This is a genomic window from Bacillus cereus group sp. BfR-BA-01349 (assembly GCF_022663795.1).
GTDB classification, from domain to species: Bacteria; Bacillota; Bacilli; order Bacillales; family Bacillaceae_G; genus Bacillus_A; species Bacillus_A cereus.
On sequence record NZ_JAKUGE010000010.1, the window covers coordinates 1 to 57,671 of the forward strand.

Genomic DNA, 57,671 nt, shown 5'->3' on the forward strand with positions numbered 1-57,671 from the left:
AACATATGAAATGGCCTACCGAGCAATTCAAGAATATATTCAATTTTATAATACAGAAAGATTCCAAGAAAAACTTCACGGCCTTTCCCCGGTAGAATATCGGGAAAAGGCCGTGGCATAATACTCTTTTTATTACTGTCTACTTGACAGGGAGATGACCACTCCCGTCCCTCATCCATTCACTTTTTCCGCATCATTCCAATAATATTTACTAAACGCTTCTGTTAACACATCAATTGTGTTATATAATTCATCTAACGTATTATCAACACCACCAACTTCAATTAACATCGCATTTTTCGATAAATCTTGGTTATAAACGCCATTTCCATCTTTTTTATACTTTGGAAAAATCCCTCTACTTAATCCGTAGTAGTTTTCATCTAAATAACTATTGATCGCTCTTGCAATTTTTTCATTTTCAGCACGGCCTTCATTTTCCATCCCAATTATAAAATATAATCTTGCATACGATTTTCCGTTAATTACTTTTGTTGTTACTTTCTTACGCTGATCGTCACGGTGTATATCAATTGGAAACGCAATTTTATTATTTTGTGCTAATGCTTCTTTTACATATTCATGAGACGCTTTATATGATTGCGGCCATTTCCATTTTTTACTCGCTAATAAATCACCCATATTCGTTTTATCGTGAACTACCGGAATTCCTTGTCCTTCAAGTTGCTCTTTCATACGTTTCCCTAGTAAGGACACATTTACATCTGGACTTGATGGATCCGTAGCCCCTGGTAATAATGGAAAGAAGGATTCCCAGCTATGTGTATGATAAATATATACTGCACTTTCACCTTTTTTCGCTCCGTTCTTTTTCTGAACCGGATTATTCTTTTCCGCTTCTGTAACTTTATCTTTTGCTACTTCCCGTTCTTTCGTTACTTCTTCAATCGGTACACTAGATTCATTTGGGATATTCGTCAAGTTTGTCCCTTCCCCAGCTACGATAATATTAGAATAATACTTTGACATACCAGGTACTTCTTTACCGACGAATGTTCTTAAATCTTTAATTTTCAAATCTGTCGCAATAGAGAACATTAAATTTCCAACTGACTCTCTTTTATTCTTCTTAAAATAATCAAATCCGTAATAGCGATTCTCACTTTCTATCATTTGAACAAAACCTTGCATCGATACTTTTCCAAACCATTGATTTGCATAATTCGATTTCATTGTATGTAAAAATGACGTCAAAATCGACGCTATCATAATTACTATTAGCGCATATAAAAGAAGTAACGAAATCAGTTTCTTCCCATGTATTCGAGTTGCATACTTTTTCACTGCATCACCTTCTTTATACATGGATATGTACAAGCTTTTCGGAATATACGCAAAAAAAGAGAAATGGTATCCCATTTCTCTTCCTCACTTTTATTGTTCTTTTCCTGTATCATTTGAAGGTAGTTTCTTCACTTGTTTTTCTTTAAATATTTCTCCAATTGCCTCAAGAGTACCAAGTGTTTCAATTGCATTAGACGGAATAAAGACTTTATTTGCTGGTCCTTTTGCAACTTCAGCTAATGATTCAAATGATTTGTAAGCAAGTATACGCTCATCCAAATTCGCTTCACGAAGCAATTCAATACGATTTTGTTCTGCTTTTGCGATTTCTTCAATTGCCCTTGCTTCCCCTTGCGCTTCTAATTCTTTTGCTTCTTTTATACCTTCAGCTTCGCGAATACGCGCTTCTTTATCCCCTTCAGCCATCAAGATTTTACTTTGCTTTTCCCCTTCAGCACGAAGGACTTTATCTTGTTTTGCTGCTTCAGCTTCTAAAATAATCGCACGTTTATTACGCTCAGCCTTCATTTGTTTTTCCATTGATGCTTGCACATCTTTTGGCGGGTTAATATCAACAACTTCGACACGTTCAATACGTACGCCCCATTTTTCTGTTGCTTCATCAAGCGCTAAGCGGATTTCTGTTGAAATTTTTTCACGACCAGATAACGTTTCATCCAGTTCCATTTTACCGATAATTTGACGCATCGTTGCTGAAGTAATATTACGAACACCATATTCATAGTTTGAAATACCATATGTCGCAAGTTCTGGTTCAACAATTTGATAGAAAATAATAGTATCAATTTCTACTTGAACATTATCTTTCGTAATTACCTTTTGCGGTGGTACATTCGTTTGTTGAATACGTAAGTCATGATATACACGAACACGATCTACAATTGGTATTAAAATATTTAACCCTGGGTGCATGATACGTTGAAACTTACCAAATCTTTCAACAACCCCAACTTTTTGCTGAGGAATAATTTTAATTGTTAATGCGATAAATGTAACTACAATTAGTGCGAATATAATCGTTAACGTTAATGCTACCATATTTATTCACTCTCCTTTTTCACTTGTAATATAGTACTATGCCTCTTTATAACAACGACTTTTTCTCCAGCATCAATTGAAGAATCTGCAATAGCTGTCCAAGTATCTCCATCCACTTTCACAATACCATTCGCTTCATTTGTAATCGCTTGCATAACAATCCCTTTTTTACCAACAAGCATATCTACTGTATCAGTAAAACCTTTTGCTTCTCGAAAGTTTTTTGAAATTCTTTTCGTAAAGAATGTCAAAGTTAAACTCACAATTGCACCAACAGTAACTTGTAACAGTAGTGCATCAGGAGCAAACAAAGCAATAAGACCTCCGACAACAGCTCCAATTCCAAGCCAAAGCATGTAAAATGTAATCGACAACATTTCTGCGATAAATAAAATACCAGCTATTATAAACCAAATTACCCAAGCAGCCATATGCAACCCTCACTTTCTTTCTCATTTTCTATATGTATATGAAGAAAAGAATGGTTTATCCGCCCTTTCTTACACTTGGGCGTTTGCTACAAGCTATTGTACATACTCACTGTTACAATGATTATCAATATAATACTATATCAATATATTCTTCATTATACATGAAAATCCCTTTCAAAAAGTGACAAAAAATTAAATTCTTTAAAAATTTTAATTTTTAAATTACAATTATTCTAATTACTAAATACTATTTTTTATAGAGGTGATAATCTTATTGAGAAACCTGTCACTAATCTACTATTTAGGTTCCAAAATATGCATTACTCTCGCTGACATCGTATATGTAATGATTATTACAACTCATATTTATATAGCAACTAAATCAGCTACTATTACTGCTCTTTTTCCATTATTACAAGTTATCACAAATCTAATTGCTAACATCTCTGCACCACTTATAATAAATCGTTTTCCATCTTATACGCTGTTATATACGCTCCAATGGCTGAAAACAGTCTTTTTACTATTATTAATGATTTTGTTCCCGGTCTTATCCACAAACATTATAGCTCTATTAACTTTTATTTTTGTCATTTCATTATGTAGTGGGTGGAGTGCTCCGTTATTATACGGTATTCTCCCGCGCCTTACACCGAAAGAAAAATTAGTAAAAGTAAATAGTATCTTTTCCTTTTCAACACAAATTGTGCAAGCCGTTGCTTATTCATTTACGAGTATTGTCGTTCTTCTCATTGGCGCTACTTCTACACTCATGATTAATAACATTTTAATGATTTTCGGATGCATTGCATTACATTTTTCATTACGTTCCATACATACTGAAAGAATAGCAGATTCTCCCTCTTCCAAAAGTACTGTTTTATTGGAAGGTTGGAAACTCCTATTTCAAAATCCTTCTCTCCGTACCGTTACATATATGGACTTAATTGAAACTTTCGCAGGGACAATATGGATTGGTGCTATTACGATGGCATACGTTACGACTATCCTTCATAAAGGCGAAGAATGGTGGGGATATATTAATACAAGTTATTATGTTGGCACGTTAATCGGTGGTCTATTAGCATGGAAAATGAGTTCCTATATTCAAAACAATTTAATACGATCTATGTCGATTGGCTCTCTTATGTTTAGTATTCTTACATTTTTATACGGTATGACAAGCAGCGGATTTATTGCGCTTTTTCTATGTGTTCTAATGGGACCATGTTATCAAATTAGAGATATTTCCCAAACGACTGTTTTACAATCAAGTGTCGCCCCTGCTTTATTATCCAAAATGTATACAGCACATGGTGCACTTCTTTCAACAGCCTCTGGACTATCTATGCTTAGCATTGGCATTATTACTGATATGTTCGGTGTTCGTACAATTTATATCATCGCTTCTATTCTTATTTTATGTTCCGCTTGTTTATCTTTTAGTTTATTAAAATATCATAAGACAGAGCAGAACGATATTTCACTTTAATCACTAAAACAAAGAGGACAGGGATTCCTGTCCTCTTTGTTTATTCTATTCATGATAAGTTAGGGATTTTTCTATGCTTTGTCGCTTGTTCAAAAGCATAAGCTAGCTTAATTAATATCCCTTTAAAGAAATTCACTTTCCTTATTTAAACACCTTTAATTTCCCGAAAAATAAAAAAAGTCTGAAACGCATTAACCTTCGCTTCAGACTCTTACATTACTGTGCGTATACTTCATCTAACAAATGTAAAAACTCACCTTGTTTCCCAGCTAATTCAGGGCATTTTGCAATATCAACCCATTCGTAGCAAAATACTAATCCTTTATCTTCCTCACCAGCACTTACAATATGTTCCCAAGTATCCTTTACATCTGTTAGTAAAGTTACATGAAAAAAGTGGCGTTTTTCATATTCCTGTTTTTCTTTCATATGTATGATGTAATCTGCTAAAAAACGTTCTATGCATAAATGACGCAATCCGGATTCTTCCTGTACTTCACGCAATATAGCCGCTTCTAACGTTTCACCTTCATTAACCGTTCCTCCTGGCACTTGAATACCAGCTTCATGTATATCACGATGTTTAAAAACAAGTAATTGCATAACCCCCTCTTTTTCTCTTGTAATATATGCATGTACTTTTTTCTTATATAACATCGTCATTATACGTCTCTCCCCTCAATCATTTACTCTGTTACTTCTTCAAGCGTCAGTTGATTATCATACAAATATGTAGCTTGTGGATTTCCCACATACCTTACGTGCCATGGTTCATACCGATAACCCGTAATCGTTTCTTTCGCTTTTGTGTATCGAACAACAAAACCAAATTTATGGGCATTTTCAGAAAGCCACTGACCTTCTTTCGTTTCCCCAAAAACCGTCTCTAACTGAAATTTAGCAGATTGAGACGTAATATCCATAGCTAGTCCAGTTTGATGCTCACTTGTGCCAGGAACCGCGCTAGACATTGCTGTTTTTGCTTCCCCGTCTTGTTTTTTATACATCGTATTTAATGCTTTTTGTCGATCAAAAGATCTAAATCCAGAAACTGCAAAAAGAAAAATACGCTCGTTGTCAGCCTGCTGAAACATATCCTCAAGCGCCCTCGCTGCCTCTTTTCTCATCTTTTTCTTTTCTTGATCACCTTCACTAGAGTAGCGCACTTTCGGAATAACTAAATCTGGCGGTCTATACCCATCTGGTAAACGCCTACTTTTATTTACAAGTACAAGCATTGAATTCGGATTATTAATTACCGCAATATCCCCATCCATATTAGCAATCGTTTCTTTCGCTTTCGGAAATATGCTATTTACACTTACTTCCCGCGCCTGCTTATCCTTATACATTTTATAATTGATTCCTGCTACTCCAATAATAATTATTGCAGCTACAATACCAAGTAGTGCCCATCTTTTTTTCATATAACGACCTCTTATTTTAATAATTTGGCCATTTCATACTCATCGATGCCCTTTCCATCGATAATAAGAGCAGCTTTTTTGACACCTTCTTTCTCAAATCCAGCTTTTTTATATAGTGCCTGAGCTCTTGTATTGTGGGCCATTACTGTTAATTCTAAACGCCATACATCATGTAATTTTGCCCACTTCTCAACCTCTTTAAACAATCTAGTCCCAATACCTCGCCCGTTATACTCTTGCAAAATACCAATTACAATGCTTGCCACATGCCTCTTTCTTTGAATGTTATTTCCATTCACTAATATAAAACCTACTATCCTCTCATCTTCAACTGCTACAAATATTGTTGCATATTCATTTTCCATAAATCGATGGATCATTTTTTCTTGTTGCTCAGCTGTAGTTTTCCTTTCTCCTGGTTCATATAGCATAAACTTCGTTTCTTCATCTAATTGCTTACTTAATTGCAAAAATGATGCTGCATCTTCTATTTCGATTTCCCTAATCACTTCAATCACCCTACCAGTTTCATAATAAAAAGTTTTCCTTATAAAAAAGATTTTCTCTACTTTCCCGAAAATTCCTTTGTAAATCTCCTACTATAAATTGACAAATTTCGATATTACTATAACAACGACAAATTATGTCTATTCTGTGACGTCTCACCATTACAAAGAAAAAACGCAAGCATTACACTTACGTTTTTTCAAGATTGAAGTGAGCTAATAATTATCGATAGATGTCCTGGCTAATTCACGTTTCACTTTATCCATTCACTTTTTCTGCCTGCCAAAAATATTCACCAAATGCTTTAGCAAGTGCATCAATTGATCGATTCAATTCTTCCTCTGTATTATCTACACCGCCAACTTCTATTAATATCGCTTGTCCTGATAGGTCTTGATTATAGATTCCATTTCCTGTCTGGAACCCTTTTTGAATGACCCCACGGCTCACTCCTGGATATTTCTTATTAATCGCCTCATGTAAAGCTGTCGCTAATTGTAAGTTTTTTTCATAGTTTTTATTTCCTTTCCCTACTACAAATGCAAGCTTTGCATATGATTTATCTCCAATTGTTTTTGTCGTTACATTCTTTCGGGCACTATCACGATGCAAATCAAAAAAGTATTGAAGATCTTTATTTCCAGCCATAGCTTGCTGCACAATTTCTCGTGACATTTTATACGAACTATTACTGTTTAAACCTTTACTTATTAACTTTTGACCAACATCACTCTTATCGTTAGTAGCTCCAATCCCTTCACCTTCTAGTTGTTCACGGAAACGATCTCCTAATATAGAAATATTCGATACAGAACTCGTTGCTTTATTCGGATTCGGGTCATTCGTTAAGTTAAGTAAAGGTAAATAAGATTCCCAGCTATGTGTATGATAAATAAACGCAACTTGTCTCTTCCCAGTCGTTTGGGACGGCTGTTTTTTCTCTTTACTCGTATCTTGTTTAGGTACTTGTCCAGTTCCACTAGTCCGTTCCTTCACCACTTCTTCAAGAGGAACACTCGACTCTATCGGTAAGTTAGAATAATTTGTACCCTCACCCGCAATAACAATTTCTGTATCGTACTTACCAAACCCCGGGAGCTCTTTCCCGACGAAACTGCGTACATCATTAAAGCGAATATTTGTAGCCATAGAAAAGAGAAAAGAAGAAATTGAAAAATCTTGATTCAAATTTCGATACTCCTGTGTAAAATAATGATTCTCTTTTCCAAGTACATACATGTAACCATTCATCGATAACTCATTTAACCAATTATATAAATACGTTGACTTTGTCTCTTTCATAGAGGTTACCATCATACTAATAAGAAAAAAAGTCGCTAGCATTGTAGTAATAACAAATAAAACTAACTTACGCATACTTGTAAACTTCATAAAAAAAAAGCCCCGATTCATACTATCACCTCTCTATTTCAAGTTATGTACAAGCCCTAGAGAATAGACCGTTAAAATTTCGGCTATATTGTTAATGAGGTGAAATGAATTGAAGCTATTAATAGGAATATTACCAATCGCTCTATCATTCATTTTGTATTTGTCCGCTAAGCAACCAAAAATCTCTATTGTGCTACATATTTCTGCGTACTTGGCACTGTATGTACTCGGTATAATTATTTCCATTAATATATACGATGTTTTAATACAAGATTTAGTTTTCATGACGAGCATTCATGGAATTTTACTGAATCCATTTTTCCTTATTGCAGGAGCGTATATAGGAACATACACTTTGTACCTACTTTTGTCTCACATTATTATGAAAATAAAAAATGGAGCGTAATGAAATGCACCCACCATTTATCTGTCATACATGCAAAAAAAGAATTATGAAAAAGAAAGATCTTATTACAGCCACATGGTACTTCCGCTTTTATTTATTTCACAGTGATTGTTTTAAACGACAGCAAGTGTTCATCTCACGATTTCTCCCTGTGAATACACTTTTCAATTCCTTTCTTATTATATATGGACTTATTTTTGGCAGTATTCTTATGATTACAGAACCATCTATTATTTGGCTGACTTTCTTTTTTCCCATTTTTTATCGGTTTCTTTCTTATTATTATGTTGAACGTTTTTTCTCTACATAACGTGCAGACTGACCTCTCGGAATACTTAAACATTCCCACTCATTTTCTTTTAACATCTTCCCAATGTATATAATCTGACCAATATGCAATGCATAATGAGCAATTTGCCTTTCAATTGCTTGCATGACAGTATGTGCTTCACCGCGAATGTATACCGTCTTCAATAAGTGTTCCGGCGTTAAAGTATTCATCGTATTAAAAACATATTTCCATCCTTCTTGCCAAGCTATAAGGGTTTCTTCTTTTGAGTGATAGCATCCTTCAAATTCACCATCTCGATTACGATCTGTTTTTTCACCATCAGACGTTAAAAAATCCGTCCATCTAGAACGCATATTACCGTGAAGATGCTTAATAATAATCGCTATACTATTTGTTTCTTCATGAGAAGACCATTGTATTTGTTCATATGATAATTGAGAAAGTGCCCGCTCCCCTTGTTTCTTTGTTGCTTTAAAGTTCGAAATCGCACATTGCAAATATTCTCGTCCGATATCCATATTAGCCCCTACCTTCACCCTAGCTAATTTTTGTTCCATTTGGCAATTCCATATTAGGCTGAAGTAACACAACATCACCAGCTTCAGGAACACCACCAAGCACAAGTACTTCTGATTTGAATCCAGCTACACGCTTTGGTGGAAAGTTTACAACAGCAACGATTTGTTGACCGATTAAATCTTCTGGACTATACCTTTTCGTAATTTGAGCACTTGACTGCTTTATCCCGATTTCTCCAAAATCTATTGCTAGTTTAATCGCTGGTACTCTCGCTTCTTTAAATTCCCTTGCATGTATTACAGTTCCAATTCTCAAATCCAAATTTAAAAAATCTTCAAAATTAGCCATTTATCATTCCCCCCAATTATTACTTAGACAAAATACAAAAATCCCCTTCAAAAAAAGAAAGGTGCCTAAGCACCTTTCTTTTGTAATTCACTTGATTCATTTGATTTATAGAAGAAGAAACCGAGAATCCCGCCAATACATGATGGAATTAACCATCCGATTCCTTCGTTATATAACGGTAACATTTGTAGTACATTAGAAATCGCGTCAATTTTAATTTTCGCACTTTCTAAACCGTTAAAGAAACTAATTAACAATGCACCTAAAATAGCTCCAATATAAATTGTATTACGCTTCCCAATCCACTTATGGAAATACGAAAGTACAATTAATACAATTGCAACTGGATAAATGATCATTAACACAGGTAATGTTACTGCGATTAATTGTGTTAAACCTAGGTTAGATACAATTAAACTAAATACACATACCATTGTTACAATCGTTTTATGCGAAAGTTTTGGGAATAAGTTTGTAAAGAAACCCGCACACGCAGATGTTAACCCAACAGAAGTTGTTAAACAAGCGAGTATAATAACAAGCCCTAATAAAATTTTACCACTCGTCCCATATAGCTCATTTACAACATTCGTTAAAATAAGACCACCGTTTTCTGAGATACCAAGTGATGTGCTTGTTGAACCAAGATAAGCAAGCGATAAATAAATTAACGTTAAACCAAGTACAGCGATAATACCTGATACTACTGTTATTTTTGCAATTTGACTACTCTCTTTTATCCCTTTAGAGCGGATAACTTGTACAACGACAATTCCGAATACGAGCGCGCTAATTGCATCCATCGTTAAATATCCTTGAATAAATCCACCAAAGAAAGCATTTTCTTTGTAAGCAGCTGGCTCTCCAATTGGATCAATAATTGCCTTTCCGACAATAACAGCGACAATTAATACTAATAATGGTGTAAGAAACTTTCCGAACCAATCCACTAATTTAGATGGATTTAATGATAAATACCACGTTATTCCGAAGAAAACTATCGTGAAAAGAAATAGCATGTACCACTCTGAAACCATTGCCTCTGATAAAACGGCTTCATACCCATTTCAAACGAAACAGCTCCAGTACGAGGAATCGCGAAAAATGGTCCAATTGCTAAATAACTAATCAATGGGAAAATAAACGCAAATATAGGGTGGACTCTAGAAGATAGCGCTTTCAAGTCCCCCTCTACAAACGCGACAGCTGTTACAGCTAGTAGGGGTAATCCGACTCCCGTTACAAGGAATCCTATTGTAGCAATCCAAACATTCTCTCCTGCTTGTTGACCTAAAACTGGCGGAAAAATTAAATTTCCTGCTCCTAAAAATAATGCAAATAGCATTAAACCAATTGCTACCGTATCACCTGGCCTTAAACGTCCCTTCATGCTCTTCATTTGCATAGCACTTTTTCATTGTTTATCTCTATATTTTACAATATGCTATGCATCCTCCTCTCTGCTCAAGATGATAAAATATGCCCCTTACAAAGCAGTGTCTTTCTCCATAATTTCTCCATTCCCCTTATTTTTACTCTAATCATTAATATAATTATTATTTTAATTTTTGATTTTTTTGAATTTTTAAACCATTAGAGTGTTATTACGTGGAGTATAGTTGTCAGACCTCTTTGTTTTTATCACACATATAGTAACATATTTAGTTGCAAAATAAAAACATATTTTCAAATTGATTTTTTTGAAAATCGAAATTATCTACATTTTTTATTCTCTTACACAAATATTGTTATAATCTCACCTATTATTCAATCGTTATTTTCAAATAACTTTATACACGTAACATACAAAAGCCATCTAATATAATTTAGATGGCTTTTGTATGTTACTCTATCGTTTCAACTTCACGTGGATTTTTCATCTCTTCCACATACACAACTCTAAATCCGTGATCTTCTAAATCTTTCAATAATGTCTCTAATTCACCGTCGTTAAACTCTTCTCCTAATGTAAACATAATTCTACGAACTAATAAGGCATCATTATCAAAAGTCATCAAACTTTGAATACCAGTGTATTTCTTTAAAACTGTCGATAACTTTTGGATTGCTCCATTATAGTCTTGCGTTCCAATCATGACAGAGTATTTACTAGAGTGAACACCCCATGCATCCTCTAATAACTCAAAAACTTTTTTATGCGTTAAAATTCCAAGGAAAACCCCTTTTTCGTCAACTACTGATAAATAAGGCAATTTTTTTATTGTAAAAAATACTTTAAAGAAAGATGAATCTTCTCTCACAAATCCTTCTTTATCGTTTAATAATTGTATTACACTCTCATCAAGTGATCCTTTATATTCTAAAATATCTACTTTATATATATTCCCTAAAAATTTCTCTTTTTTTTCATCTAAAACTGGTACACAACGATACCCCGTTTTATTTAAATGCTCTAACGCTTCCCCTATCGTAATCGAACTTGAGCACAGTAAAACTTCCCTTTTCGGTACGTAATTCCCTTTAATCCTCATAAATAGCCTCCTTATGTTAAAATACTTTCTGTGCCATAACTATATTATATTTTCAGAAAAAAATAAATAATTTATTTATTTTTCTGAAAATTATTCATTTTCTTGTCATAATTTATTCATGAATCCTTCACTTGCATATTTTTGCTATCAAATCTTCTCTCTGAATTACTGAATGAAAAATATATTGTAACTTCTTTCAAAAAAAGCTAAAATAAGAATAAGAATTTTCTGAATATCCTAAGAGTAGGTGGTTATATGTCCTTATTACGCTCACATATATGTAAATTTATAATTGGTATTATTGTTATTTTTGCCATAAGTCCTATTCCAGCTCTTTTTATTACACACAATTATTCTTATCAAAATGGATTTATTAGCATTTTTCAAAACTTCGCACAGCTTTCTTCTATATCAATTCCAAAGGTTGATTGGATGCATGAATCTATCTTTTTCTCAGCAAACCAAATGATACATACTTCTAATCATTCAACACCATTATTCCCTTACATATGGGAAATATATTTTATATCGATTGTTCGTTTTACTTTTACCCTTGCGATCGGATTTTTCATAAGTTTGGGTATCGGCCATTTATTTTTCAAAGTACCTAACTCGTTTAAAAAGTTTACTACTGTATTGAAATGGATTCCTTACTCTTTTTGTACTGTGGTATTACAATGTTCAGTCTTATTACTACTTCTATACGTCGCACAATTTATAAACCTTCCTTACTACTCATCATTTATCATCGTATGTAGTACTTCCATGATTATCGTTATGCAAGCAGTAAAAAAATGGATTCCTTTCTTAAAAAACACAAATGAATATGAAATAAAACATGATTCTTTTCTTGTGGATACATTGTTTTTGGCGCTTACTTCGAATCATAAATCAATTTTAGGTTCCATTATTCTTTCATTCGTTTTTATGGAATGCGTTTTTCATGCAAATGGACTGTTACAATTTATCGTTCAATTTGGCGGAAATTCACCCATAATTGTTACAATCGGCTTATTACTACTCTATATCCCATATAGCATACTTTCTTTCCTTCAAACACTATGGACCACAAACTACTCCAAGCAACAGTCATACACTTTAACGAGAAGTGTTCCAAAACCTTAATTTAAAATAACCCTCTATAATCTAAAAGTAGGGGGTTATTCCTTTTGTATAGCGGACAAAATAACAGCAAATTCAAAAACTATTACAGAAACATACCAATATTTACCCTTTTCCTTTGACTATTCTTTTCATTTGGATTTATTATAAAAGTATAACATAATTGCAGGAGGTGACATCTTTATTCCAAACCTTGGAATGGAGAACACGCTTGGACATATTAAATATTTTTCTCATCTTTGTACTTATTCTTATTTCTGGCTTTTTCGTTGCATCAGAATTCGCTGTTGTAAAAGTACGAAAAAGTCGAATTGACCAACTTGCAAATGAAGGTAATAAACAAGCTTTAGCTGCAAGAAGCGTCCTATCTAATTTAGATGTTTATTTATCAGCTTGTCAGCTCGGAATTACAATCACTTCTTTAGGGCTTGGTTGGCTTGGTGAACCGACTGTGGAACATATACTACGACCGCTCTTTGAAAAAATTAATATTACTGGAACAATGGCTAACACTTTATCTTTTGTTATTGCTTTTAGTGTTATTACATTTTTCCACGTTGTATTAGGTGAATTAGTTCCAAAGTCTTTCGCAATTCAAAAAGCAGAAGCAATCACACTCAAATTTGCAAGACCGCTTATTTTATTTGATAAAATTATGTACCCATTCATTTGGCTACTCAATAGTACTGCTATATTTTTCACAAAATTACTTGGATTAGAACCTGCGAAAGAAAGTGAACTTGCTCATTCTGAAGAGGAATTGCGACTCATTTTAGGTGAAAGTTTTAAAAGCGGTGAAATAAACCAAACCGAATATAAATATGTAAATAACATTTTTGAATTTGATGATCGAGTTGCAAAAGAAATTATGGTTCCTCGTACCGAAATGATTTGCTTATCTACTGAAAATACGTTAGAAGAAAATATGGATATCGTCGCTACTGAAAAATATACACGTTATCCAATTATCGAAAAAGATAAAGATGATATCATTGGGATGATCAATACGAAAGAAGTATTCCATGATCAAACGAAAGGTATTTATAAACCACTTGAATCTTATATACATCCTGTTCTAACTGTATTTGAAACAGTTCCAATTCGTAAAACGTTAGTCCATCTTCAGAAAAATCGCGTTCAGATGGCAATCGTTATGGATGAATATGGTGGTACTGCCGGACTTTTAACAATGGAAGATATTCTTGAAGAAATCATTGGAGAAATTCAAGATGAATTCGATGCGGATGAATCACCTATGATTGAAAAGCGTACACCTAAGCTTACTGTTTTAGATGGAAAGGTGCTTATTTCTGAAGTAAATGATATGTTTGGCCTACATATTGATGATAGTGATTTAGATACAATCGGAGGATGGCTTCTTTCTCAAGCAGTTGACTTAAATATTGAAGCTGGCTATTCCATTGAATATGCTGGTTTTCAATTTAAAGTATTAGAACTTGATGGACATCAAGTCAAAAAAGTTGCTGTACATAAACTAGATATTAAAAAGGAGCTATAAAGTGACTGTTTTATTAACAATTTGTATCATTGCCTGTTTCATTGTTTCATTTCTCGCCTTTATTTATCCAATTATCCCTGGCATACTAGCTGTCTGGGCTGGATATTTGATTTACCATTTCGGTATAAATGGAGGCGAATTAACAACTTCTTTTTGGATTATTCAAGTCATTTTCACTCTTTTCATTTTCGTTGCTGATTTTATTGCAAATGGATATTTCTTAAAAAAATACGGTAGTTCTAAATGGGGCGAACGTGTCGGAATGATTTCTATCATTGTCGGATCGTTCTTCTTCCCACCATTCGGACTTATTATCATACCGTTCTTATCAGTATTTATAACAGAACTAGTGCATAAAAAAGCGCCAAAAGATGCCTTTCTAGTTGGAGTCGCTACTGTAGTTGGTTTTTTAAGCAGTACAGTAGCGAAAGCAATTCTCCAAATCATTATGATTATCATCTTCTTGTGTTATATCATCTTTTAACCATCCCGACTTCGGGATGGTTTTTTTAATATGCAATACCTACTCGACTATTTTCATATATGTTTTTCTTACATAGATCCCATGCAAAGTGTGCTGTATCACCCACTGTAATTTTTGATCCACCCTCTGGCAATATATCTTTTTCAGTTCGATATACCTCTGTCGCCTCACCATCTATTAAATGTGTCGGACAAACAACTGTCCAACATAAATTATTACTATTACTTAGTACTTTATATGCAGCCAAATGATCTTCCGCTGCCGTTGTCGTTTTCCTTTTTGATTCCGTTGATTGAAAACGATATAAATTTAGATTTGTTCTTGCTTGTAAAATACCAGCTGTTCCTATTGTTATGATTCTACGAACCCCTTCTTCTTCCATTTGCTTAATGATTTGTGGCATACTCTTCCCTAATGTTCCATTTTGATCCGTTCCAAGTGCACTAATTACTATATCGCTTCCTTCTATCACTTTCTTTATATCATTTTCGTTCAATACATTACCTTCTATCACTCGTAGCCTTTCATGTTGCATTTCTATTCTATTTAAATCACGCGCTAATGCAGTCACTTCAGCTGAATCCTTTAATGCTAAATTAATTATGTTTGAACCTACTCGTCCTGTTGCTCCCAATATACATACTTTCATTTGTTTTCCCCCTCTTTCATTCTCTTTCTATTTTTCAATAATCTCAATAAATTTACAACAAAAAAGCTTCTTCATATATGAGAGGAAGCTTTATTATTACTTTATTTCTTTTCTTTAGAATCAGTAGACTTCTCGGTTCCGCTTGTTTCTTTATCCTTTTTATCCTCTTGTTGTGTTGTTGTGTCGTCTTCTTTCTTCTTGTCCTCACCTTTACTACAACCTACCATTAATAAAGAACTTGCAAGTGCCATAGCAGTTAATGATTTAACCCATTTGTTCATTTGCGTTTCCTCCTTGTGATAGAATATGTACAACCTCATATTACTCTCTATTTTTAAAGGAGAGATTGAAAAACAGTAAATATACGGTAAATTTTTTGAATTTTCTGATAACAAAACCTGATTTTATTTCATTTCCAATCGATACACAATAAAACTAGTTTTTTCTCTCAATGGACGTAAAAAAACTAAGGCGCATACCATTTCGCCTTAGTTTCTCATGCAAACTTTTCATTTTCATATAGATGTGTAATCTTATATTCCTTCTTCATAACATATTGCCACACACTATAAGCGTAACGGTTCATTTTCAAGAAACAATTTTCCAAAAATGAGCGAAACTCTGGATTAGCAACTTCCACTGCAACTTGAGCAAACTTTAAAGCTAATCGTTTCAAGTGCGCAATATAACTGGTTGCAATATGAATATCCCCTGTATATTTACTAACTGTTTCCTTTTCCATTTCATGCAAATCAAACTCCGTTGTTTCACAGGTTATATGCTGCACATTCTCTCCTTCTTGAAAATTTACTTGTTCATTATATGCTTGTAACATATATGGTAAATGGTGCTGTAATAGATTTTTTAATTCTTCGTCTCTGACCTTTCCAGCATACTCTCCAACCTTGTATATTAGCATATAACTATATCTCATTAATTCTTTCATACAGTCCATTAAAGCGCCTCCCTTCTCTTTTGTCCATATACTATAAATATGATGCTAAAACATTCGCTATTCTTGCTAAAAACCAATCCCATCTACTAATTTTCTCAAAATCTTCTTCAGAAAATCGTTTTGATTTATGAAAGTCTACCTGTAATCGACTCCATACTTCATCAACAACTGTTTTATCATATATGATACAGTTAGACTCGCAATTTAAATAAAAACTTCTATTATCAAAATTCGCTGTCCCAATATCAACAATTTCTCCATCAATAATTGTTACTTTCCCATGAAAAAATCCATTTCGAAATTGATAAATCTCCGCTCCAGCATGTAACATATCTTTCAAATATGGATAGGCAGCTTGTTTTAACAATATGGCATCACTTTTAAATGGCACGAGAATTTTCACATTAACACCACGATTTAATGCAGCTTTTAACTCTTTCACCATTTCTTTACTTGGTACAAAATATGGTGTAGCTATAATTAAAGACTTTTTAGCTTTTTTTAAAAGTGCCCCATACTTTTCCCATAAGCCTTTTCCATCTGAAAATAAATATTGATATTTTATATTCCCTAATGTAGGTATACTTTCATGTATAGACATTTTTTCTCCTGTATCTTCTTTCCAATCTTCGGCGAACTTTCTTTCCATATCCGCTGCACCCTCACCATGGATACGCACGTGATAATCACGCCATGGCCCAAACTTTGGATTTTGTCCAAGGTACTCCTTTCCGATATTAAAGCCACCGACGTATGATACCTTTCCATCTATCGTAACAATACGTCTATGATTTCGTTGATGCAAAGAATAGAACACATTTTTCAGTTTCGGTTTTTTACTAAATGTAAACTTCACACCGTTTTCCTTTAATCGGCTAATTACCTTTTTCTTCAGCTTATATCCACCTATCCGATCGACTGACAATTTCACTTCTACTCCGCTAGATGCTTTTTTCTCTAATAACTGTAAAAATTCTTGGCTTATTTCATCTTTTCCTACAATATAAAAATGGATATATATATATTTTTCTGCATCGTTTATATCCTCAAATAATTTTCTATATAACTCTTCACCGTTCGTATATAGTTGAAATTCACCTAATCGAACTTGTCCTAATTCATATTCACTAGCCATTTCCTTCCCCATTTCTACATCGATGTTCATCCAAATGAATACACCTATTAAACAAAGGATTATAGCGAAAAAGTGCTTCATGGATAAATTCCTTTCTCCACTTACTGTTATTTCTATATCTTCCCTTTTTTATTACATTATCATTCAAGAAAATATGTCATTGCATGATATATGTCCATATCAAACAATAGCTCATTTGCATATTGTATGTTGTATCTTAAAATAAAAGGAGGAAATAACAATGGGCTTCGCACATGGTAATGGATTTGCGCTATTAGTCGTATTATTTATCCTCTTAATCATCGTCGGTGCTGCTTGCTTCTGCTAAGTAGCTACTGTCATATGATATGTGGATGAAAAAACTATAAAAGCGGACACCTATTTTTAGGTGTCCGCTTTTCATTTTAAAACCATTTCTGACTGCTATAGTAACTTAAATGGCTAAATATTCATCTCAAAAGGTTAACAATGTGGCTACTTTCTTACTCTCTGCCTTACGTATATGACGCTGTTCTGCACGTAACACAGCAATACGATGTAATTCTTTCTCTTCTCTGTTTCAGGGATAACACGCGGTACTGGAACTGGATTATTTTCCTTACTAAGTGCCACAAAAGTAACGAATGACGTTGCCGCTATACGCTTCTCACCTGAAATTAAATCTTCAGCCACTACCTTCACAAACACTTCCATCGAAGTTCTTCCTGTCCAAATTACGAAAGATTCATAACTAACACAATCTGAAGAACGAACAGGATGTAAGAAATCGACCCAGTCCATAGATGCTGTGACACATTCCTTTCTTGAATGTCTGGATGCTGAAATAGAAGCAACCATATCCATCTCCGCTAATATCTTCCCACCAAATAGCGTGTTATGATCATTTAAATCTGTTGGGAATACTCGGCTCGTTTTGAACACCCTTGACTCATTGGCTGTTTTCCCCTTTACTTCTGTCATTGTTATCACCCCTTTAATGAACTATCCCTAATATTTCAATAATCACTATACTAAATGAACTACACGTTTAATATTAACAACATTCAGAATTTTTAGTCCACAAAAAAGAACCGATTTTATCAATCGGCTCCTCTAAATACATATTGTTCTTTCGGCTGTTCAACTTTATTCCATTTTGTTACTTCTAATACAGGAATATTCGCATGAAACGGCTGATAAAACTCAGTAGTTATCTCTCCTTCTACTTGAATCCAGTCATCATTATTCCACTCTACGCCTTCTGGCTTTTTCACTAACATACCATACACACCAGAATCTGCTACGCAATGTATAATACCGAAACGGAATAAGAAGTATTGTTCTTTTTTAGAAGAATCATCTCTAAAAACAAACCCTTTAAAAGATAATTTTTTCCCAGTAAACTCGCCAGGATAATTATAAATTGTTTCCATACCCTTTAGGAAGTCTTCATCTTTCAAATTAATATTGTCTTTCGTAACAAACTCTTTCTTCCCTTTTTCCATTACACCACGGTATCCTTCTTTCCCGTAATAAATGCTCGTATCAGGTCTTAGAAATTGTCTTGTCATAAATGGATCCTTACTTTCTGCTTGTGCAACAGGAAAATGAAATCCTTTCGCTTTAACAATATCCGAATCTAACGTCGCAATTGGGAAAAATAACCCTGAGATAATTGGAAAACAAAACAAGGAGTACGAAAATGCTTTTTTCCACCATGTATTCTCATCTTTTGAATGATCATGCCCGCAATGGCTATGGTCACAACTGCAATCATTTTTCTCTTTTTCCTTTTGGTGCTCTTTTTGGAAAACGACGATAATTTGTATAATCGTTAAGAAACCTAAAATAATTGCTGCTGTTGTTGATAAATAGGCATACTTCATATTGATATACTTCGTAATGTTACCCGAAATATGAAGCTGCGCAATTAATATTGTAAAACCTAATAATATATATGCTCGAAACATAACCTACCACCCCATCGCATAAATGAGTAGTGAGCTTGCATAAACAACAAGAGTAACTGTAACTATAACAACAATTACAAATTTCGTTTTAAATGTCGCAAGCATCATAAACATATTTTTAATATCCACCATCGGTCCGTAAACGAGGAACGCGACAAGTGAAGCTGTTGAAAACGTACTTTGGAACGAAGAAGCGATAAATGCATCTGCCTCTGAACAAAGTGATAATATATAAGCAAGTCCCATCATAACAGCTGATGAAGAAAACGGACCTTGTCCAATAGCAAGAAGTGTTGAAGTTTGTACAAACGTTTGTACCGCTGCTGCAATTAACGCACCTAGTACTAAATATTTTCCCATTGAGAAGAATTCCTCAACAGCGTGTGTACATACATCCCACATTTTTTTACGCAGTGGACGCTTATTATTCACTTCTGGGAAGTGATCATCTCTTAATTGATGTTCTTTAAACATAAAGGATAATATAATTCCAACGATAATGGCTACGATAATCGCTACAATAGAACGATACCATACCATGTGCATACTACTCCCAAAGGCAACATAAGTAGCAAATAATACAACTGGATTAATAATAGGTCCAGTTAACATAAATGCAATCCCTGCGTATGGTGGAACACCTTTTCCAATTAATCGTCTTACAATCGGAACAATTCCACATTCACAACCTGGAAACAACATACCTAAAAAAGTAGCTAATAAAACAGACAGAAATCGGTTTTTCGGCATCCATTTTGCCACCATATCTTCTGTCACGAACATTTGAATGAATCCTGAAATAAATACACCAATGAGCACGAAAGGAAGTGCTTCGATCAATATGGAGATAAAAATTGTATTCATTTGCAGGAATGCTTTCGGTAATTGAAACAATTCCATGATGTATTTCCTCCAACTTTTCATTAACAATATGTAATTTTAACCCCATTTCATTAATTGAACAAGGCTTATATGGAATACATACCCTTTATATACATTACATTGTACAAGTTATATTCTATTCAAAATTTGAGATTTCATAGCAAAAAAGCTGCTCTAGCGTAGTTGTATAACTATGCTAGAGCAGCTTTCTTATCGTTAAAAGTAACGTTTCTTCCAAAAAACAAAAGCTAACGTGAAAGATAGTGTTACACATATGATGAGTACAATTACAAAACCGTGGGCTTCCCCTTCAAACGGAACCTTTACGTTCATTCCAAAGAAACTAGAAACCATCGTCGGTAAAGATAAAATGATCGTAATTGACGTTAACAGTTTCATAACACTATTTAAATTATTTGATATAACGGAGCTAAAAGTATTCATCATTCCACTTAAAATGTGACTATATATTTCCGCCATTTCAATAGCCTGTTTATTTTCAATTAATACATCTTCTAATAAATCTTGATCGTCTTCATACATTTTTAAAAATGTACTATTACGCATTAACTTTTGAATTACAATTTTATTAGCCTTTAATGACGTTGTAAAGTATACTAAACTTTTCTCAAGGCCTAACAATGTGAAAATCTCTTTATTTTTCATTGACTGATTTAATTGATGCTCTAAATCAATTGTTTTTCGATTTATTTGCTTTAAGTATCTTAAATAATAAGTAGAAATTGTATATAAGAGCTGAAGTGCAAAGCGCGTCTTCTTAAACGTATAAAATTCTTTAATACGTTGATTAATAAAACGTTCAAAAATTGGATTCTCTTCTAAGCAGATTGTAACAAAACAATCCGGCATCACAATCATACCTATTGGAATCGTGTCATAAATCGAATTTCCTTCTTCGTCATGTCTAACTGTCGGAATATCGACGATAATTAAAGTATTATTGTCTTCCTTTTCAATACGAGAGCGTTCTTCATCATCCAAAGGGTCTTTAATGAAATCTAAGTCTACATTTAAAGTTTGTACTAGATATTGAATTTCTTCTTCTGTTGGATGAAGTACATTAATCCAGCACCCCTTTTGCATTTCCTCAATCTCTTGTAGTTTTCCGTTTCGGTCTGTTAAATATATATTTAACATACTATCACCCCGATTCTTTTTACATGTAGGAATCTACCTCTCTTAAATCACAGTTTTTAAACCGCCATTCTCAGCATATGAAACATACGTTTAAATTTCAATAGAAAAATTATTTTGAAAACGTTTTTATAAGAAAAATATTATAAAGTGAAACTTTAATCAGCGGGGGCTTCATCCCCCCACTGATTTTCAGCCCTCACCAATCGGGCTTTTACGGGCTGCCCGCCCCCAACCAAACTTCTTTTCTTTCGCTGAATTTTGAGATGAGGATCTTACTGCCCGTTAGAGCGGGATAAACATAGAAAAAGACAGAGTGCTCTCTGCCTTAAAAGCTTATGTTGCCTTTATAACATATTTAGAAAGCATCCACAAGTTAAACCCAACTGAAATCGTATAGCCCGCGTATGTTGAAATGATAAAACTTACATAATCGAAATACGGAAGCAATACAATATTTAAAACTATCTTCACAATAATTCCAATCACTAGTCCTAGCACCGTCTTCTGCTGTTGATTGATTCCTTGTAGCATAGCAGCCGTTACTGTAAAAAGAGAAAATAGTATGCAAGCAGGAGCATAATACTGTAAAATGATTCTCCCCATCTCTGGATCATTTCCAGCACCAAATAAAAGGGTATATACAGGCTTGGCTAACACCATCATTCCAATTGCCGCCGGTACCGTAATCGCTACTACTAATACATTTGTTCTCGTAAAATGTTTGTACAATAGCTTCGTATTTCCTGCTGTGTAAGCTTTCGTCATCTCTGGTACGAGAGACATACTAAAAGCTGTCGCAACGGATACCGAGATAAGCACAACCATTTGAACAAGGCCAATTATTGCATTAATTTTTTCCGCTTCGCCTTGCATATACCCTATCTGTATAAGTAGTTTATTAATTGTAAATGTATCAATCGTCTGATACAACGGAATTGCTAAGCCTACTACAACAAAAGGAATAGAATATGTAAAGAGCTCCTTATAAAGCGAGAAAAAAGATTTCGTTGTTTGTGGTATACTTGCCATTTCTTTTTTCTTTAAGTGCCTTCTCCTTCTCATATAATACGCACTTAAAGCAGTTAATCCACCTACAGCTCCCATAAAGGCACCGAACGTTGAAATACCAACTGCTAGCGAAACAGAAGCTTTTAAAACATATAAAACGACAAAGCTTCCTATTAAAATGGTTAAAACCCGAAAAAATTGCTCTACAACGACACTTAATGCAGAAGGCCCCATCGATTGGAATCCTTGAAAGAAGCCCCTTAATAAACTCATTACTGGCACAAGTATTAACGCAAAACTTACAATTCGAATATTAGTAGTAACCGCTCCTACACTATTCCCCGTTTGATCATTCCCATCGATGACAAGTTTAGCTAAATGCGGAGCTAGCATATATAACGTAAAACACGAAATGACTCCCATTATAAACATAAACACGATTCCACTTTTCAACACTCTCTTAACCGTATGATAATCATTCAGTTGATCATATTTTGATACCATCTTTGAAACAGCTAGCGGTAATCCCATTGTTGCTATGCTGAGCATGATGGTATAAGGACGATATGCGTATGTGTATAGAACGTAACCACTCGTACCGACCATCGCTGTAAATGGTATAACATATATAAACCCTAACATTTTTGATATCATCGTTGCCATCGTTAAAAATATCGTTCCACGTATAAACGGTGACCCTTTCATCACATTCCTCCGCTACGCTTTATTATTACACATTATGGACAACTCCTTTTCTTTAGAACCGAAACAAACAAAAAAAGCCAATGAAAAATCATTGACTTTAACGCGCTGCTTTTTTCTTTTTGAAATACTTTAAACCAAAGTATAGAGCAATAAAAAGAACAGCTCCTATAATTATGTAATGTGTGTAATCAGATGCATACTCTTTAATTTGTCGCCAATTCCCACCAAGTTTTTCACCTAAGTATATAAATAGAATTGACCATGGAATGATCGCTACAACCGTATAAAGTGTAAATAGTTTTAATGGCATCTTAGCTAGTCCTGCTGGAATAGAGATCGCATGACGTACTACCGGGATAAAGCGCGCAGAAAATATTACGCCTGCTCCATAACGCTTAAACCAACCTTCCGCTATGTCTAAATGATGTTTATTAATAAGTAGATATTTCCCATATTTCTCTACAACCGGACGCCCTCCGTAGTATCCAAGCCAGTATAAAAAGATTTGCGCTAAAGTACCACCAATCGTTCCGGCGATAACTGCACCCACAAAACTAATTTTACCATTCACTACTAAAAAGCCAGCATACGAAAGTACAATTTCACTCGGGATTACTTCAATCATTAAAGCAAGAGCTACTCCAAAGTAACCTAAGCTTGCAAAAAATTGCAATAACTGATCTATTATGTTTGCTAACATGTTCTTTTTTATCTCCTTTTTTCTTCACATACCATCCCATTATTACATAAAGGCTGCAATCTGCCAATATCTTCATTTTAACAATATGTACAATTCAAGCAGGATTAATCTATTAATTTCTCTTTCTGCGGGTCTTTCATGTAGGCAAGCATCTCTTTAATTTGGTCTTCTGTATTTCTAGCAATTGATAAATTAGGCAATTCATTTTCACCAAAAAACTCCACCTCTTCTGTTTCAATACTAGTTTTCTTTTCTCCACCAATAATCTCGCATCCAATGAAAATCTTATATACATGCGTCGCCGATGGAGATGGTTGATGTTTTTCTTTATCAAATATAGCTAGTAACTTAAAATGATCTACCTCATAACCAGTCTCTTCGAAAACCTCTTTTGCTGCAACTTCGGTTGGCGTATAACCGACATCAGCCCATCCACCTGGCAATGCCCATTTCCCATCGCTTTTTTCTTTCACAAATAATAGCTTTTCATTTTGAAAAACAACAGCTCTTATATCAACTTTAGGTGTTTGATAGCCTGTCTCACTTGCAAATAATTTCTCTACGACTTCCCAATCTGTTTTCGTGTAATGTGACATCATTGAAATAGAAATATCTCGTAATTGCTGGAAACGCTCAATATCATACACATCCTTAGAATACGTTAAACCCGCTTGAGCTATAGATTGTATTTGTTTTACCCAATCAATCCATTTAATCGTCATATATCCGCATCCCCATTCTCTATCAAATATATTACTTCATTTTTATTGATACATCTTTATTATACAAAAAAAAGAGATTGATAACGTCTCAATCTCTTTCAAAATTAATCCAATTCATGTAAGTGGTCTTGTATATACTTTCTTCTTTTATTTATATATTCATAAATCATATCAGCCTCTTGATCAAATGTTTCTAATTTTTCTTTCATGTATGGATCTTGTAGTAAATATGGACGAATCAATTCACACAACCCTTCTACTTTCGGCCTCATAAACGAAACTGTAAATTGATCTTCTAATATTTCTTCTAAAATACTTCGATACTGCTTTCTAAATACAGGTATGTCTAGCAATCTTGCACTCAACGTATTATAACCTTGAATACGAATATATTCATGATTAAGCGGTCTCCCTTGTACATCTCGCCCCCAAGTCGCATCATAATCCCACGGTATAACTTCAAATAAATTTGTTTCATCGTTATGATATAGTGCATAGTTATGAACGAAACCATCAAAGTTTTGCGTAAAAATAACTCCTGCTAACCATCGTAAATATTTATCTACATGTAGAAACTTCCCAATTTCTTTTTCATAGGCTTCCCTCGTCAAAGTATTCGCTTGAAATACAAATTCACTCAGTTGTTCTTCACTATTTTTATTCGAATATTTAAATTCATAACCCGCAAAGAGCTCTGTCTTAACATCTTTATCTCGTTCACTCATTAATGAAAAATTCGCATCATCATCTATCGCATAATAAATAGAACCACTCGGTAATCCTCTATTTTTCAAAAAATTTTCATCAACCGATTCTAACTGTAAGTACACACCTTGAATTTGACCATTAATTTTTATAAATACATGTTGTGATTTTGGCGAAAGTACACCAATATCATGAAAAAAATCTAAAGATAATTTATTTCTTATGAGAGACGGATCCATAAACTCCGAATTCAAATGAAACTCTTTCGCACCTTGAAATTTTTTAGGCTTATAAAACATAACATGATAAGACTTTTTCTCAAATTCGCGAATATGAGCTCCTCGGTATACGATATCAATGTCATATTTCTTTTTTCCATAAGTTAATTTTGCTGGCACTGGACTATCTGACCAAATGTCCTTTTTTAATTCCACTAAGTACATTGGATGAACAAAAAAATCATATGAAGGCAGCATGTTTTCTCATCCCTTCTCAGTTCTCTTCATTCAATGTATGCGCCTTGTCTTGTCCATACATCCGCAATCATCTATTTATATAAAATTACACTCTTGTCCTGTTCAGAAAGATGCCTACATACATATCATGTTAAGGAAAAAGAATACCTTTTCACTTTAATACATGATAAGGAGGATTTCTATGAAACGTGATATTAGAAAAGCTGTTGAAGAAATCAAAAGTGCTGGGATGGAGGATTTCTTACACCAAGATCCAAGTACTTTTGAGTGCGATGATGATTGCACTACAAAAATAGAGTGTAACGAAGATTGTAAATGCCCAAGAACAAGATGTACTCGCGTGAAACATTGTACGTTCGTTACAAAATGTACTCACGTTAAAAAGTGGACATTTGTTACAAAATGTACTCGTGTTCGCGTGCAAAAATGGACGTTCGTTACGAAAGTAACGCGTAGAAAAGAATGCGTTTTAGTTACAAAACGTACTCGTAGAAAGCATTGTACATTCGTTACAAAATGTGTACGCTTTGAAAAGAAATTTTACTGGACTAAACGATGTTACTGTAAAAAATGCGAATTCTTCCCTAATGGACACGGTGGCTCTTGCGACGATTCGTGTGATGACGGAAAGAAATGGAACGATTGCAAAGATGGCAGACATAAATTCCCATCTTGCAAAAATAAGAAATTCGATCACTTCTGGTATAAAAAACGTAACTGCTAGTTTTTATACCACCAAAAAAAGGCCGTTTTGCGGCCTTTTTTACATTTATTGAAAGTGACTTATATCTGCAAATTGTTTCACTTTACCAATACCCTCTTCAAATTCTATTATGCTCAAACTGGCACTATGCATAAATGGATCATCCCACACATTTTCTATTTCAATTCCCGCGAAATGCCCTACAAGTAATTTTGCTGCTGCCGCATGAGAAACAATCAATATGTTTTGTCCTTTATGCTTCTCTAAAAGAAGCTGCATCCCTTCAATTACTCTTTCATAAACGGCCTCAAAATTTTCGCCTGATGTTGACTGAAAAAGATGTGGCTCATTCCAAAACAGATGTACTTCTTCTGGAAATTGCTTTTCTATATCCGCGATTGTTTGTCCTTCCCATATACCCATGTTGATTTCATAGAAATGCTCATCCGCTATAATAGGTATATCACGTTCCCCCTTTATTAACTCTGCCGTATGAAGTGTTCTTTCGCTCGGACTACTATAAATCGCATGGATTGGTAAATCTTTCATTCGATTCCCTAATTGTTTCGCCTGAACTATACCATTTTCAGTTAAAGCAGAATTTTTCCGTCCCTGCATTCCCTTCGCTACATTCCACTCTGTTTCACCATGCCTTGTTACATATATAGTTGTTTTCATTTCTTACTCCCCCTCACCATGTTGGTCGTAATTCCCACGGTTCAACTCTCCCTACAATCCACTCCGCTCGTTTACTTTCAATCCCTTTTATAACTCCATCAGCTATCTCTTCATGAGTAAGCCATCTTCCATATGTATCTTCTAAAATAAAACCTAAAATAATTCTATGATAAATACATCGCGTACTCCCTATTTTTTGTGCAGGCATACGTGATGCTTTACTACCTAAAATATGAAATAAACTATATGTTTTAGACGACAAATCTAGTTCTTTACAAATATTTGATAGTGCATGCTTTGCACTTGTGTGTACCCATGCAACAACTAATGTGATCGGGCCATTTTTCTTAATTGTACTTTTAATAGCTAGCTTTACATCTTCATCATTATGATAATCTAACGAAAGGCATGTAATATTTTCTGGTGCAGAACTCATTCGCTTAACATTTTCTAATTTCACTTCATCTCGCCCGATAATAGAAACATAAAATCCTTTCTCACAAAGCCACATAGAAACTTTCTTTAGCATTCCTGTTCCACCAATTACAAGTGCATGCAAATGCTATCCCTCCCTAATAAAATGTCATATGAGGTTTCTCATCTCTATAATAATTTAAACGGTCTTGCAGTGTCCCTGAGTGAAACTCAAATTTATGACCGTCAGGATCAACAAAGTATATAGATTCGCAATCTCTTACATCACGTTCTCTTCCTTGTAAAATATGAACATCATTTTCTTCTAATCGCTGTATTAGACATTTAAAGTCTTCTTGTTCAACAGAAAATGCAATGTGCGTATAAGATTTATGAATCTCATTTCTCGGAATATGCGTTTCTTCATTAAGCGCTATCCATACTCCACATATGTTAAAATAAGCTAATTTTCTTCCTTTAACTAGTAGTTCTCCTTCTAATACTTTTTCATAAAACATAATAGAGTTTTCTAAATTAGATACCGAAAAACAAATGTGATTGATTCCCCTTAACAACTATAATTCCTCCTTATACAAATAAAAGATGAGCGAAAATTCACTCATCTTTTATTATACTATTTTTTTGTAATATATGCCCATTTATAACTGAAGTCCCCGCCAAACGTATGGTTAGCAATGCCTTTTACAAATGGCTTCTCTAAATAAGCTGTACTTTGTTGGTACGTAGGAGAAATTGCTGCGTCTTGACCAATTAAGATTTTTTCAGCTTCCGCAAGTGCATTCCAGCGTGCTTTATCATCTTTTAATAGCTCTCCTTTTGATTTCGCTACTAAATCATCATACTTCGGATTAGAATAATCCATTTCATTAAATGAGCTTCCAGTAACAAACATATCAATATAAGTCATTGGATCCGGATAATCAGGGCTCCATGCAGATAATGAGAATTCATATTGGAATTTCTTTTCTAAATCTAGCTTCTGCTTGTATGGTTGCTGTTTCAAATTCACTTTAATACCAGGCAAGTTTTTCTCTAGTTCTTCCTTAATAAAGTCGCCTACTTTTTTACGGCTACCGTTATCATCGTTTAGTAATTCAACCGTAATTGTATCTTGACCAAGCTCTTTCTTCGCTTCTTCCCATAATTTTTTTGCTTTCTCTGCGTTATCTTTACTATCACGGAAGTTTTTATTTACAGAGCGGAAATCTTTTCCATCCGGACCTGTCGTGAATTTTTCAGGTACTAAGAAATATGCTGGCAATGAACCGTCATTTAAAATGACATCAGCAATTCCTTTTTTATCGTATGCTAAATCAATCGCTTCACGTACTTTTTGGTTTTTAAATGTTGCATTTTTTTGGTTAAAACGTAAGAAATATATGCGTGGATCTAACTTCGTTTTAAATTCATCTGGCTTATTCTTTTTATATTTATCAACAAATTCAGAAGTTAAAATAACTCGATCTGCTTGATCACTATCATATAAATTTACTCCCGTGCTTGTTTCCTTCACAATACTTACATTAATTTCGTCTAACTTTACAGTATCTTTATCCCAATAATTAGGATTTTTCTTTAACTGATAATTTTGTTCATGTTTCCATTGACTCATTGTAAATGGTCCATTATATACTAATTTATCTGCTTCTAATCCGTATTTATCTCCTTGCTCTTTCACATATTTTTCATTTAATGGGAAAAATGTAGGGAACGACGTAAGCTCAAGAAAATAAGGTGCTGGTTGCTCTAATTCTACTACCAACGTTTTATCATCCTTCGCTTTAACACCCAATTGATCTGCTGGTAATTCACCTTTATTTACTTTCTGTGCATTTTTCACATCAAATAAAATGAATGCATATTCTGCCGCTATTGCTTTGTCTAATGTACGTTGCCATGCATATACAAAATCTTGTGCTCGAACTGGATCACCATTTGACCATTTCGCATCACGTAATTCAAATGTATATGTCTTTTTATCTTCACTAATCTTCACATCTTTTGCCATACCTGGTGTTGGTTTATTATCTTTATCTAGACGATATAAACCTTCCATTGCATTTACAAATACACGGAAAGATACAGAATCCGTTGATTTAGACGTATCCATTGAAGGAATTTCAGCTGTTTCTAGCAAATTTAAAACTTGTTTATCTGCTATTCCCTTATTCGATTCTTTCTTCGTTGTCGAAGCCTTCTCACCATTCCCACACCCTGCAACCAATACACTCGTCGTTAACGCAAGTGCAGCAATTGTTGTTGTCTTTCTCTTCATTCTTCCTTCCCCCAATCTATATGTATAAGTTAAATCCTATATAATATATTTTATTATACAAAAGATTCTGATTATTTTAAATATTTATTTTAACAAACATAGAAAAAAGCGATCGGAAATTTCTTTCCAGCCGCTTTCTTGAATAACATTTACTTGTAATCCATCCTCTATATCAAATGGATTTTGAACTTTAAATATTTCTTCCATCAGCTTCAAAAACTCTTCTTCAGTTTTAGATTCACCATTAACCATAAGTGAGTATGGTTCCACTTCACCTAATTTATAATCGACAACAAATTGAATCTTCACCTTTTGTCTTGGGGTTCCGGTGTTATATCCTTGGAATTCTACTAATTCTAACCCTTCCGTTCCACGATAATATATCCAACCTGAATTTTGAAAATAATTTTCGAAAGATTCACCTATTGAAAAGAAAGGATATTCATAAAGCGAGCTTGTACGAACCTTTTGAATAACGTCTCGATCAGTCGGAAAAAAGAAATGACTAAAAAATATGCTAGCAACTGCTAAAATAGTAACAATTGTCGCTCCCATTTTGCTCGTTCCGCCGCTATCATTGATTAGATAGTTTTCAACTGATTTATCTTTTATTTCTCTTGCTTTTATTCGGTATATACGTCTTTCCGCAAATTGATAGTATAATCCATTTGCAAAAATCCCCATTCCAAACAGAATAAAAATGAGTAATAAAAACGTAAGAGGCACCATATTAATGATTGGCAACGCTACATTAAATCCCATATAATACGAAAATGCATCACACGCTACTAATAACAACATAAATAAAGCAGCTGGTACATAATACTTACGATATCCTAGCCAGCCTATATTGAAAATAGCAGCCCAACCATTCCAGCTCCACCTAGCAATCCGCTTATTCTCAAGCTCCCATTTCCTTTTGTAATACGGATATTGTCTCCCTACATATACTTCTAGTTCTTTATCTATTAACGAGCTACCTTCATCTTGTTCATTATCCAAGTTTCGCTGACAACTTGCACAATTTAACTGTTCCTCCTCGCAAGGTTGCCCACAATTTATACATTTCAAAACAATCCCTCTTCCCATCTATACGTCATTTCAAAATACCTTCGTGTTTTAATAACCACTCTTTCCTCCATAAACCACCAGCATATCCAACAAGCTTTCCACTCTTCCCTATTACACGGTGACATGGAACAATTATTGAAATTGGATTCCGACTATTTGCCCCTCCTATTGCCCGTACAGCTTTTGTATTTCCAACTTTCTCTGCAATATCTAAATATGAAGCACTTACGCCGTACGGAATAGTATAAAGTGCATCCCATACATTTTTTTGAAATGCTGTTCCCTCCGCAGACAGCGGGACCGTAAACTCTTTTCTTTTCCCTTTAAAATATTCATCTAACTCATTTATACATTGTTCTATCATTTCATTTTTATTTTCTTCTTGTCGTTCATCAACAAATATAACAGACGTAATTCCTTCTTGATTCGCTGTAATTTCAAGCAAACCTACTTCGCTTTCATAATAAGCCTGGTACATATGCCATCCTCCAATTCAGTTCATATTAGTCATTGTAACACGAATATACAAAATTTTTCGTATAAGCGTTTTATTAGAGAAACAAAAAAGAGAATGATACAATGTAAGAAAATTCAATCTAGGAGGCTATTGGATGAATTCCGAACTTTTTTCACCTTATACAATTAAGGACGTTACATTAAAAAACCGGATTGTTATGTCACCTATGTGCATGTATTCATCGGAAAACGGGGATGGCCAAGTAACGAATTTCCATCTCATTCATTATGGAACAAGAGCTGCCGGTCAAGTTGGTTTAGTTATGATTGAAGCAACAGCCGTGTTACCTGAAGGTCGAATTTCAAATAAAGACTTAGGCATTTGGGATAACAGTTTAATTGAAGGCTTACATAAAACGACTACTTTTATACATGATAATGGTGCAAAAGCTGCCATTCAACTCGCTCACGCCGGAAGAAAAGCAGAACTAGAAACAGATGCGTTAGCTCCTTCAGCCATTCCATTTAATGAAACAATGAAAATGCCAATAGAAATGAGCAAACACCAAATTAAAGATACTGTATTAGCTTTTCAGCAAGCTGCAGTACGATCAAAACAAGCTGGATTTGATGTTATTGAAATACACGGTGCTCACGGTTATCTTATTAATGAATTTCTTTCTCCGCTTTCCAATAAGCGGACTGATGAATATGGTGGTTCACCTGAAAACCGCTATCGTTTCTTACGCGAAATCATTGACTCGATAAATGAAGTTTGGGACGGACCAATATTCGTTCGTATTTCAGCAAATGATTATCATCCTGACGGGCTAACGGTTCAAGATTACGTTCAGTATACAAAGTGGATGAAAGAACAGGGAATAGATTTAATCGATTGTAGTTCTGGCGCAGTTGTACCAGCACATATTGATGTGTATCCCGGTTATCAAGTACAATATGCCAAACATATTAAAGAGCATGCTAACATTGCAACTGGTGCAGTTGGATTGATTACGACCGGAGTACAAGCAGAGCAAATTTTAAATAATAACGAAGCAGATTTAATTTTCATCGGACGTGAATTACTTCGCAATCCGTATTTTCCGAGAATAGCGGCCAATGAACTTGGCTTTGAATTGCAAGAACCTCACCAATATAAGCGAGCACCAGGAAAAATTCATACGAATAAATAAAACCGAGAAGTCATTCTTCTCGGTTTTATTTATTCTATCGTTGTAATTTCATTTGAATTATAAGTATGGATACCCGATTCTTCTCGCAGCGCGGTTATATACATCCCTTTCGCCACATCTTTAGCTGAAATTGGTTTATATTTTTTGAAAGCTCCTTTAAAGATAAACGGAATAATACGAGATAACTTTTCAGCCATTCGTTCGCCGAAACGAAATTCTTGTCGATTTCCTACTAATAATGATGGTCTAAAAATGTGAATACCACCAATCACTAACTTTTGCAATTCTTCTTCCATTTTTCCTTTCACTTGTGAATAAAAGAAGAATGATTTAGGATTCGCTCCCATAGAAGACACGACAAGGAAATTTTGTACCCCTTGTTTTTCAGCTAAACACGCAGCTCGTAACGTATATTCATAATCTACTTTTTTAAAATTTGCTTTTGTTTTTGCTTTTTTTATTGTTGTTCCTAAGCAACTAAAAACATCATCCACAGCAAAGAACTCTTTATATTCCTCTAATACCGAAAAATCAACTTGTTTCTGCTGTAACTTCTCATGTTGCAATTGCATTGGCTCTCTTACAAAAATAGTAACCGAATCGTAGTAATCTGATCCAAGTAATAGACGCGTTATCTCTTGTCCAACTAAACCACTTGCACCAAGTATTAACGCTGTTCGCTTATTCATATATGCATATACCTCTTATTTTACTTTTCTCTCCTTTAGTAAAATACAACCTTTAGGAGTTTCCTGCTCTTATTTTACCACAAGTAAAACACTATGCGTACGCATAGTGCTTTACTCACTCTTTCTTCTCATCTCTCTCTTGTAATTTCGTTATTGTTGTAGCGTCCCCTAAATTACTTATTAATCTTCTTAAAAAAATTAATACGAAAGATAATGGCAATACTACCGCTAATATTAATAAAATACCTTCCATTAAGTAACCCAAGCGCTCATCCCCCTCTTTACCTCCTTTTCAATATATGAAAACAGCGTTGTCACATATGCATGCATTTGCAAAAATAATACACCTATATTTGACAACTTTATAACAAAAACAAATCGGAATGATTATTATTTATTGCAACTTTATTAAAGATGTATTATACTAAGTTCGCAAACTAAAACGTAATTATTCCGTTTTGTATTAAAATGATATTTTTCTTCTATAATTGGGGAAAATATATCCGTAAAAAAGAAAAGAGGAGAACTTCATGCCTAAAAGATTGACTATATTTTCATTCTTACTTATTTTTACCTTAATTTTCGCTGGCTGCTCAAATAAAAAAGAAAGTAATGCCAAGAAAGATGGAAAGCTAACAGTTTATACAACGATTTTCCCAATTGCTGATTTCGCAAAGAAAATCGGTGGCGACTATGTAAATGTTGAAGCGATTTACCCACCTGGTGCAGATTCACATACATTTGAACCAAGTCAAAAACAAACAGTACAAGTTGCAAAAGCCGATTTATTTGTTTATAACGGCGCTGAATTAGAACCATTTGCTGAAAAAATGGAAAAAACATTACAAAAAGAAAATGTTAAAATTGTAAATGCATCTAAAGGTATTGAGCTTCGTGCTTCTACTGAAGAAGAGCATCATGATCATGGAGATGGCCATAAAGAAGATGAACATCATCACGATAAAGACCCGCATGTTTGGTTAGATCCTACTCTAGCAATGAAACAGGCAGAAAAAATTAAAAATGCACTTGTAGAATTACAACCTGAACATAAACAAGAATTCGAAAAAAACTTTGCAGCACTTCAAACTAAATTTACTGATTTAGGCGATGGATTTAAGGCAGCTGTAGCGAACGCAAAAACGAAAGAAATTTTAGTTTCTCATGCTGCCTATGGTTACTGGGAACAACGATACGGCCTAAAACAAATTCCTATCGCTGGAATTTCAGCTTCTGATGAACCATCTCAAAAGCAGCTTGCTGACATTACAAAAACAGTAAAAGAACATAATCTAAAATATATTTTATTCGAAACATTCTCTACTCCAAAAGTAGCATCCGTAATTCAAAAAGAAACTGGTACAAAAGTTTTACGCTTAAATCACTTAGCTACTATTTCTGAAGATGATGCAAAAAATAATAAAGATTACTTTACTTTAATGGAAGAAAACATAAACACATTGAAAGAAGCAACAAACTAATCCATTATATTTTCTAGGCAGCTGAATTTGTTATTCAGCTGCCTTTTTATGTATTTATCCTTGACTTGACCAAAATAACAAGTAAAATTATCCATATTAGCTTTAAAGCTATATTAATTTAGAAGGTGAGTTGGGATTATGAATCTTCACATTTGTGAAGTAACAGCAAAAAATTGGCGTTCAGTAGTTGCTTTAGACGTCGCAAAAGATCAGCAACAATTTATTGAAAGTAACGCGTTTTCTTTAGCAGAATCATTATATGAAGGAAACGGAACGTCAGTAGGTTTATATGATGGAGAAACACTTGTAGGATACGCAATGTATGGATGGTATTCAGTAAAACATAAAAGTGTATGGCTCGATCGCTTTATGATTGACCAACAATATCAAGGAAAAGGATACGCAAAACGTTTCCTTCGCTTACTCATTCAATTCTTACAAGAAAAATTTGAATGCAAAATAATTTACTTAAGTTTACATCCAGACAACAAACTTGCAATGGGACTGTATGAATCATTTGGTTTCCGCTTAAATGGGGATATTGATGATGAAGGTCCAGTTGTAGGTGTTGTAATGGAGTTACTAATAGACGAAAATACAAGCCTGTGAAAACAGGCTTTTTATTATACATTTATCAATTTTTAGTTTCTCTCCCTTATTTAATTCTGTTTTACAATCTAATAGAATGCTCATAAAAAATAAGCCTGCAATTTACGCAGACTTATTTCACACACTCCTCGAAATGTTCTTGGAACCACTCTTTATTAATATCTCTTCCGATAAAAACTACTTCACTTACTCGCTCTTCTCCCTCTTGCCACTCTCTATCGTACGAAGCAGCAAATAACGTATGTACACCTTGGAAAACGATACGTTTATCTACTCCATCTATCGATAAAATTCCTTTGTAACGATATAAATATTCCCCTAGCTCTTGAACGACAGCTGACATCCACTCATTAAGCTTTTGTAAATCCAGCGGACGTTCTTCACGTAATACAAATGATTTCACACCTTCTAAGTGGTTATGTTCTTTATGAGGGTAAATTTGCAACGTATCTTTCGTTTTAAATGTTTGGATTTGTAATAAAGATGGTATATCTACCTCACAGTTAGTCGCCTCAATTAACTTTGCAGTCGGGTTAATCCCTTGAATTTCATGCAAGAGATTTTCTTTCTCATTCTCTTCAATTAAATCTAATTTATTTACTAAAACGACATCAGCAAACGCAATTTGCTCTTTTGCTTCTAATCCTTTTTCAAAATGTTTATGTATATGATAACTATCTACCACCGTTACAACACCGTTAATTTGGTAAGCAGATTGGATGACTGGATCTAAAAAGAATGTTTGAATAATCGGCCCTGGATTTGCAAGGCCAGTCGTTTCAATTACTAAACCATCAAAATCCATTTTCCCTTCTGCTTTTACGTCCAATAACTGTTTTAAAGCAACAAGTAAGTCTTCACGTACAGTACAGCATAAACAGCCATTTGTCATTTCCATAATTTCTTCTTCCACATTCATAATCAACTGATTATCAATGCCAATTTGCCCTATTTCATTTACAATCACCGCTAATTTCTTACCGTGATTTTCTGATAAAATACGATTTAATAATGTCGTTTTCCCCGATCCAAGAAAACCAGTTAATATTGTTACTGGAATCATTTCGTACATCTCCTTATAGCTATATGTTTCTATATTATAGCATATAGAGAAAATCGTTTTTGTAGCAAAACATATTTATTGTCTGTACACCTAATTAACTATATAATAACATGTAGTAAGAAAGCCTTTTCAAAACATTATTATTCTTCTAGGAGGTACTTATAATGGAGCAAGTTCAAATGGCTGAGACGCTAGAATTTTCTCGTATTATTCAAGGATTTTGGCGTTTAGCAGAATGGAATATGACGAAACAAGAATTACTTTCTTTCATTGAAGATTGTATGGATATGGGAATTACTACTTTTGATCACGCTGATATTTACGGCGCATATACGTGTGAAGGGTTATTTGGCGAAGCTTTACAATTAAAGCCTTCCTTACGAGAAAACATGCAAATTATTACAAAGTGTGGAATCGCTCCCCCATCACCGAAATTTCCAGAGCGATATGTTGCTCACTACAATACTAGTACAGAGCATATTATGCAAAGTGTAGAAGCATCACTTAAAAATTTACATACAGATTATATTGACGTATTACTTATTCATCGTCCCGATCCTTTTATGGATCCAAATGAAGTGGCAAAAGCATTTTCACAATTAAAACAAGAAGGGAAAGTTCGTCACTTCGGTGTATCTAACTTCTTACCTTCACAATTTAATATGTTAAGTTCGTACTTAGATTTCCCACTTATTACGAACCAGATTGAAGTTTCTGCATTACAGCTTGAGCATTTTGAAAAAGGGACAATTGATTTATGCCAAGAAAAACGAATCAATCCAATGATTTGGTCACCTCTTGCTGGTGGGGAGATTTTTACTGGTCAATCAGAACGCGCCGTACGTGTACGTGAAACTGTGCAAAAAGTTGCTACTGAGCTAGGTGTTTCTAGTATCGATACGGTTATGTATGCTTGGTTACTTGCTCATCCAGCTAATATGATGCCAATCGTTGGCTCTGGTAAATTAGATCGCGTAAAAACTGCCGCTCTTGCTACAAAAGTTAACTTAGACCGTCAACAATGGTTTACAATTTTCGAAAGCTCTAATGGACATCCTGTACCATAATGCATAAAAAGAAGAGCTGTTTTTTTACAGCTCTTCTTTTTCATATGTATTTCTAGTCATGGCAAATACACACATATCCCTTAATCCGTTTCCATCTACCGCAACACTCGCACTTTCTAACGTACCTTCTAACTTAAACCCTAATTTCTCAGGTATCGCTCTACTCTTCTTATTTAAAGAATCACAACGAATTTCTACACGGTTTGCTTTTAATTCAGAAAAAGCGTAATCCGTTATACCTTTCGCAGCCTCTACCATATAGCCTTTTCCGCTAAACCTTGTATCAATCCAATATCCGATTTCAAATTGAGGTATATCCCAATTAATACGATGTAATCCGGCTGAAGCAATAAATTCACCTGTTTCTTTCGAAAATACTAGTAATCTTAAATCCTCACGTTGCAAAAATTGAATATGTGATTTTCTAATACTTTCTTCTACTTCTTGCTCTGTTTGCTCTTTTTGTGCAAACATCATCCAAGGTTTTAGTTCTTGTATTGAAGCCTGAATTGCATCATATACAACTTTACCATCTCCTGGTTTCGGCATTCGAATAAAAAGCCTGTCAGTATAAAATTCAGAAGGAAAATCGAATAATAACGGATTCACTGTAAACACTCCCTATATTTCTTTTATATATAATAATATCCATCTCAAGTTATATAGTAAAGAATTTTCTGAATTAAAAACCTTTTACTCATTCACTTCCACCGCTACACGAATTCCAGATTCAATCGCACCTTGAATCCATCCGTGATATAGCGTTGTATGATCTCCAGCGAAGAATATTCTCCCCTCTGGTTTGACAATCGCTGGTTGCAGCTCAGATTCTTGACCTGCTTGAAAAAGTGCAAATCCTCCAAGCGCATACGGATCCAATGTCCAGCTTTTTGAAATTCCAGATATGAACTCATCATACACTTGACCACCTAATATTGTTGCTAAGTTGTGTAATGCGTAATAAATACGATCCCCTTTTGATAAACCATCCCATAACAACGCGTCATAAGACCATGTATAGCTACCTAACATCATAGCCGGTCCTTTCTCCCCAATTCCATAACTTGGATAATAGGCATAACGAATTGGCAAATCTGTTATAATTCTGCCACCTAATTGTCCTTGTTCTTCCCAAAATCGGCTTTTAAATTGAATTCCTATTTTCGTTGCAGGCATATAATGTAATTCACGAATTGCTTTCCATTTTTCATGAGATATAGAATCAAACGGATCTACTTCTACAAAACGCATTGTCGAAAACGGAATGGTAACAATAACTAAATCTCCTGTAATACTACTATATTCAAAAGTTTCCTCGTTCCGATAGAAAGCTGTCACACCATTCGATCGTTCCAAAAAACCTTCTAAATCTAATAGAACACCAATCATCTCAATTGTTACTGGCGAAAAGTAAGTATTATACTGATAAGGATGATACTTTAAAAATTGTCCAGTAGAGTATCTTCCAAAATCCTTTACAACAATATCCCAATTTTTTTCTGGGTTCTTTTTTATAAAATTTATAATGGGCTGTACCGCTAACATTAATAATTCCTCTGACGTTTTTCCAACTTCATTCATTTCCACAGGATATCTTAGAATACTTGGATCTTTTTCATATTGTTTTAACGTCGTTTTCCGTCCATTTACGTATATAATATCCGTCTCATTCCTATTAATAAAAGGTCTCACCTGTAGCCCAAATTTTCTTATATATGCCATCGTTAATGTATGCGAATACGGAATCCTCATTGCTCCAACATCTAAATATAATCCGGTATCTTCCATTCTCACTGTTTCTATACGGCCACCTACCCGGTTATTTGCTTCAAAAATTTTCACATCATGTCCTGCAGCCTTTAATAAAGATGCTGAAACTAACCCAGCCATACCAGCTCCCACTACAATAATCTGTTTTGGGCTTATCGTCTTCTTCAATCCTTTATCTATAACTTTTAATGCTTCATCCATTTCAGTGTTATACATTATATCTTTCTGCACAATTCCACCCCTTACTTCATCAAATGGACGTTAGTGGTTTAGTGCATTTTATTCATAAATCCCCATAAACATAACACCATTGCAATTTGAATATTCACTAAAAGTACATAAGAGACAGATCTCACTTTTCTTTATACTTCGTATAATATAGCAATTGCAAAGAAGGAGTGGTTAAAAATGAAACATACTTATGACTACGATGCTACAAAAAAACATTTAGAATTAAAGAAACAAAGCTTATGTAAAAAACTTAGCAATATGAAGCTATCTGAAAAAGAACGTGAACAACTAAAACGTGAAATTGACAACTATGAATATATTTTAAATCTAGTCGAAATGAATCATTACGAACGCGGATTTTCTCGTTAAAAGCGGAAATAAGATTATCCGCTTTTCATTTTGAGCATTTCACTACGCATTTTTCATAAGTAAATATATAATAGGATGTACATTAAGATTGAGAGGTATATTCTATGATCAAGTTAAGTGTATTAGACCAATCACCTATTTCAGATGGTAGCACAGCAACCCAAGCTTTTTCACATACAGTTACGCTTGCACAAGAAGTTGAAAAACTCGGATTCACATGTTTTTGGGTATCCGAACATCATAATTCCGTATGCTTAGCTGGTTCAAGTCCAGAAATACTTATTTCTCATATTGCCGCAAAAACGGAACGTATTAGAGTCGGTTCAGGTGGTGTTATGTTACCGCATTATAGCCCATATAAAGTTGCTGAGAATTTCCGTGTTCTAGAAGCACTGTATCCGAACCGCATCGATCTCGGTGTTGGTAGAGCTCCTGGTGGTATGCCAATAGCAACTCGCGCACTTCAAGAAGGGAAAATGGTCTCACTTGATCAATACCCAGAACAAATTGCAGACGTTGCAATGTACTTACATGATCAAGTACCAGAAAACCATCACTATGCAAACTTAAAAGCCACTCCAGTTATCCCAACGTCTCCTGAAATGTGGATGCTCGGTTCTAGCGGAGAGAGCGCTAAAATTGCTGCAAACAACGGAGCTTCTTTCGCATTTGCACAATTTATTAACGGCTTCGGAGGCCCTGAAGTTATGAGGGCTTACCAAGAACAATATGAGCCTTCATTTTTAGGAGATAAGCCTAATTCAATCGTTGCCATCTTTGTTATATGCGGAGAAACAAATGAAGAAGCGGAAAAAATTGCTTCTAGTTTAGATTTATCAATCTTATTATTAGAGCAAGGAAAACGAACTACTGGTACACCTTCTATTGAAACTGCTCAAAATTATTCATACAGCGCTTATGATTTATTCCGTATAAAAGAAAATCGTCAACGTATGATTGTTGGTGATCCGTCTTCTGTAAAAGAAAAAATAATAAACTTAAGCAAAGCATACAATACTGACGAATTTATGATTGTCACGATTACTCATCAATTTGAACATAAATTAAATTCTTATCGCTTACTAGCAAATGCTTTTAATTTATAATTCTAAAAAGAGATGCATCACATGTGATGCATCTCTTTTTCTTACTACTTATTGTTTTCATTTCCTATATATTCAATAGCTTCTTTTAATAGCTCTTCAAAGTTAATAGGATAATCATGATCTAAGTCAGGCACAACTTTATACTTATGTTCTATATTTTTCTCTCTTAATAGTTGTACAAATTGCTGCGTGGATTCGAAACAATCTTCATCTTGATCCCCGCATACTATATATCCTTTTATATGTTTATCCTTCAGCACTCTTAGCAACTCATCCCATTCTTCAATCTCGGGAAGCCATGGTGCAATAAAAACAAAACCATCTACATTTATATCTTGTTGTAAAATCGTATATAAAGCTACTCTCGCCCCTGCAGAAAAACCACCAATGATTACACTTTCTACTATATGATTTTCTATAAACTTATTGTAATGCTCTTTTAATTCCTCTTTCCCTCTCTCTATATCCTCCCAAACAAATCCATCTGAAAACTCAATTTGTGAAGACTGTGGTAAAGCTAACGTATAATCTTGTATCAAAACAGATTTCCAATATGGTTCTACTATTTGCATATTTTCTTGGTTACCATGCAATGTAAGTAGTAGATTTCCTTCTTTCTTGCTGTATATATATTTCACATCTGGTCTTTCCTTTTTATGTGCTAATTCTTCTCTTTCTTTACATAATTGCACCATTGTATGAAATTCTTCAAATTTATGTAGTGATTTTAAATCTTCGTCGGAAATTAAATACTCATTTCCATACCAGAATCCCTTTTCTATAATGGCCTCTCTCATTAAATGTAATGCTTCTTTTTCAAGTCCCGATGCACTTGCGAGTGCATACTTAAAATTATATATTTGCGCCTCATTCCCTATTACACCTGTAGCGTTTTCCATTATATAATTGTACGCTTCAAAACTTCCTTTATTTGCATAACAACGTAACGTTTCATTTAATAATTGAATGTAAGTCATACTATTTTTCATGTACCAATTCCCCCGCAACTTTTTATAATATTTATTTTGCGAATCTTTATACCACTTTGTATAACCCACGCTAACAATACCTTATTCTCAGAATGATGCTTAATAGTTGCTCTTCCCTGTCCAATACATTTAGTATAAATAAGAATAGACTGAAAAATCAATATTTTAACAAACAAAAAAAGACAACAATATATGTATTGTTGTTTTCATTACGTCTACCCACTCTTTTGTTTTTTTCTATCTGGTTTACTTGAAACTAAATAATGTTTTTCTGAAATATATAAGTCTCTTTTTAAGCTACGATTTAAGTAAGGTCCTAATTTCATTCCACATATGAGGCGATCTTCGCTACCTTCAACAATTGGGAACATTTCTTTTTCTGTTACGTATTGATCTACTGCTTTTTGTACGACATCAATTTCTTTCACTAGGTTTAAATTTTCTGCTGTATGTTCAAATACCTCAAGCGTTTCCTTCGTTATGAGAAAAACATTTGTTGGAAATGCAGGTAAATATGGTTTTAACAAATCATAATTTACTGTATAATCATCATTTACTAATACTGTATAAACGATATTAGCATTCGTTTCTAAAAACTGAGCCATCGCTTGTTCTAATTCATCTTTCGTAATTTCCCGCTCTTCTTTTCCAGTTCTGAAAAAGCGAAACATCGCATCGCCTCCTTTTTACTATATTATAGCATAAAAGAAAACTGAAAAATCATAAAAAAAACCATTGAAATAATTTTTCAATGGGTTTCTATATATTTATCGTTATTTTAAGAATGCACTTAGCATCCATACATGCTGTTCTAATGTTGTATGAATTGCTAACAGCATGTCAGCTGATGTTTCATCGCCAGCTTCACCCGCAACTTCCATACCTTCTTTTAATTCTTGAATAAGTGCAGAATAATCATTCACTAATGTTTGCACCATTTCTTCTGCAGATTCTTTGCTTGTCCCTTCGCTGACACTAGATGTTGCGAGATATTCTTTCATTGTCGCTAATGGTTTACCTTCTAAAGCTAAAATACGTTCTGCTAACTCATCAATATACGTTCCAGCCTCATTATAAAACTCTTCAAATTTCTCATGTAATGTAAAGAAGTGTGGCCCTGTCACATACCAGTGATAATTATGTAGTTTAACATATAACACATTCCAGTTTGCTACCTGCTTGTTTAATACTTTAACAACATTTGTTTTCGTACTCATACAATCACTCCTCTTATCATTTTGTAATGTTTATCTTTTAATAACTTAATTACATTTTACCATACATTTCCTTTCCTTTCGAACAATTGGCTTATATGTAACAAAGTTTTAACACCTTTAATGCTTCCCTAATATCATTTAATTCATGTATTTTTTCAAACACTTCATACGTCTAATTGTCCAAGCTCATACATATGCATAATAGTACATCAAGCTCATCATAGTAGAAAGAGGGATAACATGGACAATCAACAATGGCAAGTAGCAAAGAAAGTAGCTGCTACTTATATCGGAACTGTCGTTGGAGCTGGATTTGCTACTGGACGAGAAATTGTTGAATTTTTCACAGTGAATGGATTATACGGGACAATTGGCATATGTGTAAGTGGATTTTTTTTTATTTGGCTTGGCACAAAGATGATGTTACTTTCATCACAAATCGGGGCATTTTCAGCGCAAGAATTTAACAAATATTTATTTGGGGATGTATTTGGGAATGTTGTAAACACATTATTATTACTCGTTTTATTCGGCGTAACGAGCGTTATGTTATCAGGGGCTGGTGCAGTATTTGAAGAGCAACTTCGCTTACCAAGACAACTCGGTATTCTCATTACAGTTATCGCTTGTCTCATTATAAGTAGCCGCGGGTTACAAGGTGTTTTTGAAGTAAATACACTTGTCGTACCTATTATGATGATTTTTATTATAGGACTTGCTATTACAACCTTTTTTCACGGTACACCTCCTATTAATAACACTATTCCTGCAGAGAGCTGGAATATGAAATGGATTACTAGCCCTATTACATATGTCGCCTTAAACCTTTCTCTCGCCCAAAGTGTTCTCGTCCCATTAGCCAGTGAAGTAAAGGATCGAAAAGCCATTTTTTGGGGTGGGATTTTAGGTGGTGCTGGACTTTCTTTAATTTTATTATGCAGCCATTTAGCAATCTTATCAGTCGATCAATTTTATCAATATAACATCCCAATGGCTGAAGTCATAAGAAGATTTAATGCAACTTTTCACTTCTTCTTCGTCCTCATTATTTTCGGTGAAGTTTTCACAACTTTAGTTGGTAATGTGTTCGGAATGACAAAACAGATGCAATCTATTACTGGGTGGAAGAATCACAATATTATTTTCTTCATTTTACTAATTAGTTATTGCTTTAGTTACATCGGTTACAGTGACTTACTTCACATTCTATATCCTATCATCGGATGGGTAAGTATTGTTATACTTCCAATCATTGCGTTTAAACAACTTCAAAAAACATAAAAAAGCATCCATGTTATTGGATGCTTTTTTATGTTCATTCACAATCATCACATACTTCCCAGTACAGTCCCATTTCTAATGCTAAATACGGCTTTAACTGCAACCGAATCATTCGACTAGGCATGCGTTCTAAAACAAATTGAATACCTTCTTCATCTTCGTCTAATTCAACTTTTGAAATCGTAATTTTTTGCATAGTCGTAATGGGAATTCCATCTTTATATAAAGTGATTTTCACCTCATCGTATTCATTAAAATACAATTCGACACTCATTTGATTTTTCAGTATTTCATCACCAATTTTAAATGTATCATTTTGTTCTTGGATTATATATTTCCATCCGCCTCTATCTTCTTTCGGAGCTGTTTGAAATAATGTCTCCAAATCCTCGTATAGCATAAGATAACCCCTCTCTTACTAAAAAACGATGAGTATTTTATATACCCTTTATCTCTATCACTATCCATAGCTATTGTACCATATATCACCGTTCTTACCGTATTCATTTGCTTCATACACACTTATAAAATAACTAATTCTATCTCCATTATTATGTATATTACCTCATTACTCCATACACTCTTATAAGTTCAAATAACGACAGACTTTAATCCATGCAAATATTGTCTACTCTCCGCTTTTATTAGCTCACAGCATTCACAACTTTTACATATAGTAAGACTACCACAAATAAAAAAGGAGAGTGACTTATACCACTCCCCTTAAAAGAACTTCCCTATAGCTGCTAAAACTAATACGATTATTAAAATTGCAAATAATAATGAGACAATGAAACTAAAAATAGGTAACGCTTTCTTTTCATTTTTCTTAAATAGTAACTTTAAACTAAGAAAAATATTTACTGGTACAAGTATAAAATAAAAATATTTAACAATTTGCACCGAGCTATTCGAAAGTGTTTTTAATATAAACACTTCAATTAGAAAAACAATAAAAAATGAAATACTTAGCCAAAATGAGACGTAACTAAGCCAAGAATGTCTTTTTGTCCCCCAATACACTCCCATAATACTCTCCTTTTATTTGTATTCTATAGGTTAATAATTATACACAAAGCTAACAAATACCTCTATTTTTCGACAAATATTATACAAAATACCATTTTAAACGTCATAAAGGAAGTTTACATCTCCATTTGATTTTACATAATAAAACAGACTACCCTCTAGTGTCATAATGCTACTAGGGGTAGTCTGTTCTTTATTAAACTTTAAATCTCTCAATTAATACTTGCAACTCTTCAGCCATTTGAGATAGCGTACCCGCCGCTGATCCAATTTCCTCCATCGAAGCTAGCTGTTCTTCAGCTGAAGCCGCAACATTTTGTGTGCTTGTCGCATTATTTTGTGCTGTCATTGCAATTTGTCCTACTGAAATAGATACTTCATTTGCCCCTTTTGACATTCCATTAGCCGTTTCAACCATCGTCTTAATTTGATTAGCTATTTCATTTGTAGATTGTAAAATTTCAGCAAAATTTTGCTTCGTTTCATTTGCAATAACAAGTCCAGATTGAACTTCTTCATTTACATGATTCATTGATTTGACTGTCTTACCCATATCGTCTTGTATTTCGCCTATTAATTTACTAATTTCACTGGAAGATATGCTAGACTGCTCTGCCAATTTACGTACTTCATCTGCAACAATTGCAAAACCTCTTCCATGTTCACCAGCTCTTGCAGCTTCAATTGCCGCATTTAAAGCTAGAAGATTTGTTTGATCTGCAATGTTTTGAATTACTTCTAATATATCACCAATTTGTTTTGATTTATTATTTAATAACCGTATAACAGCATCTGATTGTGAAACCGATTCTGCAATAGACTGCATCTGGTTTACTGTTCTTCCTACTAGTTTCCCACCATCTTCTGCTTTTTCACGAGTATGAGCAGAAGCAATATTAATAGATGATGAACTATTTGCTACATGCTGAATTCCTTCCGTTACATCAAACAGTAACATAGCACCATTTTCTACACTTGTTGTTTGCGTCGTTGCCCCACTTGATATTTCATCCATTGCTGTTGTAATTTGCTCAGTTGCTTCACTCGCTTGTCTTACACTTGCAGTTAGTTCTTCTGATGCTGCTGCAACATGTCCTGCCGAAGTGTTAATCCTTCCAATTAACGTCCGTAATGAATTTGTCATCTCGTTAAAACCTTTCGCAAGTTGACCAATTTCATCATTAGAATGAATTTCAATTGTTTGCGTTAAATCCCCTTCACTTATTTCTTTAGAAGTGATAACTAATCTCTTTAAAGGCTTCGTAATTGAAAGTGTCACAAAATAAATAAGTACTCCACCTACTACTAACGAAATAAGCATAACAATTAACATATTATAAAATACAGGTTGAGCAGCTTCAATTACTTCAGTTGCGTACATCGTCCCACCAATTTTCCAACCTGTTTTTACGTTTGTAGCAAATACCATATTCTTTTCACTACCACCATAAGAATATGTAAAAGCACCATGATTATCTTCATAAATTTTCTTTGCCCAAGAATCAGCTGCTTTATCCCCTGATTTTTCTTGTGGATGAGCAATGATTTTTTGCTTTCCATCTAAAATGAAGGCATATCCTTTTTTACCAATATTGATTAACTTTGTTGTTTTTAATAAATTGTCTAAACTTAAATCTAGCGCAACAACCCCATTTTTATCTTCTGTTTGTTTTGCAATCGTTACGACAATATGTCCATTTCCTTTTGCCTTATATGGCTCGCTAACAACAATACCACCTTGTTTTGCCACTGCATCTTTATACCAAGGTCGTGTTGTTGGATCATAATCTGCTGCCATTTGTATATTTGGTTCCTGTACAAATTTCTTATCATTACCGGCAACATACACTTGTTCAACATCTATATTCAAATTGATATACTGAGATAATGTCTTTCTTAGCTCATCCTGATTATCCCCTTGATACATATTCCCTTGAATTACTCGTGCAAAGTTATTCACATCGTTAAATTTTGCTTCAATCATTTGATTGATTAAATTATCTAATATTTTTATATTATCGTTAGCACTACTCGTAATTTGTGATTCAAAATTCTTTTTAGCAGTTTGATAAGACATGCCCCCGATTATAGAAACGGCTGCAATTAAAATTACAAAGAATGAAATTAATAGCTTTTTTGCTACTTTCATATCACGAAACAAATTTAATAGTTTACCCATTATGAACCTCCTAATTTTCAAATTTAAAAGTTAAATTGAGTTAATTATGAATATTTCCCATTCCTTAATTATTATTTTCATAACCTATTATGGTGAATACTTTGTAAAGTTTAAACAATTAATTTCCCTTTGTCTATATATGTGAATAATATTATTATAAAATTTACAAATAGAAAAAACCAAAGGGGCCCCTTTGGTTTTTACATTTTTTTATGTTGTTTAGAAATTTTCTTCCATTTATCACGCTCTGCTCTGGCAAGGATGGCATCTTGTTTCCTCATAAAATACGCCAGTTCTCTTTGTAATTTTTTATAGCTTTTCAAACGATCTATCGTAATAAGTCCGTTTTCAATTGCACTATACACCGCGCATCCTGGTTCATTCTCATGCTTACAATCACGGAAACGACATGTTGTCGCAAGTTCTTCAATATCAGAGAATGCTGTTTGAATCGCTTCGCTGCCTTCCCAAAGTTGCAATTCCCTCATGCCAGGCGTATCAATAACGAGAGCGCCACTAGGCAATTGGAATAATTCTCGATGCGTTGTCGTATGCCTCCCCCTACTATCCTCTTCACGTATATCTCCCGTTTTTGCTACATCAATTCCTATTAAAGCATTTAACAAAGTTGACTTTCCTACCCCTGATGATCCAACTAAAGCAATTGTTTTCCCTGAAGAAACGAATTGTTTCAACGAATCTATACCTGTATGCTCTAAACTATCAACAACGAAAATAGGAACACCAATTGCTATAGCTTCCGTTTCTACAATTTTCTCTTCCACATCATTACATATACTACTCTTTGTTAAAACAATAACTGGCATAGCGCCGCTTTCATACGCTAATAATAAATAACGTTCCATCCTTCTAACATTAAAATCATGATTAAGTGCATTCACTAAAAATAAATAATCTACATTTGCTGCTATAATCTGTTCTTCTGTTCTTGTTCCAGCCTCTTGTCTTGAGAAAGAGCTTCTTCGCTGGAAAATACGATGAATAATCGCTTTCTTTTCATCTTCTAATTTCTTTATATACACCCAATCACCAACTGCTGGATAATCGCCTTTCGTAACCGCTTCATGCCGAAACTTCCCAGACAGTTCTGCCATATATTCACCATCATTACAAATAATGCGATATATATGCTTATGCTCAAGTAAAATACGACCTACTTCATAATTTTTCTCTGTAACTTGTTCTTCAAAAAATGAATCCCAGCCGAAAGATTCTAAAATATTTTGATTCAAATAAATATCCTCCCTAGTTTGTACTAAGTGGAAGGATTGCGAATTACCTTATATAATATCGCCCTTTCCATCCACCTTTGTATTTGGTTGATTATTCATATAAGTTATTTTCGCCATAATACATCACCCCGTTCTTATTTTAATTATTCTCATTATATGGAATTCTCCTATAAAAAGCTACATTATTTTACGTAATTTTCAAATAACTTTTTTGAGCATTCTAATTTGTCCTCGATGACTAATTTCATCTTCTAGCACATGAAACCATAGATAGTGCTGGTTATATGCTACACCGTTAGGCCACTTTCTTTCTGACATGAGCCACTCATCACCTTGTTCACTTAAATACTTCAGAGATTCTTCTCGAACACTTTGTAGAAGTTGTACATAATATTGTATTTCATGACCACGGATTGCTCTACCCGCTTCCCCTAAATACAGTGCATCTTCCCATATTTCTAATTCTTCTTTTGTAAAGTCACGATCTTGAAATGAAATAAGCTGATGAACTTTTTCAATAGCTGCTATATGCTTTAATAAGGCGCCAATTGAATTTCCGCTGCTTTGCATAATTAAATCTAATTGCTCAACTGATAAATTTTTACTTCGCCTAATGTTACAGCTCTCGTATGCTCAAGCAGGCTTACTAATTCCCCTATTTTTTTGTATAACCATCTACACTTCTTATTCGATAATCTATATTCATATCACGCACCCCTTTCTGCATTCATATTATTGTAAAAATGATTCATATAATAGACTGAAATCTATCTAAATTTTCTGTCATAATTAATTTGAATACAAAATATACCCAAACAAACTTTCTCAATATGCTTATATGAAATATTAAAAGGAATCAATATAAAATAATCGAATCTTATTCACTAAAAGGAGTGGATTCGATGGAAATGTATCAATGGCTAACCGCTGTTCTCGTTGGTGGCATTACCGGCTTCGTTTCCCATCTAATCAATAACCAAGGTAAGTTATTGCTTCCACGCCGTTTGAAAACATTTTTTCATTTTGGATTTTTAACTGATATTTTTACTGGTAGCCTAGCCGCACTTCTTGGGCTCGTTTTATTCGATGTCACCGCAATAAAAGAAATTATAAAAGTATCCATTGTAACTGCTATTTCCGGTCAAACTTTTTTACTACATCAAGCTCTTGGTGGCGAACAGGCTAAAAATACGCAAATTGGGAAAGCTGATGAGAAGATTCAAGAAATTGACAAATTATTGCGACGTTAGTGTATACTTTCTTTTAAAATTATTGTTATAATGAGAAATAAATATTTTCTATTGCGTCGTTTGTCAGGAGAAAGGGTGTTTCGTATGACAAAAAAGAAAATAGAAGATTTCTTAACAAACTCCGAAAAAGAGGAACTGCTAGAAAACTATAAATGTTTACGAGAAGCCCGCACAAAAAGCGAAGCTAACTATTTTGGCGAAGCAGTAAACCATCTATTAAATAAAGCAAAACAACGAATTATAAAAGATGCAGGTATACATGATGAAAATGCTGCAACTGTTCAATCAAAGAGAAAAGCACTGTTTTAGCTACATTAGCTAAAACAGTGCTTTTTATTACAATACTTTTCACATTACTTTCACATCTATTTCACAAATATAAGTAGTCCGATATGCTAAACTAAGTATATCCTTTTCCAAGGAACTATATGCCGATATATAAATCCCTATCTTTATAGGGATTTTTATTTTTTGATTCCTCATAACTTTGTTACAATACATTTCTTCTACTATCTCTATACTTTTAGTAACCACTTTAATTAAAAGCACATTCATGTATTCACACTCTTATTAATTCTGATTTGCGAAATATTTATACAAGCTTTATGATGCAATTCCTGTTTCACTATTTTCAGTAAGTTTTTCACTTTTTCTAAACAAAAATAAAGCTCCTATATATAGTAACGCAGTAAAACTACCTATAAGTATAAAATTGTGAGATATTGCAAATAACATTCCAGCTATTGCCGCACCAATCATTTGACCAATGTACATAGAAGCATTTGCAAGCGCGGCTCCTGTTCCTCTTGCTACACTAGACATGTTTTGTAAGTGCCTCATCATTAATACAAACAAAATTCCTGTCACAAAAAATAAAACAAAGAAAAAGTATTCAACAACAATAAGACTCTTTAAATAGGGAAGTATTACATACGACAGAGCCATATAAAAAAACATCTCATATTCATATGAGATGTTTTTTTAATATGGCTATTCTTTTAATAAATCTACTAATCCATTCCCTTCAGATGTACGTTCGTACCCTAAAGGTACAGTTCTTTTAATGAGTTGTGCATATATTTCCGGCTCCGATAACTTTCGACCGTATTCTTTCTCACACTGTTTAATGAGCAAGGCGAGCGCTCCAGCAACATGCGGCGTCGCCATGGAAGTTCCACTTAACACAGCATATTTTCCTTCTGGATACGTAGAGAATATTTCATCACCTGGCGCTACTAGATCAATTTCTTGATTTGAATTACTAAAACATGCAATCTTCCGCTCTAAATTAACGGCACCAACTTCAATTACCTCGGAGTACGCACCCGGAAAGTCTAGTTCCTCTGTTTCATCATCGCAATCTCCATTATTTCCAGCAGCACATACAACGAGAACATCCTGCTTTACCGCATTTTGAATTGCTTCATGTAATTCTGGAACATCTTGCGGACCACCAAGTGACATTGAAATAATTCTCACTTTCTCTTGATTCGGCCCTCTCCAATTTACAGCATAATGAATTGCCTCAATAATTTGCTCATAACTTCCAGAACCATCTCCCGCTAAAACTTTTAATACTAACATTTTAGCAAGTGGTGCAACTCCTAATACACCGACACCATTTTCAGTCGCGGCAATCGTTCCCGCAACATGAGTACCATGTCCGTTATTATCAAGATACACATTTGGATCAGCTTCATAATCTTTTGTGAAATTTCTTCCGCCGATAATACGATCTTTTAAATCTATATGATTAGTATCACACCCTGTATCTAATACGGCAACGACTACATCTTGCCCCTTCACACTCTTTTCCCATACTTGCGGAGCGTGAATCAGTTGTACACCTGGTGGAATTTCATTTACTTGTTCTACCACCTTATTTACGGTAAACGGAATCAATTGTATACCTTTTTGTTTATTCACTGTACTACTCATCGTAATCCCTCCTGAAAATGTATTATTTTCATTTCAGACCACTTTTGAATACGTGTAAATGTAACATTCGTTTTATTCTTTTTGTTTTCCTTCTTTTCAAATATTTCTCAACATCATTTACTACCTCTATAATACTTCTTTATTTTCCCTATGATTTGTAGGAAGTAACAACCCGAGTCGTTCAACTAATAACCAAAATAAGAGGACCAATTAATGGTCCTCTTACAGTCTTTTAAAAGAATGATATGTAATTTGAAAAATAATATAAATTAAGACTAAACCTCACTCTTGTTTAAAAACTTTTCTATTTCTTTTACTAAATATTCCGCTCCCTCTATACCAACTGTAATATTTCCATTTGCTAATGTAATATTCTGCCCTGAAACATCACCTGTGATTTGGCAAGCATTGTAAGGTTGATATTTTTGTAAAATGATTTTATCTGCTTCTACAAAAATTTCAAGCGGTGATTTGATTTGTATTCCCAATACATCGCGTAATTCTTTAGGGATAACAATTCGTCCTAATTCGTCTACTTTTCGAATAACTCCTGTTGCTTTCATATTTCTCCCCCCTTACTCTCTATTAATTTTTTCACCTCGCTTTTTCCATTTTATCACTTTTTGACAATACTTGCCTCTTTTTAGAAAATTTTGTACTCGAGTTAAAAAAACACATTTAATGCATACGTAATCTCTCTTTCAATTGTTTTACATAACGGGATCTTATAAGTAAGAAGTATACAACTTGAATACCTATGAAAATACTTAATACAACTGTATTTTCTTTAAACAATGAGTACTCAAACATTTGCCCTAACGCCGTTAAGGCTACTGCTCCATGTAATGTTGCAACACCAATTGGAACGAAGAATAAAAGGGCCAATCGAATTGTAACTACCTTCGATAATTCCCTACTTGTCAATCCAACTTTACGAATCATTTCGAACAAGCGAACATCATCCTCCAAATCGGAGAATAAACGGAAGTAAAGGAAACTTCCTGCGCAAACGAAAAATACTATACCAATAAAGAAACCTACAAATAAAATCGGTCCTGCAATTTGTAAACTTTGGTTTTGCTCGTACTCTTCCGCACTAAACGTTGAATATTCTTGATACGGTTTAATTTGATGCGTAAGCTCTTTACCAATTTCAATCTCATCTTTCGTTCTTTCAGTTTTATACATATAATCTTTTGTCTCTATAAACCCATCTTGTAATGAATCATATTGACTATTAGAGATTACATAAACATTTCCTCTTAATATTTTCCCCAATGAAGATGAAGTAACTTTTTTCACTTTTAAATTTTCATTCATATTAGGTAAAGTAATTTCTTTTCTTTCTTTCATCGTTGGCCCTGGTATATTAGCTGACAAAAATACAACTTCTTTATTTGCTACAGTATTAAATGGTTCTTCTGTTAACTTTGCATATTTCTTATAGTCTGATTCTTTTATAAAAATGGCGCTTCTTAACGACTGTTCCTCCGTTTTCTTTGTCGAAATATTAGTTTTTGAAGCTGCTATACTATGTTTCTTTAATCCTTTGTCAATCATTTGTATATGCTGTGATTCGTTACTATTCCCTTGCTTAGAATGGTAATGAAACGAAATCGGTCTCTCCATTATCCCTTTCGTCATGGATGCGAAGCCAACTAATGTCCCTATTGCGGAAAATGCTACAGTAGAAATAATGGTTACAATAAAGAACATTCTTGCGTTATCTCTCATGCGATACGCTAAATCTGATAACGTAATAATATTAGTCTGTGTCCAATAGAAACGTTTACTTTTTTTACATAATCGAATAATAAAGACACTCAGCTGCTTGTACAACAAATACGTCCCAATAATAACTACCGTTGTAACAGGAATCATCATAATAAATACCATTGCTCCATGTGATAGAAGAGCTCCTACATAGCCAGCACTAAGCAATACTACTGCTAATATGGAAGAAATGATTGATGCTTTCGGTTCCGGTTTCGCCTCTGCCGATCCTCTAAACAACTTCATAATCTTATTTTTACGAATCATTCCTGCACTAAACAATGATATGATCATAAATAAAATAAAAAACATAATACTCGTTACAACAATTGCTTTCATCGGTATGTAATAGGATAAGGAGATATCTAGTTTCAATATCATCGGAGCGAAAAATAGTAATACCCCTGAAAATAACATACCTGAAAGAATACCAAAAATAATTGCCCCTATTCCAATCATAATATTTTCAAAAAAGATTAGACGCTTTAATTGATATTTCGTCATACCTAACATCATTAAAATCCCTAGTTCACGCTTTCTCGTTTTTAAAAACATTCCCATCGAATATAAAATAAAGAAGAATGTAAATAAGTAAATAATAGACTGTGCAAAAGACATACTTACGAATACGTACTGACCTAATTCTCCTGCACTTAATGCCGGATGAAACGCAAAAAATGAATACACAAAAAAGGCCATAATTGCAAATGCACTACTCAAAAAATAGGCTGAGTATGTCCGTCTATTTCGGGTTACATTCCGATATGCTAGTTCTCTAATGTTCATATTACTTCTCCGCCCTTCTACTATCTATGTTTTTATATTAGTAAAGTGCGGAAATACCTTCCATCGATTCAAATGACAAAAACCTTACATTTTTGAAAGGTTTAAAAAAATTGCTTATACGTAGTACTTTATTTATAATGACTACATTCATATTCATACACACATCCTATTGTATATTCGTTAATTTTGCGAAATAATAAAGAATAGAAGTATGTACCATTATACATATAAACTTAATTACCGCTTTAATATGAATAGGAGGAAACATAATGACATTACAAGAACAGATTATGAAAGCATTACATGTTCAGCCTGTAATTGATCCAAAAATTGAAATTCGTAAACGAGTTGATTTCTTAAAGGATTATGTAAAAAAAACAGGTACAAAAGGATTTGTACTTGGTATTAGCGGCGGACAAGACTCTACATTAGCAGGACGCTTAGCACAACTTGCAGTTGAAGAAATTCGTAACGAAGGTGGTAATGCAACGTTTATCGCCGTGCGTCTTCCTTATAAAGTACAAAAAGATGAAGATGATGCACAATTAGCATTACAATTCATTCAAGCAGATCAATCTGTTGCATTTGATATTGCTTCAACTGTTGATGCTTTTTCAAATCAATATGAAAACTTATTGGGTGAATCATTAACAGATTTCAATAAAGGTAACGTGAAAGCACGTATCCGTATGGTTACTCAATATGCAATTGGTGGACAAAAAGGGCTACTTGTTATCGGAACAGATCACGCTGCAGAAGCTGTAACAGGGTTCTTTACAAAATTCGGAGATGGTGGTGCAGATTTATTACCATTAACGGGATTAACGAAGCGTCAAGGACGTGCATTATTACAAGAGTTAGGTGCAGACGAGCGACTGTACTTAAAAATGCCAACAGCTGATTTATTAGATGAAAAACCAGGTCAAGCTGATGAAACAGAGTTAGGTATTACTTATGATCAATTAGATGATTATTTAGAAGGTAAAGCAGTTCCAGCTGACGTCGCAGAGAAAATTGAAAAACGTTACACAGTGAGTGAGCATAAAAGACAAGTACCAGCGTCAATGTTTGATGATTGGTGGAAATAAATGAAACATAAAAAAGAAGCTAATCTTCATTTAGCTTCTTTTTTATATGTTAACGATATACCCCTACTCTTTTCTCCAATAAATCTTGCAGGCAATCTTCATGTTGTTTACAAAATAACGGTGGCATGTCGTCTAACGGGAAAAACTTCAAATCCAACGTTTCATCACCATCTACTTTTTTGTCACCTCCAACTATTGAGAATGAAAAGAACATCACAATTGACTGGGCCTTGTCTCCATTTGGATATGATTGAAAATATTTTGTATACACTCCAATAAGCTCATTTATTTCTACATCATACCCGGTTTCTTCTTTTATTTCTCGGATTGCAGTTTCCGCAGCTGATTCTCCTATCTCCATTGCACCACCTGGAAATCCCCAAGCGTTAAAGTCTCCTCTTTTTTGCAGTAATACTTCTCCTTCTTTATTAAATACACAACCACCGGCAAAGTTTAAGAAAACATAATCATGTCCTACTTTTTCACGTAATTCTTTTATATAATTGGCCATTCTCTTTCCCCCTTTTCATACCTCTTCTATCGCTATTTCTTATCTTTTTCAAGCAATTCAATGATTCGATCTAGCTTCTGGTTCATATTAATCACGTGGTGTTTCTTTGCAGCACTGCTTTGTAATACTCTTCTAATAAACAAAGTAAATGATATGAAAAACAAAACGATAAGTCCGATTACTAAACAAGTATATATCAATGTAAAAATATTACTTTCGAACAAGTTCATTCAGCATTCACATCCTCTCCTTTTTATTTTATCACATAATTCCCAAAATTTTAAAGTGATCGATAAATATAAAAAGAGCATCTTTTACAGATGCTCTTTCTCATTGCTTAATACGTAAATGTAATTGTCGCTAATGAATAACCCGCCAATGCACTGTAAGGCGCTACTTGATAAGACACACGCTTTGCACCTTTTGGCCAATTTATTTCATTTAATACTTTCTTTATATCTTGCATCGTCCCATCCATGGACTGCTTATATCGTACTTCTACTTTTTCTGGTTTAGCTGCAAACTGTTGCTGCAACTTTTGCTTAAATTCATTATAATTTTCTGCTCCGTATTCTGCAGATAAGTATTGTAAATTTGTTTCTTTTAACATCTGCTCATATACGACAGTTTTTGAGCTACCAGCTTTTATTTTATTTGTTAATTCACCAAAATAACTTGTAGTTGCCGCTGGATATTTGCTACGATCCCATTCATGATCTTTACTTAACTGTTCGTCAGACATATTAAAATATGAGTAAGTTGCACGCCCTGCTTTATCTGGTACTGGATCATCAAATGTAGTATCTAGGTGATACCATTTGTTTTCAATGTTCACTAAATTCCACGCGTGAGCTTGTCCGTTTCCTGTGCCTGTTACAATATGATTTTGAATACCTGCCTCTTTTAACAACTCATACGTCAATAATGTATATCCTTGGCAAACGGCAGAACGATTCGCTAATGCTTCATATGCTGTATACGCTTGATAAGACGTATCATAAGACACATGCTTAACAACGTAATCGTGAATAGCTTTTACTTTCTCATGCTCATCCATCCCTGGTTTTACAATTGATCCAACAATTGATTTCGCCTGAGCTTTTACATATTGAGTTTGTTCTTTTGATTCACGGTATTTTACTTGCAGTGTAAACGTATAGTCCCCTGGCATTCCTTTAATGGAATATCTAGTAGACGCTACATTATATTTTACATACTCATCAGCATCTACAATTTTATTAAACTCACCATACAATTGATCCATAATATTTCTAGCATTTCTATCTTTTGTTTTATATGTGATTGTAATATTTTCTTCTCGATTATCAATCTGTTTTTTTAA

General features: G+C 34.1%; 65 protein-coding genes and 4 pseudogenes (1 of these 69 running past the window's edge). 19 read left to right on the plus strand and 50 right to left on the minus strand.

All coding sequences use genetic code 11. The features are described 5' to 3' along the window. Window positions 1-121, plus strand: a 121-nt coding sequence (locus MR169_RS07640) for an IS3 family transposase (RefSeq protein ID WP_242319248.1), incomplete at its 5' end; no start/stop codon positions are given. A 50-nt stretch (window positions 122-171) separates the two neighbouring features. Here the strand turns inward: MR169_RS07640 and spoIIP (MR169_RS07645) are convergent. Genes spoIIP (MR169_RS07645) through MR169_RS07655 form a run of 3 tightly spaced genes read right to left on the minus strand, consistent with a single transcriptional unit; the run spans window position 172 to window position 2,795 of the window. Next, window positions 172-1,380, minus strand: coding sequence for a stage II sporulation protein P (gene spoIIP, locus MR169_RS07645; RefSeq protein WP_002098533.1), 1,209 nt, complete (start codon window positions 1,378-1,380; stop codon window positions 172-174). A 15-nt stretch (window positions 1,381-1,395) separates the two neighbouring features. After that, entirely contained in the window at window positions 1,396-2,364 is a 969-nt protein-coding gene (locus MR169_RS07650) for an SPFH domain-containing protein (RefSeq protein ID WP_242319211.1), read from the minus strand. A 2-nt stretch (window positions 2,365-2,366) separates the two neighbouring features. Continuing rightward, window positions 2,367-2,795, minus strand: a complete 429-nt coding sequence (locus MR169_RS07655; protein ID WP_000741974.1) for an NfeD family protein — start codon at window positions 2,793-2,795, stop codon at window positions 2,367-2,369. 274 nt (window positions 2,796-3,069) lie between these two features. On the opposite strand from MR169_RS07655, the gene MR169_RS07660 reads away from it, so the two are divergent. Next, on the plus strand, window positions 3,070-4,287 hold the full coding sequence (locus tag MR169_RS07660) for an MFS transporter (RefSeq protein ID WP_001245230.1): 1,218 nt from the start codon (window positions 3,070-3,072) through the stop codon (window positions 4,285-4,287). A gap of 216 nt (window positions 4,288-4,503) precedes the next feature. Here the strand turns inward: MR169_RS07660 and MR169_RS07665 are convergent, their stop codons facing one another. From MR169_RS07665 to spoIIP (MR169_RS07680), 4 genes are all read right to left on the minus strand, one after another. Next, window positions 4,504-4,950 (minus strand): NUDIX hydrolase, encoded by a 447-nt coding sequence (locus MR169_RS07665; RefSeq protein ID WP_000178289.1) that lies wholly within the window; start codon window positions 4,948-4,950, stop codon window positions 4,504-4,506. A gap of 23 nt (window positions 4,951-4,973) precedes the next feature. Further along, window positions 4,974-5,714 (minus strand): M15 family metallopeptidase, encoded by a 741-nt coding sequence (locus MR169_RS07670; protein ID WP_000747647.1) that lies wholly within the window; start codon window positions 5,712-5,714, stop codon window positions 4,974-4,976. A gap of 11 nt (window positions 5,715-5,725) precedes the next feature. Beyond that, window positions 5,726-6,223, minus strand: coding sequence for a GNAT family N-acetyltransferase (locus MR169_RS07675; RefSeq protein ID WP_000617573.1), 498 nt, complete (start codon window positions 6,221-6,223; stop codon window positions 5,726-5,728). Between the two features lie 256 nt (window positions 6,224-6,479). Beyond that, window positions 6,480-7,634, minus strand: coding sequence for a stage II sporulation protein P (gene spoIIP, locus MR169_RS07680; RefSeq protein ID WP_001079280.1), 1,155 nt, complete (start codon window positions 7,632-7,634; stop codon window positions 6,480-6,482). 88 nt (window positions 7,635-7,722) lie between these two features. On the opposite strand from spoIIP (MR169_RS07680), the gene MR169_RS07685 reads away from it, so the two are divergent. Together MR169_RS07685 and MR169_RS07690 are read left to right on the plus strand one after the other, a co-directional pair. Further along, window positions 7,723-8,019: a hypothetical protein gene (locus MR169_RS07685; RefSeq protein WP_137074245.1), complete on the plus strand. Its 297-nt coding sequence runs from the start codon at window positions 7,723-7,725 to the stop codon at window positions 8,017-8,019. Window positions 8,020-8,023: 4 nt separating this feature from the next. Further along, window positions 8,024-8,329: a permease gene (locus MR169_RS07690; RefSeq protein WP_242319249.1), complete on the plus strand. Its 306-nt coding sequence runs from the start codon at window positions 8,024-8,026 to the stop codon at window positions 8,327-8,329. On the opposite strand, the gene MR169_RS07695 is transcribed toward MR169_RS07690, so the two are convergent. The 4 genes and pseudogenes from MR169_RS07695 to cbpA all read right to left on the minus strand — a co-directional run bounded on the left by MR169_RS07695 (window position 8,302) and on the right by cbpA (window position 11,670). Then, on the minus strand, window positions 8,302-8,868 hold the full coding sequence (locus MR169_RS07695; RefSeq protein ID WP_000435828.1) for a DUF1572 domain-containing protein: 567 nt from the start codon (window positions 8,866-8,868) through the stop codon (window positions 8,302-8,304). The genes MR169_RS07690 and MR169_RS07695 overlap by 28 nt on opposite strands. Beyond that, window positions 8,849-9,178, minus strand: a complete 330-nt coding sequence (gene csaA, locus MR169_RS07700) for a chaperone CsaA (protein WP_242319212.1) — start codon at window positions 9,176-9,178, stop codon at window positions 8,849-8,851. Before csaA ends, MR169_RS07695 begins: the two co-directional genes overlap by 20 nt. A gap of 65 nt (window positions 9,179-9,243) precedes the next feature. Further along, window positions 9,244-10,568: pseudogene (gene brnQ4 / locus MR169_RS07705) on the minus strand (branched-chain amino acid transport system II carrier protein BrnQ4). A 454-nt stretch (window positions 10,569-11,022) separates the two neighbouring features. Continuing rightward, window positions 11,023-11,670, minus strand: a complete 648-nt coding sequence (gene cbpA, locus MR169_RS07710; protein ID WP_001220526.1) for a cyclic di-AMP binding protein CbpA — start codon at window positions 11,668-11,670, stop codon at window positions 11,023-11,025. Window positions 11,671-11,925: 255 nt separating this feature from the next. Between cbpA and MR169_RS07715 the strand changes: the two genes are divergently transcribed. The 3 genes from MR169_RS07715 (at window position 11,926) to MR169_RS07725 (ending at window position 14,795) form a co-directional block, all read left to right on the plus strand. Beyond that, on the plus strand, window positions 11,926-12,795 hold the full coding sequence (locus tag MR169_RS07715) for a hypothetical protein (RefSeq protein ID WP_030025400.1): 870 nt from the start codon (window positions 11,926-11,928) through the stop codon (window positions 12,793-12,795). 208 nt (window positions 12,796-13,003) lie between these two features. Further along, window positions 13,004-14,311, plus strand: a complete 1,308-nt coding sequence (locus MR169_RS07720; RefSeq protein WP_000353738.1) for a hemolysin family protein — start codon at window positions 13,004-13,006, stop codon at window positions 14,309-14,311. Between the two features lies 1 nt (window position 14,312). Continuing rightward, complete coding sequence (locus MR169_RS07725) at window positions 14,313-14,795, plus strand: DUF456 domain-containing protein (RefSeq protein WP_000217334.1); 483 nt, start codon at window positions 14,313-14,315, stop codon at window positions 14,793-14,795. A 25-nt stretch (window positions 14,796-14,820) separates the two neighbouring features. Here MR169_RS07725 and MR169_RS07730 read toward each other — a convergent pair whose 3' ends face one another. The 4 genes from MR169_RS07730 to cls all read right to left on the minus strand — a co-directional run bounded on the left by MR169_RS07730 (window position 14,821) and on the right by cls (window position 17,615). Then, the gene (locus tag MR169_RS07730) at window positions 14,821-15,444 is read right to left on the minus strand and encodes an NAD(P)-dependent oxidoreductase (protein ID WP_242319213.1); all 624 of its coding nucleotides are present in this window, start codon (window positions 15,442-15,444) and stop codon (window positions 14,821-14,823) included. Window positions 15,445-15,545: 101 nt separating this feature from the next. Continuing rightward, on the minus strand, window positions 15,546-15,725 hold the full coding sequence (locus MR169_RS07735; RefSeq protein ID WP_001045960.1) for a hypothetical protein: 180 nt from the start codon (window positions 15,723-15,725) through the stop codon (window positions 15,546-15,548). Window positions 15,726-15,940: 215 nt separating this feature from the next. Then, window positions 15,941-16,399, minus strand: a complete 459-nt coding sequence (locus tag MR169_RS07740) for a spore coat protein (protein ID WP_000340542.1) — start codon at window positions 16,397-16,399, stop codon at window positions 15,941-15,943. A 31-nt stretch (window positions 16,400-16,430) separates the two neighbouring features. Further along, the gene (gene cls / locus MR169_RS07745) at window positions 16,431-17,615 is read right to left on the minus strand and encodes a cardiolipin synthase (protein WP_242319214.1); all 1,185 of its coding nucleotides are present in this window, start codon (window positions 17,613-17,615) and stop codon (window positions 16,431-16,433) included. 160 nt (window positions 17,616-17,775) lie between these two features. Here cls and MR169_RS07750 point away from each other — a divergent pair, with 160 nt between their 5' ends. Then, the gene (locus MR169_RS07750; protein ID WP_000505094.1) at window positions 17,776-17,862 is read left to right on the plus strand and encodes a YjcZ family sporulation protein; all 87 of its coding nucleotides are present in this window, start codon (window positions 17,776-17,778) and stop codon (window positions 17,860-17,862) included. Between the two features lie 126 nt (window positions 17,863-17,988). Here the strand turns inward: MR169_RS07750 and MR169_RS07755 are convergent. The 8 genes and pseudogenes from MR169_RS07755 to cotH form a co-directional block, all read right to left on the minus strand. Then, window positions 17,989-18,494 (minus strand): annotated as a pseudogene (locus MR169_RS07755) (acyl-CoA thioesterase). Between the two features lie 119 nt (window positions 18,495-18,613). Next, complete coding sequence (locus MR169_RS07760; protein WP_000488043.1) at window positions 18,614-19,483, minus strand: TIGR03943 family putative permease subunit; 870 nt, start codon at window positions 19,481-19,483, stop codon at window positions 18,614-18,616. 3 nt (window positions 19,484-19,486) lie between these two features. Then, window positions 19,487-20,383, minus strand: coding sequence for a permease (locus MR169_RS07765; protein WP_000418716.1), 897 nt, complete (start codon window positions 20,381-20,383; stop codon window positions 19,487-19,489). A 198-nt stretch (window positions 20,384-20,581) separates the two neighbouring features. Beyond that, window positions 20,582-21,523, minus strand: coding sequence for a magnesium transporter CorA family protein (locus tag MR169_RS07770; RefSeq protein WP_000932389.1), 942 nt, complete (start codon window positions 21,521-21,523; stop codon window positions 20,582-20,584). Window positions 21,524-21,856: 333 nt separating this feature from the next. Beyond that, window positions 21,857-23,236 (minus strand): putative polysaccharide biosynthesis protein, encoded by a 1,380-nt coding sequence (locus tag MR169_RS07775; protein WP_242319215.1) that lies wholly within the window; start codon window positions 23,234-23,236, stop codon window positions 21,857-21,859. 97 nt (window positions 23,237-23,333) lie between these two features. Continuing rightward, complete coding sequence (gene uptA / locus MR169_RS07780) at window positions 23,334-23,936, minus strand: undecaprenyl phosphate transporter UptA (RefSeq protein WP_242319216.1); 603 nt, start codon at window positions 23,934-23,936, stop codon at window positions 23,334-23,336. 104 nt (window positions 23,937-24,040) lie between these two features. Next, window positions 24,041-24,658, minus strand: coding sequence for an NUDIX hydrolase N-terminal domain-containing protein (locus MR169_RS07785; RefSeq protein WP_242319217.1), 618 nt, complete (start codon window positions 24,656-24,658; stop codon window positions 24,041-24,043). Between the two features lie 104 nt (window positions 24,659-24,762). Next, the gene (cotH, locus tag MR169_RS07790) at window positions 24,763-25,839 is read right to left on the minus strand and encodes a spore coat protein CotH (RefSeq protein WP_000937999.1); all 1,077 of its coding nucleotides are present in this window, start codon (window positions 25,837-25,839) and stop codon (window positions 24,763-24,765) included. Window positions 25,840-26,020: 181 nt separating this feature from the next. On the opposite strand from cotH, the gene exsB reads away from it, so the two are divergent. Beyond that, window positions 26,021-26,563 carry an exosporium protein ExsB gene (gene exsB, locus MR169_RS07795; protein ID WP_000817485.1) on the plus strand — a complete coding sequence of 181 codons (543 nt, stop codon included), beginning with the start codon at window positions 26,021-26,023 and terminating at the stop codon, window positions 26,561-26,563. A gap of 45 nt (window positions 26,564-26,608) precedes the next feature. Here the strand turns inward: exsB and MR169_RS07800 are convergent, their stop codons facing one another. The 6 genes from MR169_RS07800 to MR169_RS07825 form a co-directional block, all read right to left on the minus strand. Beyond that, the gene (locus MR169_RS07800) at window positions 26,609-27,220 is read right to left on the minus strand and encodes a phosphoserine phosphatase 1 (protein ID WP_242319218.1); all 612 of its coding nucleotides are present in this window, start codon (window positions 27,218-27,220) and stop codon (window positions 26,609-26,611) included. A 13-nt stretch (window positions 27,221-27,233) separates the two neighbouring features. Continuing rightward, window positions 27,234-27,779, minus strand: a complete 546-nt coding sequence (locus MR169_RS07805; RefSeq protein ID WP_000543118.1) for a short-chain dehydrogenase — start codon at window positions 27,777-27,779, stop codon at window positions 27,234-27,236. A gap of 13 nt (window positions 27,780-27,792) precedes the next feature. Further along, window positions 27,793-28,209 (minus strand): FosBx1 family fosfomycin resistance bacillithiol transferase, encoded by a 417-nt coding sequence (gene fosB, locus MR169_RS07810; RefSeq protein ID WP_097862027.1) that lies wholly within the window; start codon window positions 28,207-28,209, stop codon window positions 27,793-27,795. 59 nt (window positions 28,210-28,268) lie between these two features. Then, entirely contained in the window at window positions 28,269-29,930 is a 1,662-nt protein-coding gene (locus MR169_RS07815; protein WP_098906752.1) for a peptide ABC transporter substrate-binding protein, read from the minus strand. A gap of 84 nt (window positions 29,931-30,014) precedes the next feature. After that, window positions 30,015-31,019: a DUF2628 domain-containing protein gene (locus MR169_RS07820; RefSeq protein WP_372584793.1), complete on the minus strand. Its 1,005-nt coding sequence runs from the start codon at window positions 31,017-31,019 to the stop codon at window positions 30,015-30,017. Window positions 31,020-31,026: 7 nt separating this feature from the next. Next, window positions 31,027-31,479, minus strand: a complete 453-nt coding sequence (locus tag MR169_RS07825) for a methylated-DNA--[protein]-cysteine S-methyltransferase (protein WP_000283913.1) — start codon at window positions 31,477-31,479, stop codon at window positions 31,027-31,029. A gap of 133 nt (window positions 31,480-31,612) precedes the next feature. Between MR169_RS07825 and namA the strand changes: the two genes are divergently transcribed. Then, complete coding sequence (gene namA, locus MR169_RS07830) at window positions 31,613-32,650, plus strand: NADPH dehydrogenase NamA (RefSeq protein ID WP_001083646.1); 1,038 nt, start codon at window positions 31,613-31,615, stop codon at window positions 32,648-32,650. A gap of 29 nt (window positions 32,651-32,679) precedes the next feature. On the opposite strand, the gene MR169_RS07835 is transcribed toward namA, so the two are convergent. After that, complete coding sequence (locus MR169_RS07835; protein WP_001042740.1) at window positions 32,680-33,339, minus strand: oxidoreductase; 660 nt, start codon at window positions 33,337-33,339, stop codon at window positions 32,680-32,682. Between the two features lie 115 nt (window positions 33,340-33,454). Continuing rightward, entirely contained in the window at window positions 33,455-33,604 is a 150-nt protein-coding gene (locus tag MR169_RS07840) for a hypothetical protein (RefSeq protein ID WP_242319219.1), read from the minus strand. A gap of 265 nt (window positions 33,605-33,869) precedes the next feature. Here MR169_RS07840 and MR169_RS07845 point away from each other — a divergent pair, with 265 nt between their 5' ends. After that, window positions 33,870-34,820, plus strand: a complete 951-nt coding sequence (locus MR169_RS07845; protein ID WP_242319220.1) for a metal ABC transporter substrate-binding protein — start codon at window positions 33,870-33,872, stop codon at window positions 34,818-34,820. A gap of 138 nt (window positions 34,821-34,958) precedes the next feature. Beyond that, on the plus strand, window positions 34,959-35,429 hold the full coding sequence (locus MR169_RS07850) for a GNAT family N-acetyltransferase (protein ID WP_001048677.1): 471 nt from the start codon (window positions 34,959-34,961) through the stop codon (window positions 35,427-35,429). 112 nt (window positions 35,430-35,541) lie between these two features. Here MR169_RS07850 and MR169_RS07855 read toward each other — a convergent pair whose 3' ends face one another. Then, a complete protein-coding gene (locus MR169_RS07855; protein WP_000613422.1) occupies window positions 35,542-36,492 on the minus strand; it encodes a CobW family GTP-binding protein in 951 nt (316 codons plus the stop codon). 164 nt (window positions 36,493-36,656) lie between these two features. On the opposite strand from MR169_RS07855, the gene MR169_RS07860 reads away from it, so the two are divergent. Further along, window positions 36,657-37,559 carry an aldo/keto reductase gene (locus MR169_RS07860; RefSeq protein ID WP_242319221.1) on the plus strand — a complete coding sequence of 301 codons (903 nt, stop codon included), beginning with the start codon at window positions 36,657-36,659 and terminating at the stop codon, window positions 37,557-37,559. A 24-nt stretch (window positions 37,560-37,583) separates the two neighbouring features. On the opposite strand, the gene MR169_RS07865 is transcribed toward MR169_RS07860, so the two are convergent. Both MR169_RS07865 and MR169_RS07870 read right to left on the minus strand, forming a co-directional pair. Beyond that, window positions 37,584-38,168 (minus strand): GNAT family N-acetyltransferase, encoded by a 585-nt coding sequence (locus tag MR169_RS07865; RefSeq protein ID WP_001068740.1) that lies wholly within the window; start codon window positions 38,166-38,168, stop codon window positions 37,584-37,586. An 84-nt stretch (window positions 38,169-38,252) separates the two neighbouring features. After that, window positions 38,253-39,560, minus strand: a complete 1,308-nt coding sequence (locus MR169_RS07870; RefSeq protein ID WP_242319222.1) for a flavin monoamine oxidase family protein — start codon at window positions 39,558-39,560, stop codon at window positions 38,253-38,255. A gap of 177 nt (window positions 39,561-39,737) precedes the next feature. Between MR169_RS07870 and MR169_RS07875 the strand changes: the two genes are divergently transcribed. After that, window positions 39,738-39,929 (plus strand): DUF3896 family protein, encoded by a 192-nt coding sequence (locus tag MR169_RS07875; RefSeq protein WP_000683360.1) that lies wholly within the window; start codon window positions 39,738-39,740, stop codon window positions 39,927-39,929. Between the two features lie 104 nt (window positions 39,930-40,033). After that, entirely contained in the window at window positions 40,034-41,035 is a 1,002-nt protein-coding gene (locus MR169_RS07880; RefSeq protein ID WP_242319223.1) for an LLM class flavin-dependent oxidoreductase, read from the plus strand. A gap of 44 nt (window positions 41,036-41,079) precedes the next feature. On the opposite strand, the gene MR169_RS07885 is transcribed toward MR169_RS07880, so the two are convergent. The 3 genes from MR169_RS07885 to MR169_RS07895 form a co-directional block, all read right to left on the minus strand. Further along, on the minus strand, window positions 41,080-42,024 hold the full coding sequence (locus MR169_RS07885; protein WP_061663506.1) for an alpha/beta hydrolase: 945 nt from the start codon (window positions 42,022-42,024) through the stop codon (window positions 41,080-41,082). A gap of 215 nt (window positions 42,025-42,239) precedes the next feature. Beyond that, window positions 42,240-42,695, minus strand: coding sequence for a DUF3939 domain-containing protein (locus tag MR169_RS07890; RefSeq protein ID WP_000488206.1), 456 nt, complete (start codon window positions 42,693-42,695; stop codon window positions 42,240-42,242). Between the two features lie 102 nt (window positions 42,696-42,797). Further along, complete coding sequence (locus MR169_RS07895) at window positions 42,798-43,241, minus strand: Dps family protein (RefSeq protein ID WP_242319224.1); 444 nt, start codon at window positions 43,239-43,241, stop codon at window positions 42,798-42,800. Window positions 43,242-43,481: 240 nt separating this feature from the next. Between MR169_RS07895 and MR169_RS07900 the strand changes: the two genes are divergently transcribed. Beyond that, window positions 43,482-44,522 carry a YkvI family membrane protein gene (locus tag MR169_RS07900; RefSeq protein ID WP_000370203.1) on the plus strand — a complete coding sequence of 347 codons (1,041 nt, stop codon included), beginning with the start codon at window positions 43,482-43,484 and terminating at the stop codon, window positions 44,520-44,522. A gap of 34 nt (window positions 44,523-44,556) precedes the next feature. Here MR169_RS07900 and MR169_RS07905 read toward each other — a convergent pair whose 3' ends face one another. The 5 genes and pseudogenes from MR169_RS07905 to MR169_RS07925 all read right to left on the minus strand — a co-directional run bounded on the left by MR169_RS07905 (window position 44,557) and on the right by MR169_RS07925 (window position 49,689). Beyond that, window positions 44,557-44,922 carry a DUF3979 family protein gene (locus MR169_RS07905; RefSeq protein WP_016117642.1) on the minus strand — a complete coding sequence of 122 codons (366 nt, stop codon included), beginning with the start codon at window positions 44,920-44,922 and terminating at the stop codon, window positions 44,557-44,559. A 323-nt stretch (window positions 44,923-45,245) separates the two neighbouring features. Then, window positions 45,246-45,551: a hypothetical protein gene (locus tag MR169_RS07910; protein ID WP_000539571.1), complete on the minus strand. Its 306-nt coding sequence runs from the start codon at window positions 45,549-45,551 to the stop codon at window positions 45,246-45,248. A gap of 196 nt (window positions 45,552-45,747) precedes the next feature. Next, window positions 45,748-47,730 (minus strand): methyl-accepting chemotaxis protein, encoded by a 1,983-nt coding sequence (locus MR169_RS07915; protein WP_242319225.1) that lies wholly within the window; start codon window positions 47,728-47,730, stop codon window positions 45,748-45,750. 200 nt (window positions 47,731-47,930) lie between these two features. After that, a complete protein-coding gene (gene rsgA, locus MR169_RS07920) occupies window positions 47,931-48,983 on the minus strand; it encodes a ribosome small subunit-dependent GTPase A (protein ID WP_001073077.1) in 1,053 nt (350 codons plus the stop codon). Between the two features lie 182 nt (window positions 48,984-49,165). After that, window positions 49,166-49,689: pseudogene (locus MR169_RS07925) on the minus strand (DinB family protein). Window positions 49,690-49,885: 196 nt separating this feature from the next. Between MR169_RS07925 and MR169_RS07930 the strand changes: the two are divergent. Continuing rightward, window positions 49,886-50,233: a DUF4257 domain-containing protein gene (locus MR169_RS07930; RefSeq protein WP_000426317.1), complete on the plus strand. Its 348-nt coding sequence runs from the start codon at window positions 49,886-49,888 to the stop codon at window positions 50,231-50,233. 84 nt (window positions 50,234-50,317) lie between these two features. Further along, window positions 50,318-50,542, plus strand: a complete 225-nt coding sequence (locus MR169_RS07935; protein ID WP_000162602.1) for a hypothetical protein — start codon at window positions 50,318-50,320, stop codon at window positions 50,540-50,542. Window positions 50,543-50,581: 39 nt separating this feature from the next. Here the strand turns inward: MR169_RS07935 and MR169_RS28305 are convergent, their stop codons facing one another. The 5 genes and pseudogenes from MR169_RS28305 to MR169_RS07955 all read right to left on the minus strand — a co-directional run bounded on the left by MR169_RS28305 (window position 50,582) and on the right by MR169_RS07955 (window position 54,730). Beyond that, entirely contained in the window at window positions 50,582-50,788 is a 207-nt protein-coding gene (locus MR169_RS28305) for a hypothetical protein (protein ID WP_001101741.1), read from the minus strand. A 48-nt stretch (window positions 50,789-50,836) separates the two neighbouring features. Then, a pseudogene (locus tag MR169_RS07940) lies at window positions 50,837-51,175 on the minus strand (MFS transporter permease); the annotation flags it as partial. A gap of 48 nt (window positions 51,176-51,223) precedes the next feature. Next, window positions 51,224-52,171: a serine protease gene (locus MR169_RS07945; RefSeq protein ID WP_242319226.1), complete on the minus strand. Its 948-nt coding sequence runs from the start codon at window positions 52,169-52,171 to the stop codon at window positions 51,224-51,226. 275 nt (window positions 52,172-52,446) lie between these two features. After that, window positions 52,447-52,734: an AbrB/MazE/SpoVT family DNA-binding domain-containing protein gene (locus MR169_RS07950; protein ID WP_000648325.1), complete on the minus strand. Its 288-nt coding sequence runs from the start codon at window positions 52,732-52,734 to the stop codon at window positions 52,447-52,449. Between the two features lie 115 nt (window positions 52,735-52,849). Beyond that, complete coding sequence (locus MR169_RS07955; RefSeq protein WP_137074238.1) at window positions 52,850-54,730, minus strand: ABC transporter permease; 1,881 nt, start codon at window positions 54,728-54,730, stop codon at window positions 52,850-52,852. A 269-nt stretch (window positions 54,731-54,999) separates the two neighbouring features. Here MR169_RS07955 and nadE point away from each other — a divergent pair, with 269 nt between their 5' ends. Beyond that, window positions 55,000-55,818 (plus strand): ammonia-dependent NAD(+) synthetase, encoded by an 819-nt coding sequence (gene nadE / locus MR169_RS07960; protein ID WP_242319227.1) that lies wholly within the window; start codon window positions 55,000-55,002, stop codon window positions 55,816-55,818. Window positions 55,819-55,867: 49 nt separating this feature from the next. On the opposite strand, the gene MR169_RS07965 is transcribed toward nadE, so the two are convergent. The 3 genes from MR169_RS07965 to MR169_RS07975 all read right to left on the minus strand — a co-directional run. Next, the gene (locus MR169_RS07965; RefSeq protein ID WP_000024999.1) at window positions 55,868-56,329 is read right to left on the minus strand and encodes an NUDIX hydrolase; all 462 of its coding nucleotides are present in this window, start codon (window positions 56,327-56,329) and stop codon (window positions 55,868-55,870) included. 32 nt (window positions 56,330-56,361) lie between these two features. After that, a complete protein-coding gene (locus tag MR169_RS07970; protein WP_001048102.1) occupies window positions 56,362-56,559 on the minus strand; it encodes a DUF4083 domain-containing protein in 198 nt (65 codons plus the stop codon). A 107-nt stretch (window positions 56,560-56,666) separates the two neighbouring features. Beyond that, on the minus strand, window positions 56,667-57,671 hold the 3' portion of the coding sequence (locus MR169_RS07975; RefSeq protein ID WP_000520859.1) for a transglutaminase domain-containing protein. It continues 156 nt past the right edge of the window; 1,005 of the gene's 1,161 nt are visible here — the last part of the coding sequence; its start codon lies off the right edge, out of view — the gene reads right to left on this strand; its stop codon occupies window positions 56,667-56,669.

What these genes read in the sequence shown, in the direction of transcription:
- MR169_RS07665 (WP_000178289.1), bottom strand. Translation starts at nt 4,950, where the DNA reads ATGACGATGTTATATAAGAAAAAAGTACATGCATATATTACAAGAGAA.
- MR169_RS07765 (WP_000418716.1), bottom strand. Translation starts at nt 20,383, where the DNA reads ATGGAATTGTTTCAATTACCGAAAGCATTCCTGCAAATGAATACAATT.
- MR169_RS07785 (WP_242319217.1), bottom strand. Translation starts at nt 24,658, where the DNA reads ATGACGATTAAATGGATTGATTGGGTAAAACAAATACAATCTATAGCT.
- spoIIP (WP_001079280.1), bottom strand. Translation starts at nt 7,634, where the DNA reads ATGAATCGGGGCTTTTTTTTTATGAAGTTTACAAGTATGCGTAAGTTA.
- MR169_RS07880 (WP_242319223.1), top strand. Translation starts at nt 40,034, where the DNA reads ATGATCAAGTTAAGTGTATTAGACCAATCACCTATTTCAGATGGTAGC.
- cotH (WP_000937999.1), bottom strand. Translation starts at nt 25,839, where the DNA reads ATGCTGCCTTCATATGATTTTTTTGTTCATCCAATGTACTTAGTGGAA.
- MR169_RS07950 (WP_000648325.1), bottom strand. Translation starts at nt 52,734, where the DNA reads ATGAAAGCAACAGGAGTTATTCGAAAAGTAGACGAATTAGGACGAATT.
- MR169_RS07655 (WP_000741974.1), bottom strand. Translation starts at nt 2,795, where the DNA reads ATGGCTGCTTGGGTAATTTGGTTTATAATAGCTGGTATTTTATTTATC.
- MR169_RS07740 (WP_000340542.1), bottom strand. Translation starts at nt 16,399, where the DNA reads ATGGACTGTATGAAAGAATTAATGAGATATAGTTATATGCTAATATAC.
- MR169_RS07800 (WP_242319218.1), bottom strand. Translation starts at nt 27,220, where the DNA reads ATGAAAACAACTATATATGTAACAAGGCATGGTGAAACAGAGTGGAAT.
- MR169_RS07695 (WP_000435828.1), bottom strand. Translation starts at nt 8,868, where the DNA reads ATGGAACAAAAATTAGCTAGGGTGAAGGTAGGGGCTAATATGGATATC.
- MR169_RS07930 (WP_000426317.1), top strand. Translation starts at nt 49,886, where the DNA reads ATGGAAATGTATCAATGGCTAACCGCTGTTCTCGTTGGTGGCATTACC.
- MR169_RS07770 (WP_000932389.1), bottom strand. Translation starts at nt 21,523, where the DNA reads ATGTTAAATATATATTTAACAGACCGAAACGGAAAACTACAAGAGATT.
- MR169_RS07935 (WP_000162602.1), top strand. Translation starts at nt 50,318, where the DNA reads ATGACAAAAAAGAAAATAGAAGATTTCTTAACAAACTCCGAAAAAGAG.
- cls (WP_242319214.1), bottom strand. Translation starts at nt 17,615, where the DNA reads ATGAAGCACTTTTTCGCTATAATCCTTTGTTTAATAGGTGTATTCATT.
- MR169_RS07875 (WP_000683360.1), top strand. Translation starts at nt 39,738, where the DNA reads ATGAAACATACTTATGACTACGATGCTACAAAAAAACATTTAGAATTA.
- MR169_RS07910 (WP_000539571.1), bottom strand. Translation starts at nt 45,551, where the DNA reads ATGGGAGTGTATTGGGGGACAAAAAGACATTCTTGGCTTAGTTACGTC.
- MR169_RS07775 (WP_242319215.1), bottom strand. Translation starts at nt 23,236, where the DNA reads ATGAAAGGGTCACCGTTTATACGTGGAACGATATTTTTAACGATGGCA.
- MR169_RS07955 (WP_137074238.1), bottom strand. Translation starts at nt 54,730, where the DNA reads ATGAACATTAGAGAACTAGCATATCGGAATGTAACCCGAAATAGACGG.
- exsB (WP_000817485.1), top strand. Translation starts at nt 26,021, where the DNA reads ATGAAACGTGATATTAGAAAAGCTGTTGAAGAAATCAAAAGTGCTGGG.
- MR169_RS07895 (WP_242319224.1), bottom strand. Translation starts at nt 43,241, where the DNA reads ATGAGTACGAAAACAAATGTTGTTAAAGTATTAAACAAGCAGGTAGCA.
- MR169_RS07835 (WP_001042740.1), bottom strand. Translation starts at nt 33,339, where the DNA reads ATGAATAAGCGAACAGCGTTAATACTTGGTGCAAGTGGTTTAGTTGGA.
- MR169_RS07690 (WP_242319249.1), top strand. Translation starts at nt 8,024, where the DNA reads ATGCACCCACCATTTATCTGTCATACATGCAAAAAAAGAATTATGAAA.
- MR169_RS07915 (WP_242319225.1), bottom strand. Translation starts at nt 47,730, where the DNA reads ATGGGTAAACTATTAAATTTGTTTCGTGATATGAAAGTAGCAAAAAAG.
- MR169_RS07845 (WP_242319220.1), top strand. Translation starts at nt 33,870, where the DNA reads ATGCCTAAAAGATTGACTATATTTTCATTCTTACTTATTTTTACCTTA.
- MR169_RS07760 (WP_000488043.1), bottom strand. Translation starts at nt 19,483, where the DNA reads ATGTTTCGAGCATATATATTATTAGGTTTTACAATATTAATTGCGCAG.
- MR169_RS07945 (WP_242319226.1), bottom strand. Translation starts at nt 52,171, where the DNA reads ATGAGTAGTACAGTGAATAAACAAAAAGGTATACAATTGATTCCGTTT.
- MR169_RS07825 (WP_000283913.1), bottom strand. Translation starts at nt 31,479, where the DNA reads ATGTACCAGGCTTATTATGAAAGCGAAGTAGGTTTGCTTGAAATTACA.
- MR169_RS07905 (WP_016117642.1), bottom strand. Translation starts at nt 44,922, where the DNA reads ATGCTATACGAGGATTTGGAGACATTATTTCAAACAGCTCCGAAAGAA.
- spoIIP (WP_002098533.1), bottom strand. Translation starts at nt 1,380, where the DNA reads ATGGGATACCATTTCTCTTTTTTTGCGTATATTCCGAAAAGCTTGTAC.
- MR169_RS07735 (WP_001045960.1), bottom strand. Translation starts at nt 15,725, where the DNA reads ATGAACAAATGGGTTAAATCATTAACTGCTATGGCACTTGCAAGTTCT.
- cbpA (WP_001220526.1), bottom strand. Translation starts at nt 11,670, where the DNA reads ATGAGGATTAAAGGGAATTACGTACCGAAAAGGGAAGTTTTACTGTGC.
- MR169_RS07860 (WP_242319221.1), top strand. Translation starts at nt 36,657, where the DNA reads ATGGAGCAAGTTCAAATGGCTGAGACGCTAGAATTTTCTCGTATTATT.
- MR169_RS07970 (WP_001048102.1), bottom strand. Translation starts at nt 56,559, where the DNA reads ATGAACTTGTTCGAAAGTAATATTTTTACATTGATATATACTTGTTTA.
- MR169_RS07670 (WP_000747647.1), bottom strand. Translation starts at nt 5,714, where the DNA reads ATGAAAAAAAGATGGGCACTACTTGGTATTGTAGCTGCAATAATTATT.
- MR169_RS07820 (WP_372584793.1), bottom strand. Translation starts at nt 31,019, where the DNA reads ATGGGAAGAGGGATTGTTTTGAAATGTATAAATTGTGGGCAACCTTGC.
- MR169_RS07885 (WP_061663506.1), bottom strand. Translation starts at nt 42,024, where the DNA reads ATGAAAAATAGTATGACTTACATTCAATTATTAAATGAAACGTTACGT.
- MR169_RS07650 (WP_242319211.1), bottom strand. Translation starts at nt 2,364, where the DNA reads ATGGTAGCATTAACGTTAACGATTATATTCGCACTAATTGTAGTTACA.
- csaA (WP_242319212.1), bottom strand. Translation starts at nt 9,178, where the DNA reads ATGGCTAATTTTGAAGATTTTTTAAATTTGGATTTGAGAATTGGAACT.
- MR169_RS07715 (WP_030025400.1), top strand. Translation starts at nt 11,926, where the DNA reads ATGTCCTTATTACGCTCACATATATGTAAATTTATAATTGGTATTATT.
- MR169_RS07730 (WP_242319213.1), bottom strand. Translation starts at nt 15,444, where the DNA reads ATGAAAGTATGTATATTGGGAGCAACAGGACGAGTAGGTTCAAACATA.
- MR169_RS07890 (WP_000488206.1), bottom strand. Translation starts at nt 42,695, where the DNA reads ATGTTTCGCTTTTTCAGAACTGGAAAAGAAGAGCGGGAAATTACGAAA.
- MR169_RS07850 (WP_001048677.1), top strand. Translation starts at nt 34,959, where the DNA reads ATGAATCTTCACATTTGTGAAGTAACAGCAAAAAATTGGCGTTCAGTA.
- MR169_RS28305 (WP_001101741.1), bottom strand. Translation starts at nt 50,788, where the DNA reads ATGAATGTGCTTTTAATTAAAGTGGTTACTAAAAGTATAGAGATAGTA.
- MR169_RS07815 (WP_098906752.1), bottom strand. Translation starts at nt 29,930, where the DNA reads ATGAAGAGAAAGACAACAACAATTGCTGCACTTGCGTTAACGACGAGT.
- namA (WP_001083646.1), top strand. Translation starts at nt 31,613, where the DNA reads ATGAATTCCGAACTTTTTTCACCTTATACAATTAAGGACGTTACATTA.
- MR169_RS07965 (WP_000024999.1), bottom strand. Translation starts at nt 56,329, where the DNA reads ATGGCCAATTATATAAAAGAATTACGTGAAAAAGTAGGACATGATTAT.
- uptA (WP_242319216.1), bottom strand. Translation starts at nt 23,936, where the DNA reads ATGTTAGCAAACATAATAGATCAGTTATTGCAATTTTTTGCAAGCTTA.
- MR169_RS07855 (WP_000613422.1), bottom strand. Translation starts at nt 36,492, where the DNA reads ATGATTCCAGTAACAATATTAACTGGTTTTCTTGGATCGGGGAAAACG.
- MR169_RS07900 (WP_000370203.1), top strand. Translation starts at nt 43,482, where the DNA reads ATGGACAATCAACAATGGCAAGTAGCAAAGAAAGTAGCTGCTACTTAT.
- nadE (WP_242319227.1), top strand. Translation starts at nt 55,000, where the DNA reads ATGACATTACAAGAACAGATTATGAAAGCATTACATGTTCAGCCTGTA.
- MR169_RS07750 (WP_000505094.1), top strand. Translation starts at nt 17,776, where the DNA reads ATGGGCTTCGCACATGGTAATGGATTTGCGCTATTAGTCGTATTATTT.